The sequence below is a fragment of the Erwinia sp. QL-Z3 genome (assembly GCF_004551645.1).
Classification (GTDB): Bacteria; Pseudomonadota; Gammaproteobacteria; order Enterobacterales; family Enterobacteriaceae; genus Erwinia; species Erwinia billingiae.
This window is the reverse complement of the sequence record NZ_CP037950.1, coordinates 2015429-2071501: the sequence shown is the minus strand read 5'-3', so window position 1 is coordinate 2071501 and position 56073 is coordinate 2015429. Positions and strand designations below refer to the sequence as shown.

The window sequence follows — 56073 nt, the reverse complement described above, 5'->3', positions numbered from 1 at the left end:
CCGGGCCGGATCAAAAAAGGCCGCCGTTCTCGCGGACAAAGCCTGCTGCGAAGCCGCTACTGGCACAGCACGCTGGGCGTGGCGCTGCTGCTGGGATTGATCTTCTTCTCGGCCACCGGCCTGACCTGGTCGCGCTGGGCGGGCGACAATATCTCGTCGATGCGTGCCCACTTTGGCTGGCTGACGCCTGCGGTGAATACCGCGCTGACGCCAAACGCGGAAGCGGCTGATGACAGCATGCCGGGTATGACCATGCCAGCTGATGCACATGCCGATCACGCGATGCCAGGGATGAACATGCCTGCCGATGAGCATGCCGGACACGCTATGCCTGCCGATGAGCATGCCGGACACGCTATGCCTGCCGATGAGCATGCTGAACACATACAGTCAGGCATAAATAAGCCGGACAATCCGGCGGCGTCGATCAGCATCTCACCGGAGCAGTTTGATGCTGTGGTGCATACCGCCCGCGCGGCAGGGATTTCAGCCGGCAAGATTGAAATCCGTCCCACAACCCGCGCCGATAAGGCCTGGACCGTCAGCGAGATCGACCGCCGCTGGCCAACCCAGGTCGACAGCGTGTCGGTTGATCCGCGCAGCTATGCCCTGCTGGATAAGGTGGAGTTTGCGCAATTTGGCCTGCTGGCCAAACTCACGCGCTGGGGCGTCGATGCCCATATGGGGGTGTTGTTTGGCCTGCCGAACCAGCTAATTCTGGCAGCATTTGCGCTGGGATTATGCGTGATGATTGTGATGGGATATCGCTTATGGTGGCTGCGCCGTCCGGCCGCCGGGCAAGGCCCGCATCCGGCAGAAACGCTGATTTATCACTGGCGACAGCTGTCGCTTAGCGGCCGTTTTGCTGTGTCGGTGGTTACCGTGGCGTTGGCGTTGAGCCTGCCGTTGATGGGCATCAGTCTGCTGGTGATGCTGGTGATTGATGCCATTCGCTGGCAGCGTGCGGTGAAGGTCGCCTGAGTCAAATGAACTGGCTCCCCGTCTTCCGCGACGGGGAGCGCAGCCTTAGGCCAGCGCTTTTTCCAGCATCGAGAGCAGCAGGCGGTTATCCACCGTTTGCAGTACGTGAACCAGTCCCGCCGTTGAAGGCTCAATAGCCACGTCGACCCGCAATGGCGGACGGTAGCGCCATGATTTCCCGCGCGTCTGTCCCGGCCGCAACTCCACATTGACGTAGTAATCCGCGGCCTTGGCCACCTGCTGATTCAGCAGCCAGGCCACCACCAGCGCATCGTGGATCCAGCAGCCCGGCAGATTGCGGGTTTGCATCGAGTAATCCATCCACGGCCTGAGCGTTTCGGTGACAAAGCGCGCCAGCGGCGTATTCAGCCGGGCAATCCGGTCCAGATCGCTGTGCGTCATCAGCGTCTGGGTGGTGACGTCCATCGGCACTAAGGTGATGTTCGCGCCGCTGTTCAGCACCTTGTGCGCGGCTTCAGGATCGAGGCCGAAATTGGTGTCCTTGATATAGTCATCCAGCGCAAACACGCCGCCCATAATGGCGATCTCCTGCACCGCTTCCACCATCTCCGGATAGCGTTCCATCGCCAGCGCCACGTTGGTTAACGGCCCAATCGCCACCAGGGTGATCTCGCCGGGGTTGGCACAAATCAGCCGGGCGATAGCATCGGCCGCGTCCTCTTCCGGTGCCACAAAGGCCTCCGGCTGACGAACGCCCTGCCACAGATGCGCCAGTTTGTTGCCGTGCACCCGATTGTCCAGCGCGTCACGCCACGGCTGTGGCGGTTCGGCCAGTGCCTGGGTCGCCCCTTTCAACACCGGAATAGTCAGGCCTAAATTTTCAATCAAATCTTTCGCTACGTTGAATCCCTGCTCGCACGGCGTGTTGCCGGCGACCGTGGTAATCAACTCGAGCGAGATATTGGGTGACCCCAGCGCAAGCGCTATGGCCAGACCATCATCAACGTTGGCACCGACGATGCCGTTTCCTGGGTCACAATCAATAATCAATCTTTTCATTTTTTTATTATCATTTTTGTGCGGCGTTGCGGCTGTCGTTAAAGCAACAGCCACAGGATTCGCCTATTTCCAGCTGGTGCGCAAACTCACTCAGCTGTGCCTCGCCTTCCGGGGCTGTCAGCATTGCGATGGCCCTTTTCGCCATTTCCCCAACCGGCTGTCGCACGGTGGTTAATGAAGGGACATGAAACGCCGATTGATCCGTTCCGTTAAAACAGACCAGAGCAACCTGCTCTGGCACCGTAATGTTGTGTTCCGACAGCGCCCGAATACAGCCAATCGCCTGTGCTTCGTTGCTGGCGAACAGCGCGCGAGGTAACGCGCCGGTTTTCAGCATTTGCTGACCGGCCTCATAGCCGCCTTCGCGGGTATAGCTTGTCGGGAATATCCCCTCTGGCCGCTCGGTCACACCCGCGTCGGCCAGCGCCTGACGCCAGCCTGCAAGACGATCCTGGGTGTTAAAACGCTCCAGCGGACCGCAGATAATGCCAATGTCCTGGTAGCCGTGGCTCAACAGATGCGAGGTCACCTGACGGGCCGCCTCGCGCTCGTCCACGCGCAGAATATTCACTTTCAGACTGGGATCGACCCGGTCCAGCATCACCAGCGGCGTGCCGGTGGCCTGAATCACATCGATATAAGGGTGGCGATCGACGCTGTTATAAAACAGTCCATCGACCTGACGGCTCAGCAGATTGTTGATCAGCTCTAGCTCGCGCTGACGGCTGTCACCTGCATCGCCCAACAGCATCACCATGCCGTTGCTCAACGCTTCCTGCTGCAACGCATGGGCAAATGAGGCGATAAACGCGTTGGAAATATTGGGCACCACCAGTCCGTAGGTTTTCGTGGTACCCGACGCCAGAGCACGGGCCACGCTGTTGGGCCGGTATCCGGTTTTCTTGATGGCCTCAAGCACGCGAAGCCGCGTTGCTTCCGCAACCGGCCTCGGACCATTGTTCATCACATAGCTCACCACGGCGACCGAGGTGCCCGCTTCTTTGGCGACATCGCTGCGGGTGGCACGATTTACGGTGCTTTTTACCAAATTATTGCCTTTTCCAGAGGCAAACCGCCGAGCGATCGACGGTTCGCCTGGTTTCCCGTCAGATCGCGTCTTCCGGGTCATTTAAGTCTCGCCCACGGGTTTCCGGGGCAACAAACGTGGTCAGGAAGCCAATGGCCGCCATCGCCGCAAAGTAAGTGGCGATCGGCCACCAGTGGCCAGTCCATGACAACAGCGCAGCAGCAACCAGAGGTGCTGTTCCACCAGAGAGAATCGATCCCAGCTCTTTCGCCGTCGCCATTTTAGTGTAGCGGTGATGCACGCCGAACATCTCAACGCCCCAGGCTGCCTGCACACCAAAAATACCGAGTGACGCCAGGCCCATACCGACAACGATAGTCGAGATCACAATCACTGGCTCACGAGAATCCAGCAACATAAAGGCCGGGAAGGCATAAAGGATCAGTAAAAGGCAGAACCAACGGTAGGTAATGCGGCGGCCAAAGCGGTCAGAAAGCCAGCCAGCGAAAGGAATAATCAGGAAACCGAGCAGAGAGGCAAGGAACACGGCGGTGGTGGCAACCGACTTATCGACAGCCAGCACTTTCACCACGTAGCCGATGATAAAACCCTGAGCCAGATACGAAGGGCCGTTCTCACCGATACGCAGGCCAACCATCACAAAGAACGAACGGCTGCGTTTCCAGAAGCTGCGGGTATCGACCGGCAACGGCTGAGCAACGCGTGAGCTTTCACGCTGCGCCAGCAGTTCCGCTTTCTTGCGTTCAAATACCGGGGTTTCTTTCAGATGACGGCGGATCCACAGCGCCACCAGCGCAATCAGCGAGCTACAGAGGAACGGGATACGCCATCCCCAATCCTGCAGCTGCTGTTGATCCATCTGCACCACCGCCAGCCAGACCAGCGAGGCCACCAGCGTGCCGCTGTTGGATCCCAGCGCAATGATCGAGGAGACCAGACCGCGTTTTTCTGCCGGGGCATATTCACCCAGCATCACCGTGCCGCCAGACAGCTCGGCGCCAGCACCAAAGCCCTGACTGAAGCGCAACACCACCAGACAGGCCGGTGCCCACAGGCCAATCGAGGCATAGCTCGGGATAACGCCGATCAATGTGGTCGACGCGCCCATCAGAATGATGGTGGACACCATCACCACTTTGCGGCCTTTACGATCGCCAAGCCAGCCGAAGAACAGTGCACCGATCGGTCGGGCAATAAAGCCAACGGACCAGGTGGCAAAGGTCGCCAGCAGCGCCATGGTAGGGGTGGATTCGGGGAAGAAGACGTCGCCAAAGATAATACCGGCGGCCAGACCATAGAGGGCGAAGTCCGCATATTCCATCGCGGTGCCAAGCCAACATGAGAAGGTGGCGCGCCAAAAATCTTTACGGCCTTCTGGAGTAGTCAGGCGTTCATCTGCCGCAGAGGATGCGGAACGTGAAGCCTCGTGCTGAATGCTTTGAGGAGTGGACATGAAAGTTCCCTGAAATACAGAGTGCTAATTTGCCTTCCCTGGCGTGTCCTGAGAGTCAGGAAAAATTCGCCAATTAGGACGCTCTTTTGCTGAGCCATGGTTAAGGTCAGAACAGGTTCCCTGGTGTTGGGAGAGTTATATTCGTTTCCCGGTCGTCGGTTTTAAGTAACCAATCGCATCCATACGGTGAAACAAAGTGACCTTCACTGGGCAGATAAGCATCATGCGTCGCGAATTTTTACTACGAGGGCTATTGTATCTACGCGCGTAGATTTTGCAATAGATCTGCGCAAATAAATTAGTGTCACTTCACATTTGGAAAGCGCGACTCCAGATAAAAGCGATAAAATACATTAACTTGAATTAATAACTTAATTTATCGCTCTGATATTGCACTACAATACACCGAATAAACTGTACTAAAGTTCAGTTTTCACTCACGTCTGACTGGCTCAGTCGTGGGCATTCTAAACGGCAGATTATTGCAGTCAGATGAATCCTCGCCCATTGCCGGGCAAATCTTAAAATCAGCCCGCTTATTTGTCTTAACCTGAACGTCAGCTTACTCTTGAAAAAAACACCTGAGGGAAGGTAATGACCATAATTCTGATGCGTCACGGTAAGCCGGACCATACGGTGGGCGGCCGCTTACCGGCGCTGGCGATGACAGAGTGGTGTGAAGCTTATGATATGTCGAACGTGCAGGATGGTCCGCCGGATAAGAGTATTCGGGTGGCGGCGATGGCCGACTACGTGGTGACCAGTCCCCTTCCCCGCGCGCGCTCGTCACTGCAAAAGCTGGGGCTGGAACCGGCCTGCATCGATGCGGTATTCAGCGAAGTGTCCCTGCCTACCATGCGCCTTGCCTATCCCCACCTTCCTCCATCGCTGTGGCTTTCGTTACTGCGCCTGATGTGGCTGTGCGGCTATGCCGGATCGGTCGAATCCTTCCAGCAGGCGGAACTGCGCGCCAGTCAGGCCGCTAACCGACTGATTTCCCTGTCGGAGCATGGCAACGTGCTGCTGCTGGGCCACGGCATCATGAATAAAATGATCGCCCGCCATCTGCGTAAAGAGGGCTGGCTGGCGGAGAAACATGCCAGCAGCCGGCACTGGAGCGCCGCCATTTATCATCCGCCGGTTATTCCGCCGGGAATGCTGTAACGGGCGACTTCAGCACCTCGATAAAGGCGCTTAACGCCGCAGGCACATGGCGATGGCCAGGATAGTAAAGCGCCAGCCCCGGCGAAGGCGGACTCCACTCTTCCAGCACGATTTGCAGCTTGCCGCTCTGAAGCCACGGCTCCGCCACGCTGCTCGGGACATAGGCGATACCCAACCCCTGCGCCGCTGATTCGACCATCAGTTCCAGATGATCCAGCATCAGCGTGCCTTTCACCTCTATATGCCGCTCCACGCCACGACGCGAGAACTCCCAGCGATAGAGCTTGCCGCTGGGTAAGCGGAAGCGAATACATTGATGGGTTAACAGATCGTCGGGCGTGGCGGGTTCGCCGCTTTTCGCGACATAAGCGGGCGAGGCCACGGCAATAAAGCGCAGATCGCCGCCAAACGGCACCGCCACCATATCTTGCGGCACATCCTCCAATAGCCGCACGCCGGCATCAAACTGCTCGCTGACGATATCGATCAACCGCCCTTCGGTCACCACATCCAGCGAAATGGCCGGATAGCGCTGCAAAAACAGCGGCACAACCCGCTGCAACAGCTGACGCGCGGCGCTCTCGCTGGCATTGATCCGCAAGGTGCCGGTCGGCTGCTGGCGAAATGCTTCCACCGAACTGAGCGCACTCTCCAGCCCCTGCAGCACCGGCTTCAACTGGTTAAGCAACTGCTCGCCGGCTTCGGTGGTCGAGACGCTGCGGGTGGTGCGGTGCAGCAACCGCACCGCCATCTTCTCTTCCAGCGCGCGCAGCATATGGCTGAGGGTGGACGGCGATAATCCCAGCTCGTCAGCCGCCTGACGAAAGCTGCGGCGGGTGGCGACCAGCACAAAGGCCTGCAGCGCAGAGAGATCGGGCTTGCTATTCATGGGTAATTTTCACCAACTCATGCATGATTAGACGGATAGTAGCATCAATTCCAGCGGCGTAAGGTTACCTGACACTCAACAGGAGAAACCCCATGTCTAAAACCTGGTTTATTACCGGCACCTCATCTGGCTTCGGCCTGGAAATGACTGAACGCCTGCTGGAACGCGGCGACCGTGTGGCGGCGACCTTGCGCAAACCCGCCGTGCTACAGGCGGTAAAAGCGCGTTATGGTGAGCAGCTGTGGCTGGCGCAACTGGATGTGACCGACGCCGAAAGCGTGCGCACGGTCGTCGATCGGGCCTTTGCGGAATTAGGCCGCATTGATGTGGTGGTCAGCAACGCGGGCTACGGGCTGGGCGGCGCCGCCGAAGAGCTGGCGGATGCGCAAATTGAACGCCTGCTGGACACCAATGTGCTCGGCTCGATCCAGCTGATCCGCGCGGCCTTACCGCATCTGCGCCAGCAAGGCGGTGGCCGCATCCTGCAGCTCTCTTCGATGGGTGGGCAGATTACCTTCCCGGGACTGAGCCTTTATCACACCAGCAAATTTGCGATGGAAGGCTTTGTCGAAACGGTGGCGCAGGAAGTGGCGGCATTCAATATTGAATTCACGCTGGTTGAGCCAGGCACCGCCCAGACGGGGTTCACCCAGGGAATGGAGATGGCTGAACCGCTGGCGGCTTACGATCGGAGCCCGATGCGGCAGCTGATGGAGAACTGGCCAACCGTCGGCGAGGCGAAGAAGATGGTGCGCGAAATGATTGCCTCCGTCGATCGCTCCCCTGCGCCACGTCGACTGACGCTGGGCAGCGATGCGTACACGCTGGTGCATGCCGCATTGACCGAACGCCTTGCGGCGCTGGAAGCGCAGAAAGAGATCGCCTTTTCGACCGATGTGGGGCGCTGATCGGCATTTCAGAGGAACAGGCAAGTCAAAAAGCGGGTTAAGGAGAATACTTCGTGGGTTCGTCTTTCTGATGTACTACGGCCAGAATCTCAATACCGACTTTGACTACCCGGTAGAAGATTAGGTGGGAGTTGGCAGGGAAACTCAGTACGCCGGGACCGATGTCAGCGCTACGGTCCCGGCCCAATGCAGGGTTAGGGTCAAGAATATCCTGCATCGTTGTCCGCAATGCGTTGGCATACAGATCGGCGGTAGTCGCACCAAAATGACGATGTGAATACGCTCTTATGGCGCGGATCTGCGCCCTTACTTGTGTGGTAAATATGACGGTCATCCTTGAACCTATTCCCCAGCGTGTTTGATTTCTTCTTCAGTAAGGTCGCTGAACACATCGTCAATACTGTGCAACTCGCCACGTTCTGACTGGACGATCGACTCCGCAACCATCGCGCGCAGTTTCATTAGTTTCAACTGCTCATAATCGTGAAAATCTTCAATCGACATCACCACCACTTTAGGTCGGCCATTCTTGGTAATACTGACAGGCTCGCGCTGCGCTTTGCTGATGAGTTCGCCAAACTGGATTTTGGCCTCACTGGCGGTAAAGCTGTGCATACTCACATCCTTCAACAATACAACAGGTACGATTCGTACCGATTCATACCAATTTTAATGCATCGCAGCCACCCGCACCATGCCCACTGTTAAGAAATGCGTACTTCGTCAGTTTGTTTCAGAGGAACAGGCAAGCTTCAGAGAGGCCCGGATATTCGCAGCCAGAGGATAAGGCTTTACCCTGAACTTCGCTGACGGACACGCCGTTCAGCAAGCCCTGGTAAGGAGAGTCCTGTGTCTGAATTGAACAATAAAATCGTGGCGATCACCGGTGCCAGCAGTGGTATTGGTGAAGCCACCGCCCGACTGCTGGCGGCCAAAGGCGCGCGTGTTTTGCTTGGCGCGCGCCGCACCGATCGTCTGGCGACGGTGGTTGCAGAGATCCGTGCCGCTGGCGGCGAAGCGCATTTCACCTCGCTTGACGTCACCAGCCTCAGCGAGATGGAGCGCTTTATCGCCGAAGCACAACAGCATTTTGGCGGACTGGATGTGCTGATTAACAACGCTGGCGTGATGCCGCTATCGCCGCTTTCGGCCCGTAAAGTGGACGAGTGGGATCGCATGATTGACGTCAACATTCGTGGCGTTCTCTACGGCATTGCAGCCGCACAACCGCTGATGGAACAGCAGCAGCACGGCCATATCATCAACATTTCGTCGATTGGTGGACTGAGCGTCTCGCCAACGGCGGCGGTGTATTGTGCCACCAAGTTCGCGGTGCGGGCCTTATCGGATGGGCTGCGTCAGGAGACGGATAAACTGCGGGTGACGGTGATTTCACCGGGCGTGGTGACGTCAGAACTGGCGGACAGCATCAGCGATGATTCAGCGCGCGAAGCGATGAAAGCCTTCCGCCGTGTGGCGCTGGAACCGGATGCCATCGCGCGTGCCGTGGTGTATGCGATTGAGCAACCGGCGGACGTGGATGTCAGCGAGATCGTGGTGCGTCCCACCGCCAGCCCCTACTGACCCTCTTCAAGCTCGCCGTAACGGGCGGGCTTTTTTTAGACTTAGCCCGCCATCTCAATGGCCGGTTCCAGCCGCAGGATTTCTTTCATATACAGCGCTTCCTGCACCGGGCTACGACCAAAGAAGCGCTTAAACTCGCGGCTGAACTGCGAAGGACTTTCGTAACCCACTTCCGCTGAAGCCGTGGCGGCAGACATTCCGCCACGCACCATCAACAGTCGGGCCTGATGCAGCCGGGGGGATTTCAGGTACTGAATGGGTGAGCTTTGGGTCACCGTTTTAAAATGGGCATGGAAAGTAGCCACGCTCATGCCCACTTCGCTTGCCAGATCGGCCACCTCAAAATGCTCGCTATAACGGTTTTGCAGGATGTGTAATGCCCGCGCAATCTGCGCAAAATACCCTTGCTGCGCCAGCGCCGCGCGTAAGGTGCCACCCTGATCGCCGACCAGCACCCGGTAGTAAATCTCCCGCACGATCCCCGCGCCCAGCACCTGGCTTTCCTGCGGCGAACTCAACACCTCCAGCAGACGGATGACGCTGTCACCCAACGCCTCATCCAGCGGCGAAGAGAGCATGCTGACCGCGTCATGACGGCGGGGAACCGGCAATTTTAAGGTCAACAGCAAATCGGCCAGCACCGTAAAATCCAGCCTGAGCGCCACCGCCAGCATCGGCTCATCCGCGCTGGCGTCGGTCTGGCTGATAAAGGGCAGCGGTACCGCGACCACCAGAAAATGCTGAGCATCGTAAACATAGACGTCATCCCCCAAATAACCACGCTTGCAGCCCTGGCAAACGATGACAATTGAGGGTTCATACAGCACCGGCGTATGGTCCAGCGGCCTGTCGGAACGCAGCAGGCGCACATCATCCAGCGCGGACCGGGTATAGCCGTTATTGGGGGCAAGTCGGGTAATCAGCGCCGCCATTTTCTTGCGCCGTTGCTCGGTTTCCAGCGCCTGAGGTTCAGCCATGCGCATCACCGTTCAGGCCCAGCCGACGCTTGAGCTGGCTGCGGGAATCCTCCAGCAACTGCTCAGCCACGACATCATCCTGAATGGCTCGCGCCAGCGCCATCGCGCCAATCAACTCGGCCTGCGCCGAGGAGGCCAGAGACTGCGGCTGTGCATGCCCCATCGCCTGTAGCGAACGGGCAATCAGCGCCTGCATTTCCTGAATGCCCAGCGTAAAGCGTGCCCGCGCCTCGTCCGGCAAACGGCTGGCTTCGCCCGCCAGCGAAGGCATCGGGCAATTGTGCTCCGGTGCGTTGCGGGCTTCAGGGGAAAGGTAGAGATCGATCAGGCGAGTCAGCCGCGCAGCGCCTTCCGGCAGCGGCGACAAGGCATTCAGCCGTTCGCCGGTTTCGTTAAACATCCGGTCGATAACGTTCGCCACCAGATCATCACGCGAGGTGAAGTGCGCATAAAACCCGCCGTGCGTCAGCCCAACGCGCTTCATCAGCGCCGCCACACCGATGCCCTCAGTGCCCACGACGCGCATGATGGCGGCCGCTTCGTCCAGGATTCGCTGACGGGTGCGTTCTTTATGGGTAATGACTTCTGACATGGGGCCTCCGGGACAGGATCGGTAATCGGCTTGCGCGGAATTGTGCAGCTGAACGCGTGAGCCAGATACAGGCAGTTTAGCTCAGCGCTTAACAGGATATGACTATCATAATAATTATTATGACCGTCATATTCAATGTAGCGTTGGGCGGTGCGTGCCTATCTTTATGAAAGCGCTAGATAAAATTTTTTGGATGGATGAAGGACGGGCTAAAACCGCCATTTTGACGCTATTGACAGTAAATATGATGGCCATCATATTAAGCCTCAACACCAAATGATAACCATCATATTCAGGAGAGCATCATGACCCATTCGAACGCATCTAAAGGAACAGCAGCGATTACCGGCGCATCGGCAGGGATTGGGGCTTTTTACGCACAACGCCTTGCACAGCGCGGCTACGACCTGTTGCTGATTGCACGCGACAATACAAAACTTGAGGCGCTGGCCGCAAAACTCTCCTCAGATTACGGCGTGAAAGCCGAGGTGCTGGCCGCCGATCTGATCGATCAACACGATCTGGCGCGCGTCGAACAACGGCTGAGCAGCGATGCCAATATCACACTGCTGGTGAATAACGCAGGCATGACCGTCGCCGGCGACTTCCTGGATAACGACATCGACAGCGTACAGCGGATGATCATCCTTAACGTGCTCGCCCCGACCCGACTGGCACATGCGGCGGCCAACGCCTTTAAGAACCGCAAACAGGGCACGATTATCAACATCGCGTCGGTCCTTTCGCTGGTGCATGAAATGTCTAACGGCGTCTATAACGGCACCAAATCCTTCGTGCTGAACTTCAGCCGTTCGCTGGAAGCATCGCTGCTACCTCACGGCGTACGTGTGCAGGCCGTGCTGCCAGGGTTAACCCGCACCGAAATATTCGAACGTTCTGGCCGTTCCGCCGACGAGCTGCCGGCGCATATGCTGATGGAAGTCGACACTATGGGGGATGCAGCACTGGCCGGGCTGGATTTAGGCGAGAGCGTGACCATCCCATCGCTGGAGAAATATGAAAACTGGGAAGCCTACGATGCCGCCCGCGCCGCGCTGCTGCCGGATTTATCGCTGAGCCAGTCTGCGTCTCGCTATCGCTAAAGGGATGTTGGGTGCGGGGAACGAGTACCTTGAATGGGGATCGCTATGGCTTAGTGACGTAGCGGAAACCGTTGTCGGGACAAGGGTAAGGGGCGAAGAGGTTGTTATTCCACCCGTTTTCCTGGTTGGAAATTAGCCAACCGGATGATAACTGCTGGATTGCACCACCGAGTTACATTATAATCCTGCGCCTCAGGCCCCATAGCTCAGTTGGTTAGAGCACGCGACTCATAATCGCTTGGTCACTGGTTCAAGTCCAGTTGGGGCCACCAAATTTTACCTGTTAAATCAGGACATTAAGCCACCTTGCAGAGGGTGGCTTTTTTGTTTCTGGTTTTGAGTGGCGATGAAATGGCGATGCCTGTCCAAACAGGCGCAATGCCTCTCAATAAAGCCAACGGCCCGCTTTGGCTGATTCAATCAGCATGGCAATAGTCAGTTCCTCTGGCTCTTTTTCCTCTACCCGCATTGAGGGAGGTCGTAGGAAATTAGGGATCAACCCTTTTTCATATGGCCAGTATTTGATGAAATCAAAGTTTGTATCATCAACACCAAAGCGTGAAAAATAATCCTTCATAATGTCATCGCCTGTCTCGCGTGCCCAAGGGTAGCGGCCTGTGCTGAGGCTGGTATCAAGAGTAAGAGGTCGCTTTTTACTAAAGGGCGTGGGCAAGTTCCAATGCTCGTCATACCAGTCGAAGACCTCCTGTGCCTTAGCTTCACTCATCCCCATAATTTGTCCTCTTCCCTCGCAATACGATTAAATGTATTCGTTGCCCTCCAGGCGATGGTCATCACGTGATTCATCATAAACATAATACCGAGGATAGGGATCCAACGCCCTGTAAACGCCCCTAAATTAGTGACATGGCTAAATTTTCTTTTGATCGAACCATTGGTAAGCGTAGGCAATTGCATACCAACTTCAATAGTGATCCAACGCCTTAAATTCTGGCTTAAGAAGCTGGTTCCTTTGGTTGCTCCAGTTGGCTTTCCTCTGGTGGTTTTCGTTTGTTGACCCAGGATAAAAAGGGCAAGTGCTATCACATCATCAACATTTAACTGCCGTTGGGCTTCATCAAGGAACACCCAGAAAACTCCGCTAAGTTACGTCCTCGCACGCCAGGCTAAATCTGCCAACCAGCGCACACTTCACAAAATTCCCGCCTCAAAACCCCTACCCACAAACCCAACGCGGTTATAGGATTGCCACTCCACAAGACAGGAGTCGAGGAGTAGCCATGGACACAATTAACAACACCCCAACCCTGCGCAGTTACCAGGCCAAAAATGAACAGCACTGACGCTCAGGTATTAGCCTGGTATCAGGAAAGATGGAATAAGCCCCTGTTCCTCTCCTTCAAGCGCCCCACTCTTACCCTGGAGACCAGCCTTTCTACGGGTGATTACCCATGGTGCTGGGAGGATGGGGAAGACATCCTTGTTGAATACTTCGACAAATTCCATGTCGATCAGGGCAATTTCTCATTCACCAACTACTGGCCGAATGAAGGGGTGTTTATGCTTCTGAATTTTCTGCGTTCAAAGGACAAAAAGAGGAAGTGGACTGAACCGAAACCACTTACCTTAAAAATGCTGGCTGAATCGGCCAAGGCCGGTCGTTGGCTGTATGACTAAATGGAAAAATGAAGGTTATGGCTAATCACAGCAATCTGCCCCTAACCTTCAGCACTTCAAGGAATAGATTATGTCACCCAGCACGGTTATTAAATGGACCCACCGAATCCTGACGCTTGTCCTGTTGTTATTAGTCCTCGGCTATTTCGCCTATCAGCGCGCAATGGGCCCGCCTTATGACGATGCATTGCTATCAGCGAAACAGATCGGCCCGGACACCTGGCTTTATATTACGGAGTATCAGGGCGGCGCGACGGTATCTGATGTCTACCGTTACTACCTTTCAGCGGAATTAAAAACCGAGCCGCTCAAAGCTCTCGGCCATATTGCCCCCTTCCTGACGGCGGATACCGCGGATGCCAAGGTCAACAAATGGGGAAACCGGGTCAGTATCAACCTCAGCGGCAAGGTCTACCAGTTCACCAGCTCGGTCTTTTACACCTCAGACGGCATTGCGATGACGCCATCAATTGATTTCACCTCCCGCACCCCATAAAAAAAGGCAGCCCCACATGGAGCTGCCAGCATCACTTTAGCCCTAAACCACTATGACTTTTTCTTCGCCTTAGGTTTCGGGGTTGCGCCGGTCGCTTTCACCGTTTTTACTGCTTTTGCGGCAGGCGACGGGACGTCGGCACTGGTCGCTTCGACAAACTTCTCATAATATTCCTGAGACAGCCTGCGGATGGCTTTACCGATGTTGGCGTAGTCATATTCATTCAGGTTAGCCAACGACACGCGCCATGATGGATGCGGAGTGCCGAACCCACGGCCCGGCAGCAGGATAACGCCAGTTTCTTCCGCCAGACGGAACAGCGCCTCATTCGGTTTCAACCTGCTCAGCATCCATTTCACAAACTCGGTACCGTACATCTGCTCGGCCAGCTCTTCCAGATCCAGCAGATGGTAGTAACGTACCGAGTTGGTGTCGTAAGGCATCGGCAGGCCCAGCTCGCGATACAGCGCCTCTTTCCTGCGCAGCACGATGCGTTTCATTTCGGCTTTATAAGCGCCAGGCTCGTCCATCAGGCAGAAAATCGAGAACAGCGTCATCTGCGCCTGCACCGGCGTCGACAGCCCGGCGGTATGGTTCAGCGCCACCGTACGGCTGTCGGCGACCAGGCGATCGATAAACTTCAGGCTACGCGGATCGGTGGTTATCGAGCTGTAGCGCTTGTCGAGCTGCTTACTTTTGGCTTCCGGTAACCTGGCAATCGCCGCGTCGATAATATTGTCTTCGTGGGTCGCCACAACCCCCATGCGCCAGCCGGTGGCACCGAAGTATTTCGAGAAGGAGTACACCAGGATGGTGTTATACGGGCAGATGGCAAACAGCGAGACAAAGTTGTCGGCGAAGGTGGCGTACACGTCATCGGTAAGAATGATCAGGTCAGGCCGCTTCTTCACGATCTCGGCGATGTATTGCAGCGTGTCCTCATCGATTTTCACCGACGGCGGATTGCTTGGGTTCACCAGGAAGAACGCCTTCACTTTCGGGTCCAGCAGCTTATCCAGCTCTTCGTGTGTGTACTGCCATTTATTGGATTGCGGCGCGTCAATATGGATGGTTTTAAGGTTGTAATCGCTAAGCTCGGGGATCTCGATGTACGGGGTGAAGATCGGCATCCCGAGCGCGATGGTGTCGCCCTCATTGATCACATGGTTGGCCTTCAGGCTGGCAAACAGATAGGTCATCGCCGCCGTGCCGCCTTCCAGCGCATACATATCGAACTTACCGACAAACGGATAGGTGCCGATCATCTCGGTGTGGATGTACTTGCCGATAATCTCTTCGCTCATCTTGAGCATGCGATCGGGCACCGGGTAGTTACAGCCCAAAATGGCTTCACACATTTCATAAATGAAATCGCCGGCATTCAGGCCCATCTGGTCGCGAATATACGACACGGCCGATTCGATAAAACGCACGCCTGGGACACTTTCATGCTGCTTGGCAAACAGTTCGAACCGCGCTTCGATGCCTTCACGCTTCGGAAAGCCGCCGACATGATCCATATACATGTAGGAGCGTTCGGCTTCGGTCATTGCAAACAAACCAAACTGGAAAAAACCATGGCGCGGGGTGGTAGCCAGAAAATTGGGGTTCCCACGGCCAGCGTTCAACATCAACTGGTTACTTTGAACCGCCCGCTGCATCAGAGCATCTTTCAGTTCAAAAGGGCTCAACAGCGCGAGCTTTTCCGGGTCGCTAAAATTCATGTCACTACTCCTTGAAGCATCATTGACAAAGCAAATTGCCATTCCGGGATCGCCCGGGCAGGCTACCTGTAAGACGACATCTCGTTAAACCAGTGCAACAACCAGCGGCCCCAGTAGGGTCAGGAACACGTTGGCCAGCGCGTAGGTAATGGCGAACGGCACCGTTGGCACGGTGTTTTCGGCTTTATCCAGCACCTCACCAAAGGCCGGGTTAGCGCTGCGGGTGCCGCTAAGCGCCCCAGCGAAAATGGCGGTGTTGTTGTAGCGCAGCACGTAGCGGCCAAACAGCATGGTCAGCACTAACGGCAGGATGGTCACCACAACACCGATCAACAGCAGCTTCAGCCCCTGGCTTTCGACGGTTTGCACCGCCTGCAGGCCGGAAGAGATCCCGACCACCACCACAAACGCCGCCAGACCCAGATCTTTCAGGATCTGCACCGCGCCGGACGGCATATAGCCGAAGGACTGCCGACGGGAGCGGAACCAGCCGAACAGCAAGCCGGAGAGCAACGCCCCGCCACCACTGCCCAACGTCAGCGGAATCGAGCCGATTCTGGCGGTCAGTAATCCCACCAGCAGGCCAACCACCAGGCCTGCGCCCATATAAACGAAGTCAGTTTTGGCGCTGGGCACAATCGCATGACCAATCAGGTCCACCACGCGTTTGACGTCCTGTTCCGCGCCAAATACGGTGACCACATCGCCCAGCATCAGCACCGTTTCCGGCTCCAGCGGCAGCGCTTTGCCCTGGCGGGTAATCTGCGAGACATATATCCCATGACGCACGTCCTGCGCGGCGGCAGCACGAATATCGCCAAAGGTGCGGTTTTCAAGTTTCTTGCTGGTGATCACCACTTCACGCCGCTGCATGGTCAGTTCCATGCCTTCCTCGGCGTGCAGCTCTTTGCCGAGGCTGGGGGCGATGGTGACCACGGCGGTACGTTTGCCGACCACCAGCACAATATCCCCGCCCAGCAACTGCAGGTCCGGCGTCGGCTCCATCACCTGTTTTTCCCGCTTCACCCGTTCGATGGTGATCGGGAGATCTGACGCATTCTCCAGGGCGGAAATCGTGGTGGCGGTATTGGGTGGCAACTGGAAAATCCTGCCGACCAGATCGGGCGCGGCGGCTTCCTGCCCCGGTCCGTACACCTGCACGCCGGACTGGATGGCGCTTTCGGCCTTTAACGCATCCTCTTTGATGCTGCGGCCCATAAACTTCGGCAGCAAATTCACACAGACCAGAATGGCGCCGAAGGATCCGAAGACGTAGGTCACCGCATAGCCAATCGCCACGTTGCCCTGTAAGCGCTGAACCTCATCGGCCCCCAGCCCCAGCTTGGTGATGGCGTCACCGGCGGTCCCGATAATCGCAGACTGGGTTAATGCCCCCGCCGCGACGCCAGCCGCCAGCCCCTTATCAAGATCGAAGCCTTTGGCTAACACCACCACCGTCAGCAGCCCGGTGATCGCCAGCACCGCCGCCAGAATGATCTCCTTGATCGACTGCTTGCCTAAGGATCGGAAGAAATCGGGCCCGCTCTCGTACCCCACCGCATAAATAAACAGGGCAAACATTACCGATTTCACCCCCGCATCGATCTCCACGCCCACCTGGCTGACCAGCACGGCAACCAGCAGCGAACCCGCCACCCCGCCCAGCTGGAACTTGCCAAATTTGATCTTGCCGAGGTAATACCCCGCCGCAATCGACAGAAACAGCGCGATTTCGGGAGACTTTTGGAACAACTCATGCAACCAGTTCATATGCCTACCTCAGTTACCAAAATGAAGAGTTCTGACAGCTAAACAGGCTGGAGAGAACTGGCCAGCCCGACAATTAACGGCCCCATCAGGGGCAGCACGACATTCGAAATTGCGTAGGTGATGGTGTAACCCAGCAGCGGCGTGGAATTTCCACAGGCACTCTGGATGGCACTCAGTGCAGGCGTGCTGCACTGTTGCCCGGCAATGGCCCCGAGTAACACCGGGGCGCTGAGTTTGAGCCAAAAGTGCCCAACCAACAGGGAGAGAGACGCCGGGATCACCGCAATGGCAATGCCCAGCAGCGGCAAGCTAAAGCCGTACTGCATAATCAGCGCCATTGCCTGCGGGCCGGATGACAGGCCAACCCCGGCAATAAAGCCCGCCAGGCCCAAATCCTTCATCAGCGCCAGCGCATCGGCATTCACCGTATGCAGATCGGCACGACGGGCGTGATACCAGCCCAGCACCAGTCCGACCACCAGCACGCCGCCGCCGGTCCCGGCAGAGAACGGAATACCGCCGACGTTGAGGCTAAAGCTGCCCAGCAATGTGCCGAGGGCAATCGCCAGCCCGGCAATGCCGAGGTTGCTGGCGAGCTTGTCGGGCATCCTTTTGCCGATATGGCTGAGCTGGGCGCCGGAGCTGCGGCCGCCGCCTGGCGTGGTGTCGTAAATCTGCAGGATGTCATGAAGCTGTAAGCGGGTTGCGGGTAAGGCCGGCATAATCGCATCGCCGCGCTGAATGGCGGCCACATGCAGGCCAGCGGGCAAGGTCACCTCCTGCAAAGGCCGGTTGGCCATCGCCGGTGCCAGCAGCACCACATGGTAGGTTTCCAGCGCAGCGGCCATCGAAGTGGTATCCGGCATCTCCTGGCCCAGCATCGCGGCGGTCTCAATCAGCGATCCGCGATAGCCCACCAGCAGCACGCGATCGTCCCGGCGCAGCTTCAGCTCAGGGGTCAGCCCGAGCAGTCGGCCATGACGCTGCACCCGTACGATGCTGCTTTGCTGGCCCAGCCGTTGCTGGATCGCCGCCACGGTATAACCGGCGCCGGCATCCACCCGATAACCGCGTCCGACGATGGTTGGTGCCGCAGACTGTCCGTCGGTTTCGACCCGCCCGCCCATTTCCAGCCACAGTTTGTCCGCCTCCTCACGCAGGTTGACGCGCAGGAACAGCGGAAAGAGCTGGCTGGTGACGATGACAATGGTGATCAGCCCGCAGATATAGGTGATGGAGTAGGCGGTCACGACGTTGCCCTGCAGGCGGAGTATGTCGCTGGCAGGTAAATCCAGGCGGGAAATGGCGTCGGTGGCGGTGCCCACTACGGCAGATTCAGTCGCGGCACCGGCCATCATGCCCGCCGCAGTGCCCGGATCCAGATGCATCACCGCCGTGGCGGTCAGCACCAGCGCCAGCACCGCCACTACCTCAATCAGGCAGAACAGACCCAGGCGGATGCCTTTGGCATTCAGATTGGCGAAGAATTGCGGGCCACCGCTGTAACCCAGCGCAAAAATGAACATCATAAAGAAGATGTTTTTGATGCCGGTATCGACGGGAATATTCAGCTGACCAATCAGCAGCGCGGCAATCAGCGTGCCGCAGACGCCACCCAGCTGGATCGGCCCAAGGCGGATCTGCCCGATGGCATAGCCAAATGTCAGGGCCAGAAAGATAGCCAGTCCAGGAACAGACTGTAACGCCTGAGTGATAAAGGGAAATAAAGTACCAGACATGCAACATCCCTGGTCATTTAGTGGATAGTACCGGAGAGAGAAGAACGTCACCCTCTGAGATGCCCGTAAGCCAAATTCGCCGTCGAGTCCGTTGAAAATATAGCAGGCGTTTGAGCTTTAAACAGAAAGCGGCGGACAGGTGACGGCGACAGAAAAACAGGGAGAAAATCCCGACTGGCCAGGTCGATGGCAAAGACTCATTTATAATGCATGTTTTACAAGGATTTACATAAGCCGATCGCGGGTTCCCTTACTTCAGACCTGCCTTCCTGGATGATCAAAATTTAAGCGCCATGCATTCATTTCAAAAAAAAGTGATCGTTATCGGGTTGAATTGATTAGAAAAAATTATCACTCTGCGCTTTTTCCTCAGGTTTTTTATCATTTCGTTATTTTTAACGCTGAAAATGACCGTGCGATCACAAATAAGCCGCCTGCGGACGATCACATCTGCCCAGCTATGTTCCTTAAGCCCACAATAAAGTTGAGCACAATGAAAGGGATGCCGTCCGGCAGGCATGACTGGCCCTAAAAACCCCGGTCTGAAAACGCCCCTTTACCGCCCGTGTTTCAGGCAGCCACGCTAACGAAAACAAACGCACTGCTAGCAATCAAGGGGCATTTTCTCCAGATTGGTGCACCGTGCGCACCACCAACAACGAACCTTACGCCATAATCCCCGTTCAGGGCCTACCCTGCCTGCCTTTGCCGTTCTGGCATAACTCCTGCATTGCTTGATCACTAACTTGTATACAAGCCCGCATACCGGGCCACATTGGGAGTCATCAGCCATGAGCAGCAAAGACAAACAGACTATCGATGCGATGCGTCGCCAGATCATGAAGTATTCGGCACTGACTTTAGGCGGCGTTGCACTCAGTGGCATGTTGGGGAGCCTGCCTGCGATGGCGGCAGACGAAGAGATCCTGATTGGCTACTGGCCGATTGTCGGCGGTCTGCCTTTATATGTCGGTATTGAGAAAGGCTTCTTTAAAAAGGCGGGCCTGAATGTGCGCGCGGTGAAATTTGCCAGTACGCAACAGGTGGTCGAAGGGATGATCACCGGGCGCATTCATGGCTGTGCCAACGGCACGGCAACCGGCGCACTGGGACTGGGCGCGCTGACCAGCCCGGACCTGTTCAAAATAATCTGCTCCAACCCGTCTAACGAAAAAATGGTGCTGGATGAATTCCTGGTGCCGATGAACAGCACCGCCAAATCCATTGGCGATCTGAAAGGCAAACGCATCGCCTGCGGACCCGGCATTCAGAACGTCACCATGGCGAAAATCATTCTGGAAAAGAATGGCTTCACGGAAACCAACGTGATCGAACTGCCGATTGGCCAGCATGTGCCTTCACTGGCGGCGGGCCAGATCGACGGCGTTTATACCCTTGAGCCCACCGGCACGGTCGCGCGGATGAAAGGCTTGGGCAAAGTGCTGGAAACCGGCGTGATTGCGAAATACGTGCTGGGCGATGCCAACGCACCGTGGTTTGGTGGCGCGGCGGCGCTGACCAGCAGCTTTATTAATGCCGATAAGGCCCGCTCGACGCAGTTTGTCGAAGCCTATGCCGAAGCGGTGAAATACATTCAGCAAAACCCGGACGACGCGCGTCAGTATGTCGCCGGCTACACCGGTATCGAAGCCGCGCTGGTGAAGGAAGTGCCGCTGCCGGGCTTTGTGATGTATGACCAGCTCACCGGCGAAAATCAGCAATGGTTCCAGAAATTCTATGACGTCTTTACCGAACGGAAAATTTTCAGCAAGCCGCTTCAGGTTGCCCCGCTGATCTACAAAGCATAAGGAGCCGCAAGATGAAGCCATCATGGCGTTACAAGCTTCTGCCGCTGGTTGGGCCGCTGCTGCTGTTTTTGCTGTGGCAGACGGCGGTCAGCGCCAAATGGCTGAACCCGGTGTTACTGCCCTCACCGGGTGAAACCGTCAGCTACCTGTTCAGCAAGCTGGCCGACGGCAGCATGAATCAGGATATCGGTGCCACCCTGTATCGCACGCTAATGGCCTTTTTCGTCTCGGCGGTGATTGGTGTGCCGCTGGGCGTGATGCTCGGCAGTAGCGAACGTCTGTACCGCAGCGTGGAGTTCCTGGTGGATTTCTTCCGCTCCACGCCCTCTTCGGCGCTGATCCCGCTGTTTATGCTGATTTTCGGCATCACCGACACCAATAAAATCGCCATTGCGGCCTTTGCGGCGGTGCTGGTGATCCTGTTTAACAGCGCGTACGGCGTAATGAATGCCAAAAAGACCCGCATCATGGCGGCGCAGGTGATGGGCGTTTCGCGCTGGCATGTGTTTAAAGACATCATGCTGATGGAAAGCCTGCCGCAAACCTTTGTCGGCCTGCGCACCGGCGTGTCGATGGCGCTGGTGATCGTGATCGTTGCCGAGATGTTTATCGGCTCGGAAACCGGCCTGGGCCATCGCATTATCGACGCGCAGCAGCTGTTCAATATTAAGGACATGTACGCGTCGATCCTGATTACCGGCGCCTTTGGTTATCTGCTGAATCTGGCCTTTTTGCTGATTGAAAAGCGCTGCGTACACTGGAGTGGCAAAGCATGAACCATCCTCCCTACCCTAAACCCAATACCCACGTCACGATCCGCGGGCTTGATAAAACCTTCGCCGGGCAACCGCTTTATCAGGATCTGAATCTCGACTTCCCGCGCGGCAAGATTGTGTCGATATTCGGCCCCAACGGCTGCGGCAAATCGACGCTGATGAATATGATTGCCGGCCTGATCCCGGTCGATCGCGGGCAAATTCTGTTTGATGGCAAAACGCTGGCGGAAACCACCATCGGCTATGTGTTCCAGAACTACCGCGATGCATTGTTTCCGTGGCTGACCGCCTGGAACAATATTGCCTATCCGCTAAAGCGCCGGGGAATGAAGGCCGGTGCGGTGAAAAAGCGCGTGGCCGAGCTGTCGGAAATGTTTGATATCCGCTTCGATCTGCAGCGCTATCCCTACGAGCTGTCGGGCGGCCAGCAGCAGACGGTGTGCATTATGCGCGCGCTGGCGACCGAGCCGGAAGTGATGTTTCTCGACGAGCCGTTCTCGGCCCTCGATTTTGAAATGACGCTGTTTATCCGCGATAAGCTGCAGCAGGTGCAGCAAGCCACCGGCGTGACGATGCTGATTGTCTCGCACGATCTGGAAGATGCGGTGTTCCTGGCGGATGAGATCTTACTGCTGACGCGGCGTCCGACGCGGGTGGCGGAAATCGTGCCGTTTGAATTACCGCGTCCGCGCACCGCCGAAATCATGAGTCATCCGGAATTTATTCGCGTCAAAGCGCATACGCTGGAGGTGTTTAAGCGGGAAATGGCGGGGTAATCCCATAAAGCAAAAAGCAGCGCCGGAGCGCTGCTTTTTTATTTCACCCAGCCGGCCGATCAGGCTTCCGGCGGGGCTTTCCCTTCTTCAATGAACTCTTCATCGATCTCATCGCTGTTTTCGCGGTTATCGCGACCGGAAAGCAGATTCCAGCAGGCAATAAACATCGCGGCAATCAGCGGACCGATCACAAAGCCGTTAATACCGTAGATTTCCATGCCGCCGAGGGTGGCGATCAGGATCAGGTAATCCGGCATCTTGGTATCTTTGCCGACCAGCAGCGGGCGAAGAATGTTGTCCACCAGGCCAATGACCACCACAAAGAAGCCGACGATAAACAGCCCTTTCCACAACACGCCCGAGGCGAAGAAGAAGATCGCCGCAGGCACCCAGACAATCGCCGACCCCACCGCCGGGATCAGGGACAGGAAGGCAATCAGTGCACCCCACAGCAGGATGCCATCAATGCCGGTGATCCAGAATGCCAGCGCACCCAGCGCGCCCTGCACCACTGCCACCACCACCGTGCCTTTGACCGTCGCACGGGAAACCGCTGCGAACTTCATAAACAGGTGATGCTTCACGTAGCTGGACAGCGGCAAGGCTTCGAGGATCAGATTGACCAGGTAAGCACCGTCTTTCAGCAGGAAGAACAGCAGATACAGCATGATGCCGAACCCAACGGTGAAACCGAAGGTGCTTTTACCGATCAGGAATACGCTGCCCGCCAGATACTGTCCGCCCTGCATCGCCACCTGTGAAAGCTTTTGCTGGATTTGCGCGGCGGTATCCAACTGGTGTTCGGTCAGGAAGCTTCTGGCCCAGCCCGGCAAATGCTGCATCACGTCAGCCATGATGGTCGGCAGCTGCATATTGTTGCTCTGCAGCTTGGTGTAAACCACATTGAACTCAATCGCCATCGACGAAACGAGAATGGCCAACGGGGTGAAGACGATTAAGCAGATCACCACCAGCGTGGCAAAGGTGGCTAATCCATTACGGTCACCCATCATCTGGCGGAGTTTTGTTTTCATTGGGTGGAAAATCACTGCGAGGATCGCAGCCCACAATACCGAAGAGTAGTACGGCCCCAGTACATCAAGAAAAGCCACTGTTACGATAAAAAGGATCAGGATGAAAAATCCTTTTGCCAGGCCGTTAAATCTCATGTCAGTCCCTCTAATGCGCAATTTTGCTCCCGAAGCATAGAACGCAATTTCGCATTTGCAACAAAAGACTGACGCTCATTTAACGGCCTGTCACATCAGGCGAGTTTCACCGGCCACTGATTCAGCACGATGCCACGTTTCTGCGCCCCTTCACCGAAGTCTTTCAGCACCGCTTTGACATCCGGATCGATGTACTCCGCGTTGTCGTGATCGACAATCACTACGCTGTTTTCCGGGATTTCCGCCAGCAGGCCTTTCAACCGGGGGTTATGCATAAAGGTCAGATTCTGCTGGAAGCGCAACACAAAGTGATCGTCGTAGCGCGTCAGCAACATCGCCCCGCGATGGCTCTTATAGATGCTGAACAGGATCTGCGTGGCCAGGCCAATACCAATCCCCGCCAGCATGCCAAACACCAGAATCCCGCCGATGGTAGCCAGGAACGGCACCGCCTGCTGCGCGCCCTGACGGAATTGCTCAACAAACAGCCGCGGCGTGGCCAGCTTATACCCGGTATACAGCAGCACCGCCGCCAGGCTGGCCAGCGGAATGGCGTTCAGCAGGTTGCTGAAGTAGAGGCCACACACCAGCAGCAACACGCCGTGGATCAGGATTGAAATCTTGCTCTGCGCACCGGCGCTGACGTTGACCGAGCTGCGGACAATCACTGCGGTAATCGGCAAGCCGCCAAGGAAGCCGCTGATCAGGTTACCAATACCCTGCGCGCGCATCTCTTTATCCGGCGAGGGTGCGGGATTTTGTGGACGCAGCTTTTTCAGCGCTTCCTGGCTAAGCAAGGTTTCCAGGCTGGCAACGATGGCGAGGGTCGCGGCGATCATATACACCGCCGGATTCTGCCAGACGCTCCAGTCCGGGCGTTCCAGTTCACCGGTCAACGCCGCCAGGCTGTCGAAGGAAGGCAGAGAAATGCGCGGCAGGTTGCTGACGATGTCCGGGAACATTCTGCCGCCGACCACCGTCGCCATACAGCCAAACAGCACCGCGACCAACGGGCCGGGCGCCCAGCTCAGCACCTTGATGTTTTTGACGGTGTTGGTCGACCAGAACCACAGAATAAACAGGCCGATGCCGGAGACCACAATCGCCGGGATCGACACGCTGAACGCGCCGCCGGTGGCCAGCGAGCTGAGTTCACTCTCTTCTGCCGCACCCAGCGCAACCGGGATCTGCTGCATAATCAGCAAAATACCGATCGCCGCCAGCATACCTTTGATCACCGTGCCAGGCACCAGGGTGATAAAGCGTCCGGCGCGCATCACGCCGAGCATAAACTGCAGCACGCCGGCGATGATTAACGCGAACAGCAGGGCGGAAAACGATCCAAGGGTTTCAATTGCGCCGGTGACAATGGTCACCAGACCGGCGGCCGGGCCGCTGACGGCGAATTTAGACGGGCTGAAGGTGGTGACCACCAGCCCGCCAATCACCCCGGTAAGCAGGCCAACAAAGGGCGGAAGGCCGCTGGCCTGCGCAATGCCCAGACAGAGCGGCAGAGCCACCAGAAACACAACCAGGCCAGCCGGGATATCCCGACGTAAATGACTTAAGTTCATGGCGATTTACCCTCTGCACTTTGCTGGATTAACTCTTTCAGATGCCCGGACTGCAGGTCATACACGCAGCCAAACACATCCAGTTCCACGCCGGATCGCCAGATATTCAGCACCGGCTCAGCGGCGATCAGGTGAGAAAATTGGGCGAGGACGTTGGCCTCCACCAGCTTATTCAGCTTTTCGCTTTCATCCTCAATACCGTCGGCGTCCGCCAGTCCCGGTGCCAGCGCGTTACGCAGCTGCGTGATGCGTCGGGCGAGCGGCGAGTTTTCGTCAGACAACGGAATATTCGGTAAGGCTATCGCCGCCTGCACACCACCGCAGCCGTAATGGCCGCAGAGCACAATGCGCGACACCTTCAGGTACTCCAGCGCGTATTGCAGCACGCTCATAAAATTATCGTCACCGGCCACCACCATATTGGCGATATTACGGTGCACAAAGAGTTCACCGGGATGCGCGCCGGTCAGGACTTCGGCGGGGACGCGGCTGTCGGAGCAACCAATCCACAGCGAATGCGGCTGCTGGGAATCGACGTTTTGGCGAAAGTATTGAGGATTGCGTTGGCGGCGCTGTAAGGCCCAACTGCGGTTTTTCGCTAACAGGGGTTTTAGTGTCGTCAAAATACATTCTCTCTTTTAAGTACGACAGGAATAAACCTGAGCGCCAAATAAATGGAAATAAGTGTTAACAGAGGAACTGCCTCCGTTTAAGTATGTACACATCTGCTGTAATAAGTTCTGATATTTTAGACTGGTATTAATTATTAAGATTATTCTTAAGTCAGATGAAATAAGCGAATGTAATTTTTATTAAATTAACCTGTTTACCGTTGATTTCTCAGCACACGCGTTTCCAGCCAATTAAATAAACTAAAGTAATCAACTAAAACCCCTAATAATCAATAATATGATTATTAATGCATTCCTGATGCATTAATTAAACATAAGCTTTTCCTATGACCTCAATTAGCCATAAAAGGGATGGTCGTCTCTTTAATATACCGCTTTATCATTATTTTTTGTGGGGTGAATAAATAGATCCACTGGCTAAATCACTGAAAGGTTTTATTTCTCTAAGAATAAATACGCTGGCGAGTAATAACGCGATTTATCAATAAACGTCAGAAACACACTGAAATATTTGAACATCTTTACATTGTCGATCTGCCGCCCTTCCCCGGTTTCATCTTACGGCACACCTCACAGAATAAATAAAACTCATGCCTCTATAACGATTTTATGGCAGACAAAGCCGCTGGCCCTGCTTAAGTTGGTATTGGCACAACAAAACAACAACAATATAACTGGCTGTTTTATAATAAAAAAACAGAACAGACTTACCTCAAAAACAGATAAAAACACCACCCGTCAATCCCAGGTGAGTGGATTTTTTTTTAACCCGGTCACGGATTAATAAAAAAAACAGAGAGCGTACCCTATGAGCAACCACGACATTGTCGACGTAAAGGGATGGATTGATTCCCGCGCCATCTCGGGGAAGCAATGGCTGATCCTGGCCCTGTGCTTCTTAATTATCCTGTTCGACGGTTATGACGCCGCCGTAATGGGCTTTATTGCCCCTGCCCTGATTGAAGACTGGGGCATTTCCCACGCTGAGATGGGCCCGATCCTCGGTGCCGCAATGTTCGGCGTGGCGATTGGCGCGCTGGTCGCCGGGCCGTGGTCGGATAAATTTGGCCGCAAGAAGATCCTGCTGATTTCGATTGCCTGCTTTGCCTGCTTCAGTCTGGGCAGCGCCTTTGCCCGTTCGCCGATGGAGATGGCGCTGCTGCGCTTTCTGACCGGGCTGGGCCTTGGCGCGGTGATGCCCAACTGCGTGACGCTGGTGTCGGAATATATGCCGGAACGTCGCCGCAGCCTGATGATCACCCTGATGTACAGCGGCTTTAATATCGGTTCCGGGATGGGCGGCTTTATCGCCGCCGGCATGTTGCCGCACTTTGGCTGGAAATCGGTGCTGCTGTTCGGTGGCGCGATGCCGTTGCTGATGCTGCCGGTGCTGATCTGGGTATTACCGGAATCGGCAATGTTTATGGTGGTGCGCAACGTCAGCCGCGAAAAAATTGCCGCGGTGCTGAACCGCATGGGCGGCACCTTTACTGCCACCACCGCCTTTGTGCTGTCGACGCCGATTGTGCCGAAAAAAGCGCAGGTGCTGCAGCTGTTCAGCAAGGGCTATGCCGGCGGCACCATCGTGCTGTGGCTGACCTACTTTATGGGCCTGTTTGTCATCTACCTGCTTAACGGCTGGCTGCCGACCATTATGCGGTCGGGCGGCGTCACGCTGGAGCGCGCGGCAATTGTCGCCGGGCTGTTCCAGCTGGGTGGCACCGTCGGCGGCCTGCTGGTCGGAAGTCTGATGGATCGCCTGAAGGCGAAATATGTTATCGCGACCTTTTATCTGCTGGGCTGCTTCTGCCTGGTCTCCCAGGGCGTCTGGGGCTTTGGCCCGGACATGCTGGCACTGCTGGTGTTTGTCAGCGGGCTCTGTATTAACGGCGCGCAGACCGGCCTGCAGGCCTTCTCACCGGCCTTTTATCCCACCGAAATGCGCGCCACCGGCGTGTGCTGGATGCACGGCATTGGCCGCAGCGGCGCGATTATCAGCTCCTCGCTGGGCGGCGTGCTGCTCGGCGTGTTCCCAGGGCAAACCAGCATCTTTATTGTGTTAGCGATCCCGGCTCTGCTGGCGGCGCTCTCGATTACGCAACATAAGCCTGCGCAGGTGGCAAGACAGCTGAAAGGGGTTGATCTCAACGACCTGCCGTCCCTCTCGCGCAGTATGAATAACCGATAAGTGAAGGAAGAGAACTATGGCTACTATCATCGGCGGTCTGGCCGTCTCACACACGCCAACCATTGGCTTTGCAGTCGACCATAACAAGCAACAGGAAGGGGCCTGGGCGCCTATTTTTGACGGCTTTGCGCCTATGCAACGCTGGCTGGAAGAGAAGAAACCGGACGTGCTGCTGTACGTGTTTAACGATCACGTCACCTCCTTCTTCTTCGATCACTATTCGGCCTTTACGCTGGGCATTGATGAGCAGTATGCGGTGGCGGATGAAGGCGGCGGCCCGCGCGATTTGCCGCCGGTTCAGGGCCATGCGGCCCTGTCGCAACACATTGGTGCCAGCCTGATGGCCGATGAATTCGATATGTCGTTCTTCCAGGACAAGCCGCTGGATCATGGCATGTTCTCACCGCTGTCCGCGCTGGCACCCTGCGATAACGGCTGGCCGATGCAGGTGGTTCCGCTGGCGATTGGCGTGCTGCAATTCCCGATCCCGTCTGCCCGCCGCTGCTTCAAACTCGGCCAGGCGCTGCGCCGCGCGGTGGAAAGCTTCCCGGAAGATCTGAAGGTGGCGGTCGTCGCCACCGGCGGCGTTTCTCATCAGGTGCACGGTGAACGCTGCGGCTTTAACAACCCGGAGTGGGATGCGCAGTTTGTCGATATGATCGTCAACGATCCTCAGCGTCTGACCGAAATCACCCTCGCCGAATACGCCACGCTGGGCGGGCTGGAAGGGTCGGAAGTGATTATGTGGCTGGTGATGCGCGGCGCGCTGTCTGCCAACGTGGAAAAGCTGCATCAGGCCTATTATCTGCCATCGATGACCGGCATCGCCACGCTGATCCTCGAAAACCAGGCGAGAGAAGCGCCGGTGGATGTACATCAGCGCCAGCGCGATAAGATCAACCTGCAGCTCAGCGGCGTGGAGAAGTTGCCCGGCACCTATCCGTTCACTCAGGCGCGTAGCCTGAAGGCATTACGCATCAACAAATTCCTGCACAAGATGATCCAGCCCGCGTGGCGTGAGCGCTTCCGCAACGAACCAGAGGCGCTGTATGACGAATCAAAACTGACCGAAGAAGAGCGCACGCTGATTAGCTCGCTGGACTGGCGCGGGATGATCCATTACGGCGTCAGCTTCTTCCTGCTGGAGAAACTGGGTGCGGTGGTCGGCGTCTCCAACCTGCATATCTACTCCGCGATGCGCGGCTTGTCGCTGGAAGAGTTCCAGCAAACCCGCAATCAGCAGGTGCTCTACTCTGTTGCGGGGAAAGCGTCCTGATGACCTCGTTGCCCATTATTGACTGCCACCATCACGTATTCGATCCGGCGCAGTTTCCCTATGATGCCAACAGCGGCTACCACCCGGACGGTCACGAGCTGGCCACGCCGGCCTACTATCAGGCGGTGATGGAAGCCTACAACATCCGCCATTCGCTGATGGTCGGCCCGACGTCGGCCTATAACCTCGATAACCGCTGCATGCTGGAGGCGATCCGCCAGTCCGGTGGCCGGGCGAAAGGCATTGCGGTGACGCCGCGTGACGTGGACAGCAACACGCTGGCGGCCCTGAAGGATCGCGGCGTGGTCGGTATTGCCTTTAATGTCGCGATGCTCGGCACCGGCCCTTTTTTACAGCTCGACGATCTGATGGCCAGGCTGGCGGAGCTGGAGATGTTTGCGCAGATCCAGGTGCAGGATGAGCAGCTGCTGGCGCTGATGCCGCTGCTGAACCGCACCCGCACCAAACTGATCTTCGACCATTCCGGGCGACCGGACGTTAACGCCGGGCTGTCGCAGCCGGCGTTCCAGGCGCTGCTGTCGCTGGCGGGTCAGGATCGGACGTCGGTCAAACTGTCGGGCATGGCCAAGTTCTCGCAGCAGCGCTACCCGTGGCACGATGCGCAGCCGTATGTGCTGGCGCTGCTCGACGCCTTTGGCGCAGATGCCTGCCTGTGGGGTTCTGACTGGCCGTTCCTGCGCGCCACCGAACGGATGGACATGGGCACTCAGCTACTGCTGCTGGAGAAAATGATCCCCGACGAAAACACCCGCCGCAAAATCCTGTGGGACACCCCAAAGCGCCTGTTTGGCTTCCACGACTGAGGAAAACGCATGAAAACCATTTATGTACTGAATGGCCCGAACCTGAATTTACTGGGCACCCGCGAGCCGGAAACCTATGGCTCCGACACGCTGGAAACGGTGGAAAAGCTCTGCCGCGATACCGCTGCCGAACTGGATATCGCCATCGAGTTTCGCCAGACCAACCATGAAGGGGAAATGATCGACTGGATCCAACAGGCGCGTTTGCAGGCCGATGCGCTGGTGATTAACCCGGCCGCCTGGACGCACACCTCGGTGGCGATCCGCGATGCGGTGACCGGCGTGGCTCTGCCGCTGTGGGAAGTGCATATCACCAACGTGCACAAGCGCGAAGCCTTCCGCCATCACTCGTTCCTGTCGGATGTCGCGCAGGGCGTGATTTGTGGTTACGGCATTCGGGGCTACCGCTATGCGTTGATCGAAGCGGCGCGTTCTTTATAAGCGCGGCGCGCTGCCGTGGCACACCTCGCGCAGAAAGCCGATCAGCGCGTCGGCCGCCGGTGACGGCAGGCTGCCGGTGCGGTAGCTCAGCCCAATCGCCCGTCGGGTATCCGGCAGGGCGATCGGCAGCACCACCAGCTCTTCGGACGCCAGCTCAAACTCCAGCTGGTGCGCTGAGACGGCGGCCAGCATATCGGAATCGCGCAGCAGGCCACGCACCAGCGCCAGATCGCCGCTCTCGACCACCGGATCCGGCGTCGGAATGCCCATCGCCAGGAAGCAGTTATCCAGCAGATTGCGGGCGGGCGTATGGGAACGCGGCAGCACCCAACGCGCCTCGCGCAGCGCCTGGGTGCTGACCGGTGCCTGCGCCAGCGGGTGATCGCGTCGGGCCACCAGCACCATCTCTTCCGCAAACAGCGGTTCGTTGCTGATATCGTTGATCTCTTCGGTGTTACGCAGCGCGCCAAAGATAAAGTCGATCTCGCCGGATCGCATTTCAGACGTCAGCATGCCCCAGGCACTTTCACTGGTGACCACCTTGATGCCCGGATACCGCGCGGTCAGCCGCACGATCGCCTGCGGCAGTAATCGCGTGCGGCCAAGCGGCAAGGCCCCCACGCGCACCGTCCCTTCCAGCACCCCTTTGCGGGCAGCAATATCCGCCGGAATATGCCGCAGCTCGTTGAGGGCACGGCGAATATTCGGCTCGATTTCCCGTCCCGCCAGCGACGGGATCATCCCGTGCGGCGTGCGTTCCAGCAGCGCGATGCCCGCGCCGTTTTCCAGCACCTTGAGCGCGGCGCTGACCGCTGGCTGGCTGAGCCCCAGTTGCTGAGCAACCGACTGCATATGCCGGGTCTGGCACAGCCTGACGAAGATTTGCAGGCGACGGACGTTGAACAGCCACAGCGGTTCTGACTCCGCCCTGCCGCCTTTGCCCTGCAGTTTGCTCAGCAATAACGGGATGGCGTGCAGCTCATCTATCGCCCGTTCGGCGCGCGGCAGAATGCATTTTCCCAGGTCGGTGAGACGCATACCGCCCGCGTGACGTTCAAATAACGGCACGCCTAAAGTGAGTTCCAGATCGCGAATGGCGCGGGTGATCGCCGACTGGGTACGAAATAATTCATCGGCTGCCTTTGAGACACTTCCCTGAACCACAACCTGACTAAATGCCCTGATTTGCATCAGGTTTGTCAGTTCCTGCCGGGTGATTCCCTGGGCCATTTCCGCTCCTTCTCAACCTGTGATCTGAGCCAAACTATAAATAAAACGCATACCCACTGCAATCAAATGAATTATCCGGGGATACGCCTGCGTGACAGCATGAAAAAAAACGTAAAGGAACCCGAATATGACTGAGTTAACTTCCCCGAAAACCGCTCTGGTGGTCAGCGCTCACTCTGCCGATTTCGTCTGGCGTGCCGGCGGCGCCATCGCGCTGCATCAGCAACAGGGCTATCAGGTGCATATCGTCTGCCTGTCGTTTGGCGAGCGCGGCGAATCGGCCAAGCTGTGGCGTAAAGGGCCGTCGATGACCGAAGCGCAGGTCAAAGCATCCCGCCGCACGGAAGCGCAGGCCGCCGCCGAGATCCTCGGTGCCAGCATCGAATTTTTCGATCTCGGTGACTACCCGCTGCGTGCGGACAAAGAGACGCTGTTCCGCCTGGCGGACGTCTATCGCCGCGTGCAGCCTCACTTTGTACTGACCCATTCCCTGCAGGATCCCTACAACTACGACCATCCGATGGCGACTAATCTGGCGCAGGAAGCGCGAATTATCGCTCAGGCCGAAGGCTACCGTCCGGGCGAGAAGATCGTTGCCGCGCCGCCGGTGTACTGCTTTGAGCCGCACCAGCCCGAGCAGTGCAACTGGAAGCCGGACGTGCTGCTGGATATCACCCGCGTCTGGGACAAAAAGTACGCGGCGATCCAGTGTATGGCCGGGCAGGAACACCTGTGGGAGTACTACACCCGCGTGGCCCAGCAGCGTGGCGTGCAGGCGAAACGCAATGTCGGTATCACCGCCGCCCGCGACATCATTTACGGCGAGGGCTATCAGAGCATCTTCCCCCGCGTGACGGAGGATCTGGCATGAGTGCGATCGGTCAAAAAGGCGTTGTCGTGCGTAATATCCCGCGCGCGGATAACAAGGATATCGCTTCGCTGGCGACATCCGGCGTGGCAACGGTGCATGAAGCGCAGGGCCGCAAAGGGCTGCTGGATCACACCATCCGTCCCCTTCAGCAGAACAAATCGGTGGCGGGCAGCGCCGTCACCGTGCTGCTGGCACCGGGCGATAACTGGATGTTTCACGTCGCGGTTGAGCAGTGTAAGCCCGGCGACATTCTGGTGGCGGTGCCGACTTCCCCGTGCGTGGCTGGCTTCTTCGGCGACCTGCTTGCCACCTCGCTGAAGGCGCGCGGCGTGATTGGCCTGATTGCCGATCACGGCGTTCGCGACTCGCGCACGCTGCGTGAGATGGGCTTTGCGGTCTGGTCCCGCGCGGTGTTTGCGCAAGGCACGGTGAAAGAAACGCTCGGCTCGGTCAACGTGCCGGTGATCTGCGCCGGGCAGCTGGTCAATCCTGGCGATGTGATTGTCGCCGATGACGATGGCGTGGTGGTAGTGGCGCGCGGCGAAGCGGCGCAGGTGGCGGAAAGCGCCCGCAAGCGCGAAGCGCTGGAAGAGAGCAAACGCGTGCGCATGGCGGCGGGCGAACTGGGTCTGGACATCTACCAGATGCGCCCACGGCTGGCCGAGAAAGGCCTGCGTTACCTGGACACCCTTGACGATCTGGAGACCTAATATGCGCCAGCGCCGCCTGCCCTGCCTGCTGATGCGCGGGGGAACCTCAAAAGCCGCCTGCCTGCTGGCCAGCGATCTGCCTTCAGACGCGGATCGTCGCGATCGCGTGCTGCTGGCGCTGATGGGATCGCCGGACAGCCGTCAGATCGACGGGCTGGGCGGTGCCGATCCGCTGACCAGCAAAGTGGCGATCGTCCGGCGATCCGAACGCGCCGATGCCGATGTCGATTACCTGTTTGCCCAGGTCAACGTCGACAAGGCCATCGTCGATTACGGCCAGAACTGCGGCAACGTGCTGGCGGCGGTCGGTCCGTTTGCCATTGAGCGCGGGCTGGTTAAGGCCGGCGATCCGCTCACCGAAGTGCGGATCTTTATGCAGAACACCGGGCAGATTGCGGTCGCGCAGATCGCCACGCCAGACGGCGAAGTCTGCTACGACGGCGATCTGAAGATCGACGGCGTGCCGGGCACGGCGGCGGAGGTACTGCTGAATTTCAGCGATATCGCCGGATCCAGCTGTGGCTCGCTGCTGCCAACCGGCCAGCCGCGCAATGTCTTCGACGGCATCGAAGTGACCTGCATCGATAACGGCATGCCGGTGGTGCTGTTGCGGGCCGCCGATCTGGGCCGTACCGGCTACGAGAGCCGCGAGCAGCTGGACAACGATCCTGAACTGAAGCAGCGGCTGGAATCCATCCGTTTACAGGCCGGTCCATTAATGAATCTGGGTGACGTCAGCCAGCGCACCGTGCCGAAGATGACGCTGCTGTCGGCACCACGCCAGGGCGGCACCATCAACAGCCGCACCTTTATTCCGCACCGCTGCCATGCCTCGATTGGCGTGCTGGGCGCGGTGAGCGTTGCCAGCGCCTGCCTGGTGGCGGGCAGCGTCGCCAACGGCCTCGCCCGGGTCGGCACCGCACGCGATCAGCGGCTGAGCGTCGAGCATCCCGGCGGCGAATTCAGCGTGCTGTTGCAGCGCGATGATCGCCTTCAGCTGACCGGCGCCGGACTACTGCGCACCGCCAGACTGATTTTTGCCGGTGAGGTGATGATCCCGGCGTCCGTCTGGCCGCTTTCCTCATCACAGGAGACGCTGTAATGACAAAAATGACCTTTATTGGCTTTGGTGAAGCGGGCGGCATTCTCGCCGCGGCGCTGGCGAAACAGGCTGAGATCACGGTGTGGGACCGCAAGTTCGATCGCGTCGAATACCGCGCGGCGATGATGGAGAAAGCCGATGGCGCGGGTGTGCGCGTGGCCCGCTCGCTGGGCGATGCGCTGGACGGGGCCGAACTGATCTTCTCCGCCGTCACCGCTTCTGAAGCGCTGAACGTGGCGATGGCCGCCGCCGCCGATCTGCACCCCGGCCAGACCTTCCTCGACCTGAACTCGGTGGCACCGGCCACCAAACTGGCGGCCGCCGAACTGATTGAGGCCCGTGGCGCGAACTATATCGATGTGGCGGTGATGGCCCCGGTGCCGCCGGCCGGGCTGAAAACGCCGCTGCTGATTGGCGGTAAAACGGCGGAAGCCCTGAACGTCACGCTGCGCTCGCTGGGGATGAACAGCCAGTACCGCAGTCGCGACGTGGGCGAAGCCTCCGCGATCAAAATGTGCCGCAGCGTGATGATCAAAGGGTTGGAAGCGCTGACCACCGAATGCCTGAGCGCCGCCCGTCAGTACGGTGTGGAACAGGCGGTGCTGGACTCGCTGCATGCCAGCTTCCCGTCGCTGGGCTGGAATGCCGCTCTGCCGGATTACCTGATTAGCCGGGTGGCGGAGCACGGCCAGCGCCGCGCAGAAGAGATGCGCGAAGTGGTACAAACCCTGCAGGACGTCAACGTGGTCCCGGCGATGAGCCAGGGCATCGTCACCACACAGCAAGGGCTGGTCGATGCGCTGGCGCAACGTGACCTCAACTATCAACAGCTTACCCCCTTTGTCTGGCAGCATACGCTGGACCGGATTTACGTTAAGGACTGATATGAAACCGTTATTTTTCGCCGCCAGCCTGCTGCTGGCCTCGGCAGGATCCTGCGCCGCCGCAGGCCTGAATGCCGCCCAGGCTGACCAGGTGCTCAACCACGTCAAAGGCAGTCTTGCTACCGCCAAAAGCACCGGCTGTGTGGCGGTGGTCGATGCCAGTGGCTTGCTGGTCGCCTTCCAGCGTTTTGATAATGCGCCGCCGGGCTGCGTGAACGCCTCAATCGGCAAGGCCCGCACCTCCGCCCTGTATCACGCGCCGTCGCTGAAGTTTATGCAGCGCCTGCAACAGGGCGAAACCACCGTGCTGGCAATCCCGCAGGCGGTCGCCCTTGGCGGGGGTTTCCCGCTGACCCTGCACGGTGAGATTGTCGGTGCGGTTGGCGTCAGCACCCCCAAACAGGAACTGGATAATCAGGCCTCAGAGTCGGCCGCTACCGCGCTCAATTAGGCGCAACCCGTAAAGGATTTCACCTTATGTCGCTTACACGTCGCCGACTGTTAGTCGGCTCGACGGGCCTGTTGGTTGCTGGCGCGTTGAGCCAGTGGCTGCCCGCATTTGCCCGTGCGCCGCTGGCGTCGGCCATTACGGTGCCCGCAAATTTCGTCTCGCTGTCGCAAACGCTGACCGGCATGGATCGCCCTGATGCACTGCTGGCGCAGCGCCTGTACAGCTGGCTGCATCAGCGGATCGACGGATTGGACAACCAGCTGATCGGCCTGAGCGACCTGCTTCATCGCCAGCCTGCGCTGCAGGGCGATGCGCTGCTGGCGGCGATGGCTGACCAGCCGGCGGCGGTGCAGGAACTCTATCAGACGCTGGTTTCCGGCTGGTATCTCGGCGTGGTGAACCGCCAGAAGCCGGAATGCGTAGCGTTTGAGAATATCGTCAGTTATCGCGTGGTTCAGACCTCGTTGCTTCCGCCGAGCTATGCGCCGGGTGAAGCCAACTTCTGGACGCAACCGCCAGGCAAGGAGAGCATTGCACATGGTTGAGAATGTAAGCGCAGATGTGGTGGTGATTGGCGCCGGGATTGCCGGTTCGCTGGCCGCCCTGAAAATGGTCAAGGCCGGGGTTTCGGTGCTGATGCTGGAATCCGGCCCGGAAATCAAACGGGACCAGGCCGTGGAGTATTTCCGTCACTCGCCGTTTAAGGGCGATTTCACCGAACCCTATCCGCCAGAGCCCTGGGCACCGCAGCCCAAATTTATCCCGGTGGATAATCACTATCTGATCCAGAAAGGGCCGGATCCTTATCGCGCACAATACCTGCGCGGCACCGGCGGCACCACCTGGCACTGGGCGGGTCAGGCATTTCGCCTGCTGCCCAACGATTTCCGCATCAACACGCTGTACGGCGTCGGCCGCGACTGGCCGCTGAGCTATGCCGATCTGGAACCTTATTACTGCGATGCGGAAGCCCAGATGGGCGTATCGGGCGATGACGATCTCAACTCGCCGCGTTCGCGTCCCTATCCGCTGCCCGGCATTCCGCTGCCTTACGGCTTTGAGCGGCTGAAAGCCCGTCTGGCGCCGCTGGGCTACGACGTGGGGATTGGCCCGCAGGCGCGCAACAGCATTCCTTACGATGGCCGCCCGGCCTGCTGCGGCAACAACAACTGTATGCCGGTCTGCCCGATTGACGCGCAGTATCACGGCGGCATTTCGGCCCGTAAGGCGCTGGATGCCGGGGTGAAAATCATCGCCAACGCGGTGGTCTACAAGATTGAGGCCGACGACCAAGGCGTGATCCAGGCGGTGCATTACCTTGACCGCAATAAAGCCAGCCATCGGGTCACCGGCAAGCAGTTCGTACTGACCGCCAACGGCATTGAAAGTCCGAAACTGCTGCTGCTCTCCACCAGCGATCGCTATCCCAACGGCATCGCCAACAGCTCCGGCATGGTCGGCCGCAACCTGATGGATCATCCGGGTTCGTCCGTTGAATTTTATGCCGACGAGCCGGTGTGGTTTGGCCGTGGGCCGATGCGGCCTGGCAGCATCAACAACCTGCGTGATGGTGACTTCCGCAAGGAGCGTTCGGCGTTGCGTGTCGATCTGGCGAACACCTCGCCGGTGCGCTATCTCACCGAACGGCTGGTGAAACAGGGCTTCTATGGCCGGGCACTGAACGACAAGCTGCGCTGGCAGGCCGAACGTTTTGTGCAGCTGAAATGCCTGCTGGAGATGCTGCCGGAACCGGAAAACCGCGTGGTGCTGAGCAAAACCGAAAAGGATGCCTGGGGCATTCCCCGGCTGGAAGTGTATTACCGCTTCCCGGACTACGTTCACCGTGGCTATGACCAGTCGATGCAGGATTTTAAAAAGATGGTGGCAGAGATGGGTGGCACCGAGGCGGTGTACAGCAAGCGCGGCGTTTACGATAACAATCAGCATATTACCGGCACGATGATCATGGGCAGCGATCCGAAAGACTCGGTGGTGGATGCGGACTGTCGCACTCACGATCACCCGAATCTGTATATCGCCGGCACCGGCATTATGCCGTCAGCCTCGACGGTGAACTCCACGCTGACCGGCACCGCGCTGGCACTGCGGATGGCCGATACGGTGCTGAAAAGCCTGGGAGCAACCGCATGAAGCGCACCCTGCTGGCACTCTCCCTGACTGCGGTGATGTGTACTGCCGCCCATGCCGATCCGGCCCAGATCGCGCGCGGCAAATACCTGGCAACGGCGGCTGACTGCTCGGCCTGCCACACCGCGACCAACGGCAAACCCTTTGGCGGCGGCTTTGCGGTCAGCACGCCGTTCGGGCAGATTTACGGCACCAATATTTCCTCCGATCCCGAGTACGGCATCGGTAGCTGGAGCGAGGACGAGTTTGTCGCGGCGGTGCGCGATGGCGTTGGCAAAGGCGGCAAGCAGCTTTATCCGGCGATGCCGTACGACGCCTTCAGCAAAATGCGCCGCGAAGATGTGCTGGCGATCCGCGCGTACCTGCTGGCTTTGCCCGCCGTACATGTTGCCTCGCCGGAAACGCAGCTCGGCTTCCCGTACAACCAGCGTTGGGGACTGCGCTTCTGGAAATGGCTGAACCTGGATAAAGGCGCGCTTAAGCCCGATCCGGCGCAAAGCCCGCAGTGGAACAACGGCCGCTATCTGGTGGAAGCGCTGGCGCACTGCGGCACCTGCCACACGCCGCGTAATATCACCAAGGGCATGGATAATGGCAGCCCGCTGTCCGGCGGCGATTTGGGCGGCTGGATGGCGTGGAACATCACGCCGGATAAAAACGCCGGTATCGGCGACTGGAGCGAAAAGCAGCTGGTCACCTACCTGAAAACCGGCTTTGTCGCCGGACGCGCCAGCGCCTCCGGGCCGATGGCGGAAGCCGTTGAGCACAGCCTGCAATATCTGCCGGACAGCGATCTGCAGGATATCGCGCTGTACCTGCGCAGCGTGAAGCCGGTTGGCGATGATAAGCAGACCAAACCACGCGATGACTGGGGGCAGCCTACCGCCACCGTCAGCCAGCTGCGGGGAAGCTCAGACGCCTGGCGCCGTGAGAACGCCGGCGCGGTGGTGTTTGCCGGCAACTGTGCCAGCTGCCACGGTGCGTCGGGCGGCGGATCAGGTACAGGCTTTGGCGCCTATCCTTCGCTCAGCCACCACACCACCACCGGCGCGTGGGACAGCCGCAATCTGATTTCGGTGGTGCTGAACGGCGTCCACCGCAAGATGAGCCAGGGCGAAGTGTTTATGCCGCCGTTTGCGCCGGAGCTGAGCGATGAACAGGTGGCCGACGTCGCCAACTTTGTCAGCCGCGAGTTCGGCAATCCGGCGGCTGCGTCGGTAACGGCAAAGCAGGTGGCTGAACGTCGGCAGGAAGCGAAACTCGCCTCGCCGCCGGTGTATGGCCAGGGGGATAAGCCTTAGGGGTTACTGCCCGATCGTCCCACCGAGGGGAGATCGGGCGGGAATCATCAGTGAATAATGGCGTTGAGGATCAATACTCCGCCGAGGCCGAGGAACGAGATCAGCGTTTCCATCACCGTCCAGGTTTTCAGCGTTTCCACCACGGTCAAATTGAAGTAGCCCTTAAACAGCCAGAAGCCCGGATCGTTGACGTGTGAGGCGATCACGCTGCCGGATCCCACCGCCAGCACCATCAGCGCAGGATCGGTGTGGGTGATGGCGATAATCGGCGTAACGATCCCGGCGGTGGTGATCGCCGCCACGGTGGCCGATCCCAGCGCCACGCGCAGCATTGCCGCCACGGTCCAGCACATCAGCAGCGGCGACAGCGACGAGCCTTTCATCAGGTCAGCGATATAGTTGCCAACGCCGCTGTCGACCAGCACCTGCTTGAACGCCCCGCCGCCGGCGATGATAAAGACAATCATGGCGATGGCGGCAATCGAGCTGCCGCACATCTCCATCACCTCTTCCATCTTACGGCCGTTGCGCAGGCCCAGCGTCAGCACCGCCACCACGACCGAGATAAACAGCGCCACGGCCGGATTACCGATAAATTCAAAGAACTGACGCAGCGCATTCTCTTTCGGCATGGTCAGCTCGCAGATCGCGGCGATGGCCATCAGGATCACCGGGATCACTGCCGCAAAGATGCTGATCCAGAAGCCCGGCATTTCGTGTTCTTCAAAGATCTTCGGATTGAACAGGCCTTCCGGCGGTTCGCGCTCGAAGCTTTTCAGGAAGCGCGAGAAAATCGGCCCGGCGACGATCACCGTCGGAATGGTGATGATCAGTCCGTACAGCAGCGTGGTGCCGATATTGGCGCCAAAGATGGTGGCGATCGCCGTCGGGCCCGGGTGCGGCGGCAGGAAGCAGTGGGTCACCGACAGGGCGGCGACCATCGGCACGCCGACGTACAGCAGCGGCATCTGCGCCGCCGCCACGATGGTAAACACCAGCGGCAGTAACAGCACGAAGCCCACTTCATAGAACATCGCCAGACCGACAATCAGCCCGGTGACCACCAGCGCCCATTGCAGATGCTTTTTACCGAAGGCGGCTATCAGCGTGGTGGCCACCCGCTGCGCCGCACCGGTATCGGACACCAGCCTGCCGAGCATGGCACCAAACCCGAGGATCATCGCCAGGCTGCCCAGCGTGCCGCCGATGCCTTTTTGGCTCGAGGCCACCACCGCCAGCGGCGTCATGCCTTCCGCCACGCCGACCACCGCCGAGACAAACACCAACGCAATAAAGCCATTCACTTTGAAGACGATCATCAGCACCAGAAGCAGGATCACGCCAACCGCTATGATGGTTACAGGCATGCTAATTCCTTGAAGAAAAGAGTCAGAGGATGCATTAGGTGTAGTTGCTTCTTTCGCGCTACGCCGCTGAAAAAGCGCAATACCTGGCGGCACATCACACTCCGGTTAACAACACTTTAACAATGGGCTTTTCATCGCTACAGTAGCACTCATCCGACCACTCACTTTCAGGGTCCTATGAACACTTCCTTGTTCTCTCCGCTTGATTTGGGTTTTACCCAGTTGAAGAACCGCGTGCTGATGGGCTCCATGCATACCGGGCTGGAAGAGCACCCGGACGGGCCGCGCCGTCTGGCCGCGTTCTATGCCGAGCGCGCGGCGGCGGGCGTGGCGCTGATTGTTACCGGTGGCATTGCGCCGTCGGCGGAAGGCGTGGTGATGGCCGGCGCGTCGGTGCTTAATCATGCGGACCAGCTGGCGCATCATCGCACGGTCACCGAGGCGGTGCATCAGGCCGGCGGCAAAATCGCGCTGCAAATCCTGCATGCCGGACGCTACAGCTATCAGCCTTCGCTGGTTGCCCCTTCGCCGCTGCAGGCCCCAATTAACCCGTTTAAGCCGCATGAGCTTAATGGCGACGATATTCTGGCGCTGATCGGCGACTTTGCGCACTGCGCCGCGCTGGCGAAAGAGGCCGGGTATGACGGCGTGGAGATCATGGGATCGGAAGGCTATCTGATTAACCAGTTTCTGGCGGCACGCACCAACCAGCGCCAGGACGACTGGGGCGGTGATGACAGCCGCCGTATGCGCTTTGCGGTGGAGATTGTTAAGGCGGTGCGGGAAGCGGTCGGCCGGGAATTTATCATTATCTTCCGCCTGTCGATGCTGGATTTGGTCGAACAGGGCAACACCCTGCCGCAGAGCATCCGGCTGGCGAAAGCCATTGAGCGCGCGGGTGCCAGCCTGATCAACACCGGCATCGGCTGGCACGAAGCGCGGATCCCTACCATCGCCACTTCAGTGCCGCGCGGCGCGTTTGGCTGGGTCACCCGGGAACTTCGCCAGCACCTGAGCATTCCGCTGATCGCCACTAACCGCATTAATCATCCTGACGTGGCGCAAGCCCTGCTGGATGAGGGCTGTGCGGATATGATTTCGATGGCGCGGCCGTTCCTCGCCGATGCAGAGTGGGTCAGCAAGGCCCGCGCCGGGCACAGCGACCGGATCAATACCTGTATCGGCTGTAATCAGGCCTGTCTGGATCAGATTTTCGCCGGCCGGATCACCTCCTGCCTGGTGAATCCGCGCGCCTGCCATGAAACCGAGATGCCGGTTACGCCGACGCAGAGCGTAAAACGGCTGGCGGTGATTGGCGCAGGTCCGGCGGGGCTGGCGTTTGCGGTCAATGCCGCCGCGCGTGGCCATCAGGTGACACTGTTTGACCGCGCGGCTGAGGTTGGCGGCCAGTTTAATATTGCCCGGCAGATCCCTGGCAAAGAGGAGTTCAGCGAAACCCTGCGTTATTACCGCCGCCAGCTGGCGCTGACCGGCGTCACTCTGAGGCTGAATGAAGCAGCCAGCGCTGAGCAACTGACCGAATTTGATGAGATCGTGCTGGCGACCGGCGTCACCCCGCGCCTGCCGGACATCCCCGGCCTGGCTCACCCTTCCGTGCTCAGCTATCTGGACGTATTGCGCGATAAGAAGCCGGTCGGCCCGCGCGTGGCGCTGATAGGCGCAGGCGGAATTGGTTTCGATACCGCCGAATACCTCAGCCAACACGGGCCGTCCACCAGCCTGGATATTGCCGCCTTTTGCCAGGAATGGGGCATCGACCAGACTCTGCAACAGCCCGGCGGACTGGTGCCGCCAGTGCTGCCGACGCCGGAACGGCAGATCTGGTTATTGCAGCGCAAGCCCGGCAAACCGGGCGCCGGACTGGGTAAAACCACCGGCTGGATCCATCGCGCCAGCCTGCAAATGCGGGCGGTGAACATGTGGGGCGGCGTGCAGTATCTGAAGATTGATGACCACGGCCTGCATATTCTGCGCGAGGGCGAGCCGTTGCTGCTGGCAGTCGATAACGTGGTGATTTGCGCCGGTCAGGAGCCTAACCGTCAGCTGGAAGCCTCGCTCACCCGCCTGGGTAAGCCGCTGCATATTATTGGCGGTGCGGATGTGGCGATGGAGCTGGATGCCCGCCGCGCGATTGCGCAGGGCACCCAGCTGGCGCTGTCGATCTAAACGACGGCGTTTTAAGGCCTGGCAGAGGCGATCCTGCCAGGCGGTTCAGCGGCTTATTTGCCGCTCCACGCCTTCAGGTTGGCGTCACGGGTTTGCAGCTTCTGCTCTGGCGTCAGCTTGTTATAGCCTTCGCCCAATCCGCTTTCCCAGTCGCCGTACAGCGGGTTAGGCAGAATAATGAACTGCGTGCCGAACAGGCGGTTATTCTGGTTCACAAAAGCACGACGCTGGGCGTTGCCCTGATGCCAGGTCGCGGCACCGTAGTCGTTAAGGTTGTCGCCGATATACAGCACCACGTCGTAGCCTTCCGCCTTGATCGCATCAAATCGCGCCTGCTTGTTTGAGCTGTCGCTCTTCAGGCGCAGGGTTTTATCGTTCACCCCGGTGAAGCCCAGCTGGGTAAGGTTTGCCGCCGTAGCCGCCGCATCTTTACTGTCGCGGTTGGAGACATAGAACATGGTGCCGCCGTGGCTGTTAACGTAGTTGGCAAAGTTGACCGCGCCCGGTACGGCGGTGGCCTGTTTTGCCTGGGTCCACTGTGACCAGCTCTTATCGGCAAACGGCTGGTTCGCCTTCACCTGCCAGGCGCTGTAGGCGCTGTTATCGATCATCGTTTCATCCAGATCGACGATCACCGCCTTCGGCTTGCCGGTCAGCGACGGGGCTTTATCAAACGCCAGCGTGGCAAAATTAAACGCCTGGTACGCCAGCGCCTGATACTCACCCGACTGCTGGAACCAGTTAAGCGCCATCACCGACTGCTGATTCAGCTGGTTGGCAGCATCCTGTTTGTGAGGGGCACAGCCAGACAGCGCCAGCGCCATCAGCACGGCGGCACTTAAGGTGGTGGTGGTTTTCATTTTCAAGGGTGGTGATCTCCTGCCAGAATAAAGGGATAGAAAGGCTTTCGAATTAACGCCTTAAAAATGTAGCATCTCCCCCGTAATGTGAAGAGATTGTTCGCCTGCTGATGACGTAAAGGACTGGAACATGCCGCAACCCTATCGCTCGCCCCTGCTCTCTTCGCTGAGCTGGCTCGATCACGCTTTTCTGCCCGCCGGTGAGCGTCCGCCGGAAGAGAGCATCTATAACCATCAGCGTCACAGCCCCAACGTGGTGCTGGACACCGAAGCGCTGCCGGTCAAAAGCCAGCAGGCGGACGGATTGATTGGCACCGGCACGCGGCCGGTCGCGGTGTATACCGCCGACTGCCTGCCGATCCTGATTGCCGATACCCGACACAAGCAGGTTGCCGCCGTCCATGCCGGACTGAACGGCGCGCTGGGCGGCGTGTTGATCAATACCCTGCGACGGCTGTGCGAACGCGGCGCCACGCCGGACAGCCTGATGGTGGCCATTGGCCCGGCCATCGGTCCCTGCTGCTATGAGCTGGGTGACGAGCGCATTGCGGGCATCCAACAGGAGAACCCTCATGATCTCGCCGGGCTGATCGCCTTCTCAGCCGTGCAGCCGGTTAACCGCGATGCGGTCCGCGCGCAGGCGAAAGGCACCACCGCTGGAGTGTGGTTTGATCTGCCGCTGCTGGCTAAGAGGATGGCGATGCGTGAAGGGGTGCCGGAAGCACAGATTGAACTGAGCGCGATATGCACTTACTGCATGGCGGAAGCGCAGGCCAGCTACCGCCGCAACAGCCACTTCGATCACGGCTATCAGCAGCGTTTTTCGTTGATCCGCAGGCAGGATTAAGCGCATAAAAAAAGGCGGCCCGTTGCAGGTGCCGCCTTTTTTGTCTGTCGCAACAGCGCTAGCGCATCTTCACCGAACGCAGGATCACGAACTTCTGGTTAGAGGCCACGGTGGTGCAGTTGCCAAACAGCTTCTTCATTTTGCGGTAGTAGTCCAGATGGCGGTTACCCACCACGCGCAGCTCGCCGCCTTCCTGCAGACAGCGATAGGAATCGCGCATCATCTGCCAGGCAATATAGTCGGTCAGCGTGTTCTGCTGATGGAACGGCGGGTTGCACAGCACCGCATGGAAGGTATTCGACGGGAAGCCCGCCAGTGAATGGTTCACCGAGAAGTGGCAGCGATCCAGATCATCCGGGCGGTTCACTTCCACGTTCATCTCGCTGGAGGCGACCGCCATCCAGGATTCATCGATAAAGTGCACTTCAGCCGCCGGGTTCTGATCCAGCGCGGTCAGGCCAATGACGCCGTTACCGCAGCCCAAATCGGCAATCTCGCCTTCAATGCCTTCTGGCAGATTCGCCATAAAGAAGCGCGCGCCCACATCCAGACCGCTGCGGGAAAATACGTTGGCATGGTTGTGGATTTCGTACTGCGTGTCGTCCAGCGGCCAGATCGAAGTCATTGGCGCATCGGCCAGCGCCGGCAGCGTCGGTTCACAGAAGATCAGACGCGCTTTTTTCACCGCCAGCGAGGTTTTGGTGACGCCCAGCACGCGCTCAAACAGATTCAGCGTCGAGGTGTGAATGTCTTTCGCTTTGCCTGCGGCAATAATTTTCGTTTCCGGCGTGACCACGCTGCGCAGTGAGCGTAACTGATGCTCTAATAGCGCCAGCGTTTTAGGGATCTTGATCAACACCACGGCAGGGGTGATGGTCAGCGGCGCGAGGCTGTTGATAAACTTCACGTCCCCTTCGTCCATCGCGTTTTCATTCAGGTTCTGACGCGTGGCCAGCTCGCACATCACCGAGTCGCTGATGCTGTAAAGCTCTTCACCGTACAGTCCGCATGCCAGCGTGCCAAAGGTGTCGTTGAACAGGAAAACGGGGCCATTGGTCTGAATATCGGCCATATGTTGCAGCAAATATTCATCGGCAGCATCCCAGGCCTGTAACGGGCTCTCTTCGCGCGTCTGGGGGAAACGGTGCAGCGTCAGCGTGCGGTGGCTCAGTTCGAGTTGGCTCATGGGATCTCCGGCGTGGTAAAATTCCCGCGATTTATCCCCTAAAACGGGCTAACAGTAAACTTTTTTCTTTCCTGGAGTCAGCATGTCGTCGCTTATTTACCTGCAAGGTTACCCCGAATCCCTGCTTTCTCAGGTCAGAACGCTGATCGATCAGCAGCGTCTGGGGGAAGTGCTGCAGAAGCGCTATCCCACCAGCCACAGCATCACCAGCGATAAAGCGCTGTACGATTACGCGCTGGATTTAAAGAACCAGACCTTACGCAAATCGCCGCCGCTGAACAAAGTGATCTACGACAGCAAAATAAAAGTGATGAAGCACGCGCTCGGTCTGCATACCGCCATTTCGCGCGTGCAGGGCGGCAAGCTGAAAGCCAAGGCGGAGATCCGCGTCGCCACCATTTTTAAGCAGGCACCGGAAGCGTTTCTGCGGATGATCGTGGTGCACGAGCTGGCGCACATTAAAGAGAAGGATCACAACAAGGCGTTCTATCAGCTTTGCTGCCATATGGAGCCGGAATACCACCAGCTGGAGTTTGATACCCGCCTGTGGCTGACCGAGCAGTCCCTGCGCGGACGGGAGAGCGAATAGCGCCCGGCCGTCACACCGCGAATCGCTTCGCGCCCGCCACGCAGACAATGGCGGCCAGGGTCACCAGCAGCATCGACCAGCTGACGGTTTCGTGCAGCAGCAGCGCGGCCAGGCCCAGCGCGATAAAGGGCTGAAACAGTTGCAGCTGGCTGACCGCCGCAATGCCACCCTGCGACAGGCCGCGATACCAGAAGATAAAGCCAATCAGCATGCTGAACACCGAGACGTAACCAAATCCGAGCCACGCAGGCAGGCCAACGTTGGCAAAGGAATCGGGACGCGTCAGGTATGTCGCCGGCAGCATCAGCGGCAGCGACAGCACCAGCGCCCAGCAAATCACCTGCCAGCCGCCGAGCCGGCGTGATAAGCGCGCTCCTTCGGCATAGCCCAGACCACAGACGATCACCGCCGCCAGCATGCAGATATCGCCACGCAACGATCCCTGCGCGCTGCCGATCAGCGCATATCCCGCCACGGCGGCGCTGCCCAGCAATGAGAACAGCCAGAACGCCGGACGGGGACGCTCGCCGCCGCGCAGCACCGCAAAGGTGGCGGTACAGAGCGGAAGCAGCCCGAGAAACACAATCGAATGGGCGGAAGAGACATGCTGCACCGCCAGCGCGGTCAGCAGCGGGAACCCCACCACAACGCCTGCCGCAGCGATCGCCAGCGAGGCGATATCCTGACCTGCAGGCCGCCGCTGGCGGAAAGCCATCAGCAGCGCCAGCCCCAGTAATCCGGCAATGGTGGCGCGGGCACAGGTGAGGAAAACCGGGTCGAGATCGGCCACCGCCGCGCGAGTTGCCGGTAGCGATCCGGCGAAAATCACCATGCCGATAAAACCGTTGATCCAGCCATTTGATTTCAGATTCATGTCACGCGTTCTCCCTGTTGCAGATAGCCGCATTGAAGCATTGAAATGATCCGCCGGGCCAGAGACAATCAAGTACAATTCAAACGAACTGTACTGGTTCACTTTCCCCTACAGTCTGGAGTGCCCGATGTCGGAAAACCTCACGCGTATCGCGATGGTGATGCAGGACGTGCGCAGCAAAATTGCCGCCCGAAATTATCTGCCCGGCTCGCGGCTGCCGTCGGTTCGCGCCCAGGCGAAGACGCTGGGCGTGTCGGTATCGACCGTGGTGGAGGGCTATGAACGGCTGGCGGCGGAGAATGTGATTCTGGCAAGGCCCGGTGCCGGGTTTTTCGTCAGTGGCCCGGTGGCCCCGCTGGATCTGGCGCAAATCAGCCCGCGACTCGACAGGAATATCGATCCGCTGTGGATGTCCCGCCAGTCGCTGGAAGCCGATGACAGTATGCTGAAGCCCGGCTGCGGCTGGCTTCCGCCCTCGGGGATGTTTGAAGAAGGCATTCGTCGGGCGATGCGCACGCTGGCGAGATCGGACGCCTCGCTGCTGACCGATTACGCCACGCCGCTGGGCCATGCGGGGATGCGCCAGTTTCTGGCGCGCAAGCTGGCGCTGGAAGGCGTTGAGACCGAAGCCAGCCGCATCCTGCTGACCGAATCCGGCACCCAGGCGGTCGATCTGATTTGCCGCTTCCTGTTGGAGCCGGGCGATACCGTGCTGGTGGATGATCCCTGCTACTTCAATTTCCATGCGCTGCTGAAGGCGCATCGGGTCAACGTCGTCGGCATTCCTTATACCGCCACCGGCCCGGATCTCACCGCCTTCAGTCAGGCGTTGCAGCAGCATGCGCCCAGGCTGTATCTGACCAACTCCGGTATCCAGAACCCCACCGGCGCCACGCTTTCTCCGGTCACGGCGCACCGGCTGCTGAAGCTGGCCGATGCGGCAAATCTGGTGATTATCGAGGATGATATTTTTGCCGATCTCGAGGTGTCTGCCGCGCCACGACTGGCCGCGTTTGACGGACTGTCGCGGGTGATTTTTATCGGCAGCTTTTCAAAAACGGTTACCGCATCGGTGCGCTGTGGGTTTATCACCGGCCGCGCCGACTGGATTGAGAGCCTGACCGATTTCAAAATCGCCACCAGCTTTAGCGGCGGTCGCATGGCGGCCGAACTGTTGCTGACCGCGATGACCGACGGCGGCTACCGGCGGCATATGGAAACCGTGCGGCTGCGGCTGGCGCAGGCGATGATCGACACCGTGGCGCAGCTCAAACCCCTTGGGATCATCCCCTGGCTGGTGCCGCAGGCCGGGATGTTTTTATGGTGCCAGCTGCCCACCGGCACCGATGCCGCCGCCGTCTCGCGCCGTTGCCTGCAGGAAGGGGTGGTGCTGGCGCCGGGCAATACCTTTAGCCAGCTGCAAAACGCGGGCGATTTTATGCGCTTTAACGTCTCCCAGTGCGCGGATAAGCGGATTTTTGACCTCCTTGGACGCGTGCTGGCGGACTCCAGACCGGCTTAACAGACGCCAAAAAATGGCCGCGCGAGGGTCGATCGCGCGCGCCGTCATACAAATTCCGTATGGCTGTTTTTTGCCCGATATTAGCCAAATTCAGCGCCGCTGAATGTCTGCTGCTAATTGCTTGTTAACTGGTGACAAAGCGCCAAATGTCATACCAACCAGTTCGACAAAAGTGCCTGATTCTTCTCGTTTTTACCCGTTCCCCCGCGTATTGACACGGTTGTCATGTCATTTGATTATCGAGCCAACTTCACTCGGACAGGATCGGGTTTATGCAATGGGATCAACAGGCGCTTGTTGCCGGTACTCAACCTCTCTGGTGGCAAATCGCCGAGCGGCTGCGCCGTGAAATCGAATTTGGCGGCTTTAAGCAGGGCGACGTGTTGCCGTCCGAAGCGGCCCTCAATCAGGTGTTTGGCGTCAGCCGCACCACCGCCAGAGCGGCGCTGGATAAGCTTGAGCAGGAAGGGCTGATCAGCCGCCGGGCGGGAAAAGGCTCGATCGTTTTGCCGCCGCAGGTTATCCAGCCGCTGAGCCAGATGTCGAGCTTTGCCGAAGATATGCGCCGTCGCGGCTTTATCGCCAGCTATAAAACCCTCAGCGCCCGCATGGTGACGCCGCCCGCAGAAGCCGCCGCCGCGCTGGGGCTGGGCGAACATGAGAAGGCCTATGCCATCTCGCGCCTACTCAATGCCGATAACCAGCCGATGGCGCTCTCCTACAGCTGGCTGAAACCCGGCCTGTTCGACCTGCATGCGCCGCCGGGCAGCGACAAGCTGGACCGCCAGTCGCTGTATGACTGGCTGGAACAGCATTGCGACTGCCGGATTACCGGCGCGCAGGAAACCATCGGTGCCGCGCTGGTCAGCTCGGAACTGGCCCGACGCCTGAAGGTGGCGAAAGGCTCCGCCAGCCTGGTCGCCCGCCGCCTCAGTCACGATGCAGAACAGCAGCCGGTGGAGTATGCAGTGGTGCATTACCGCGCCGACCGCTATGCCTTCGCCATCGATCTGGTGCGCACCTGATGGCGACGGGAAAGGCCTTATTTGTTGGCGATATCAGCCTCGACACCACCCTGCAGCTGGGCCACATCCCGCAGCCCGATGAAAAGCTGCACGTGCGTATTGATAACGAATCTGCCGGTGGGGTGATCAGCAACGCCGCCCTCGCCTGCCGTCTGGCCGGCGGCAACCCGGTGCTGGCGGTGGAAACCGGCGATGACCTGTTTGCCGACTCCCTGCTGATCAGCCTGCAGCAGGCAGGCATTGAGATCGTCAGCCGCAAGATGCCTGGCCGCACCTGCCGCGCCATCGTGCTGATTGAACCGCACGGCGAGAAGCGACTGCTGCTGGAGCCCGGCGTGTCGCTCTATCCCTCCCTTGAATGGGTGCAATCCCTCTCCTTAGACGGCATCGACTGGGTGCATACCGCGGTGTATGGCGAAGGCGCGTGGCCGCTGATTGAGCAGGCGCGTCAGCGCGGCTGCAAATGGTCGCTGGATCTGGAACCCGCCACCTTCAGCAACGGCATTGCCTCGATCGAATCGCTGCTGGCGGGTGCGGAAGTGGTGTTCTGCAATCAGCGCGCGCTGGCGCAACTGGGCGACAACCCGGTGCAACAGCTGCTGGCGGCTGGGGTAAACGCGGTGGTTTCCACGCTGGGTGCCAGAGGCGCCAGCTACACCACCGACACGGATCACCTCGAAGTACGCTACCCGCTGACGCCAACGCTGGTGGACACCACCGGCGCAGGCGACTGCCTGGCCGGCTGGTTTATCGCCTGCCTGCTGGCGGGCAAATCGCCCGACGCGGCGCTGACCGAAGCGGTGTTTGCCGCCACCTACAGCTGCGAACGGGCTGGCGCTCAGTCCTCTTATCCTGACCGGCAGCAGCTCGCTGCCTTTCAACAGGCCAGCCTGCGCTGACCTTCTGACCCCATCAAGCACGTTTACAGAGAGAGTGATATGGCCGCACCCCAAGTTCTGCCGCAGAAGAGTAATGCCCTGGAGACGCTGTTTCAGGTGAAGAAACCGGTGATTGGCGTGATCCACCTGAAGCCGCTGCCCGGCGCGCCACGTTATAACGGCCAGGCGATGAAAGAGGTGTATGACGCCGCCGTGGCCGATGCGCTGACGCTGTCACGCGGCGGCGTGGACGGCATTATTGTCGAAAACGCCAGCGACCTGCCCTTCGCGCGCCCGGAAAATATCGGTCCGGAGACGGTGGCCGCGTTAACCGCCGCCTGCCTCGCGGTACGCAATGCCGTTGATACGCCCATCGGCATTACCTGTGTCGCCAACGGTGCCATTCCGGCGCTGGCGATTGCCAAAGCGGTCGGTGCCCGTTGGGTGCGCGTCAATCAGTGGGCCAATGCCTATATCGCTAACGAAGGCTTTATCAACGGCCCGGCCCCGGAAGCGATGCGCTATCGCGCGATGATCGACGCCCGCGATGTCGCCATTTTCGCCGATGTTCACGTTAAGTTTGGCGCACATGCCATTACCGCCGACCGCAGCATTCCCGAGCAGGCCACCGACGCCGAATGGTTTGATGCCGACGTGCTGATCGCCACCGGCACCCGCACCGGCAACCCCACCAGCGACACCGAGGTCAACGAGGTGCGAAGCGGCACCAATCTGCCGGTGATTGTCGGCTCCGGCCTGTCACCGTCTCAGGTGCCGGCGCTGTTTGCCTCCGCCGATGGCGCGATTATCGGCCAGTGGCTGAAGGAAGACGGACAGTGGTGGAAGCCGGTCGATCCGCGCCGCGTGGCGGAGCTGATGGCGGCGGTGATGAAAGTGCGGGAAGGACTGTGAGCGAAAAAATCGAATACCCGGCCGACGGCCTGTAATCCGCAAGGGGTTCCCGCGACGGGCCCCCCTGCTTACAGGAAGTCTTTGGCTTTCTGGATCAGGCTGGTTTTGGTCAGCGCGCCGAGGTATTTCCTTTCCACCGGATTATTCAGCACCGGCAGGCGCTCCAGCGTGATGCGGGCAAAGGCTTCCCAGCCTTCGGTAATGGTCTGATTTTCGTAGATAAACGGGAAGGTGTCATCCACCACGCAGCTGACCGGGGAGTCCAGCGTGATCTCTTTATCCAGCACCTTTCTGGAAATATCATGGATCGACACCGCGCCCAGAAACTGCCCAACATCACCGATCACATAGACAAAACGCTCGCGTTTTAACGTGCTGACCGCCAGCGCCTTGCCGACGGTATCTTCCGGCTTCAGCGCCGCGCCAGAAACGATAAATTGCGAGATGATGCCGTTATCAAAATCGAACTTGGCATCGGAGCGGCTGAAGTGGTATTTGATCACCGGATAGGTGCTGCTGGACTGCAAACGGTAGACGGTCATTGACGCCAGCACGCAGGCAATCATGGTGGGGAACAACAGGCTGCTGTTGAGGGTCATTTCCAGCACCATCAGCATCGCCATCAAGGGTGCCTGACTGACCGACGCCAGCACCGCGCCCATCCCCACCGCCGCGAATACCACGGTGTTGCTGACCGGCCAGCCGGCCAGGCTCGCCAGCGTGGCGATCACCACGCCCAGCACCGCGCCAATCAGCAACGAGGGCGTGAACAGGCCGCCCACCGCATTCGAGCCGACCGACACCGCCGTGGCGATCATCTTCAGCGCCAGCAGGATAATCAGCCCTTTCAGCACAAAGCTGCCGGCCATGATTTCGACAATCACTTCGTAGCCGTTGCCGAGAATATTGGTGCTGGCAATCGCCATCACGCCCACCAGCACGCCGCCTAATCCCAGCCGGAACGGCAGGTTTTTGATGCGGCCGAAGCGCTGCTTGCTCTGATTGATCAGCCAGATCATCGCCCAGCCCACCAGACCGGCCGCCAGGCCGACGATCACCGTCAGCAGCATGTTGCCGACCGTCAAATCAAACTGCGCATGGGAGAAGGGATAAATCGCCGAACGGTAGCCCAGCGTCCACATGGTCAGCACCGCCACGCCTGAGGAGATGATCAGCGGGATCAGGCGCTGCAGCGCCGAGATGCCAAAAGCAATCTCCGCCACGAAAATCGCCGAGGCCAGCGGGGCATGGTAAACCGACGACAGCCCGGCGGCGGCGGCCATCGCCACAATGTCACTGTTGCGCAGCGCGAGCTTAGCGAAACACAGCCGGCCCATCAGGCTGCCGCTCAGTGCGGAAAGCTGCACCATCGGCCCCTCTTTACCAATCGAGGCGCCGCTGCTGATACTGGCAATCGAGGAGAGCGCGCGGAACAGCGAGGTTTTGGTCGGCACGGCATCCAGTCGGGCGTTGATCACTTCCAGATAATCGGTGCGAACCGTCTCTTTCTGTTCAATCGCCGTGGCATAACGCAGGAAAAAACCGGCAATCACCCCGCCGACACCCACCACCAGCGGCCAGAGATACCACGGATAGACGCCGATGGCCTGGGTCACATCCTGCCGGGTGCCAAACACCACCGAGTTAATCAGCTCAATCGCCTGACGAAAGCCCAGCGTCACCAGCGTCGCCACCAGGCCAACCGGGATCGCGACCAGAATGCTGGTCCAGTTCAGTGCGTGTTTACTGCCCGTCGTCATGTTTTCAGTGTGCCCCGGTGGAGAATCTTTCCTCTTAGGGTGAAAGAGGATACAGGAAAAATCAAACGGCATGCGGGAACTCACATGCTACTCTGAAGGTTATCGCCGTGGGCAGGGCAAACGCGCTGCGCCACTCCCGCCATAAACGTGTGGAGACCAAAACACGCCATGATCCGCTTCGCTGTTGTAGGGACTAACTGGATCACCCGCCAGTTTGTCGATGCCGCGCATGAAACCGGCAAAATGAAGCTCACCGCCGTTTACTCCCGTTCGCTGGACCAGGCTCAGGCCTTCAGCACCGATTACCCCGTGCAGCATCTGTTTACCTCGCTGGCGCAAATGGCCGAGTCGGACGACATTGATGCGGTGTATATCGCCAGCCCGAACGCCCTGCACTGCCAGCAATCGCTGCTTTTCCTGCAGCATAAAAAGCATGTGATTTGTGAGAAGCCGCTGGCGTCTAACCTGCGTGAAGTCGAGACGATGATCGCCTGCGCGCGAGAAAATCAGGTAGTGCTGTTTGAAGCCTTTAAAACCGCCAGCCTGCCCAATTTCCTGATCCTGCAAGCGTCCCTGCCGAAAGTGGGCAAGCTGCGTAAAGCGGTGATCAACTACTGCCAGTACTCCTCGCGCTATCAGCGCTATCTGGACGGCGAGAATCCCAATACCTTTAATCCGGCCTGGTCGAACGGCTCGATTATGGACATCGGTTATTACTGCCTGGCGACCGCGGTCAGCCTGTGGGGTGAACCGCATAAGGTGTCGGCGAATGCGTCGCTGCTGGCCAGCGGCGGGGATGCCCACGGCACGGTGGTGATGGATTACGGCGATTTTGACGTTACCCTTCTGCACTCGAAAGTCAGCCAGTCTGGCCTGCCAAGTGAGATCCAGGGCGAAGAGGGATCGCTGGTTATTGAGCACGTTTCGGAATGCCAGCGCGTCAGCTTTGTGCCGCGCGGCGCCCGCTCGCAGGACCTCAGCCATCCTCAGCATATCAATACCATGCTGTATGAAGCCGAGACCTTCGCCCGGCTGGTAGAGAGCAACGAAGTGAATCATCCGGGCCTGCAAACCTCCCGTACCACGGCGAAACTGCTGACCGACATTCGTCGCCAGACCGGCGTGGTCTTCCCGGCGGATGAGTTGCCCGATGACGTGGTTGTGTAAATATTTCTAAATATGTCCAGTTATGATTGACCTGTGCCGCGGCGGACCGTATCTTCTGCCGCAGCATAGGGGAGTAACTTTTACGCCAACCGATCGTCAGCACGGTATCGAAGATACCCGGTCGTTGGGCAACAGAACCACGGGTTCTGCTGTGAGTGAGACCTGGCGTTAAAGGAATCGGTCTGTTTGTCATCTATGATGAAATCAACAGCCCTGTTTCTGTCGGCCATTTTTCATTTTACAGGATACGTCTATGCACTCTGTTGGCACGCCTCTGCTGTGGGGCAGCTTCGCGGTAATCGTGGTTATTATGCTGGCTATCGACCTGTTTTTGCAGGGTCGTCGCGGCTCCCAAACCATGTCAATGAAACAGGCGGCACTCTGGTCGCTGCTGTGGCTCTCCCTCTCTCTGCTGTTCGCTGCCGGTTTCTGGTGGTACCTCGACGGTAATGTCGGCCGTGAGATCGCGAATACGCAAACCCTGGCTTTCCTGACGGGCTACGTGCTGGAAAAAGCGCTGGCGGTGGATAACGTCTTCGTCTGGCTGATGCTGTTCAGCTACTTTGCGGTGCCGGCCGCCATTCAACGTCGGGTACTCATCTACGGCATCCTCGGCGCTATCGTGCTGCGTACCGGGATGATCTTTGCCGGCAGCTGGCTGGTCTCTGAATTCAGCTGGATCCTGTATCTCTTCGGCGCGTTCCTGATCTTTACCGGTATCAAAATGGCGATGGAAGGCGGTGACGATGAAGGCAACGTCGGCGACAAGCCGGTCGTCCGCTGGCTGCGCAGCAAAATGCGCATGACCGAAACCATGGAAGGCGAGAAGTTCTTCGTGCGTCGTAACGGCGTGCTGTTCGCTACGCCGCTGCTGCTGGTGCTGATTATGGTCGAGCTGAGCGACGTGATTTTTGCCGTCGACAGCATTCCTGCTATTTTCGCGGTCACCACCGACCCGTTTATCGTCCTGACCTCTAACCTGTTCGCGATCCTCGGCCTGCGTGCGATGTACTTCCTGCTGGCGAACGTCGCGGAACGCTTCCATATGCTGAAATATGGTCTGGCGGTGGTGCTGGTGTTTATCGGTGTGAAGATGCTGATCGTCGATTTCTACCACATTCCGGTGTCGATCTCGCTGGGTACCGTCGGCGGCATTCTGGCCATCACCCTGCTGGTTAATGCCTGGGTTAATTACCGTAACGACCAGAAGAAGCTGAGTCAGTAACGCGCTGCCTGACACCGTGCTGCTTCACCGCGGCCCGGTGTCAATTTCCCGCTGGAGATTCTGTTTAGCCGCACGCTTCTTTTCGTCAGCCGAACTTTTCACGACTTTTCCCTTCCCCTGCCATCACATTTCCTTATACTCACCCGCGCAAACACACCAATGCCGTCCCATTCAGCACACACGATGCTGAAGCGCCGCATTGTTATTTATCGAAAACAACACTGGTTTTTTACTATGCGTATGGAAAAAAGTCCTGGGCTGATGCAGCGTCTGATGCAGGGCAGCCTGGTCACTCAAATTATGATCGGTCTGATCGCCGGCATTGCCCTGGCGTGGTTCTCAAAAGAAGGCGCCCATTCTGTCAGCCTGCTGGGTACGCTGTTTGTCAGCGCGCTAAAAGCGGTTGCTCCCCTGCTGGTGATGGTGC

At 58.5% G+C, this 56073-nt stretch carries 53 protein-coding genes, 1 tRNA gene and 1 pseudogene (2 of these 55 only partly in view); 33 read left to right on the top strand and 22 right to left on the bottom strand.

Going from position 1 to position 56073, the window contains the following annotated elements:
• Positions 1-981, top strand: the 3' portion of a protein-coding gene (locus E2F51_RS10140; protein WP_134823381.1) for a PepSY domain-containing protein. The gene continues 564 nt to the left of window position 1, outside the view; only the last 981 of its 1545 coding nucleotides appear in the window; the start codon falls outside the window, past its left edge; it ends in the stop codon at positions 979-981.
• 45 nt (positions 982-1026) lie between these two features.
• Here E2F51_RS10140 and E2F51_RS10135 read toward each other — a convergent pair whose 3' ends face one another.
• The 3 genes from E2F51_RS10135 to E2F51_RS10125 are packed head-to-tail and all read right to left on the bottom strand — an operon-like array spanning position 1027 to position 4502.
• Positions 1027-2001 (bottom strand): nucleoside hydrolase, encoded by a 975-nt coding sequence (locus E2F51_RS10135; RefSeq protein ID WP_134823380.1) that lies wholly within the window; start codon positions 1999-2001, stop codon positions 1027-1029.
• 10 nt (positions 2002-2011) lie between these two features.
• Positions 2012-3049, bottom strand: coding sequence for a LacI family DNA-binding transcriptional regulator (locus tag E2F51_RS10130; protein ID WP_134823379.1), 1038 nt, complete (start codon positions 3047-3049; stop codon positions 2012-2014).
• A 58-nt stretch (positions 3050-3107) separates the two neighbouring features.
• Complete coding sequence (locus E2F51_RS10125; RefSeq protein WP_053140572.1) at positions 3108-4502, bottom strand: MFS transporter; 1395 nt, start codon at positions 4500-4502, stop codon at positions 3108-3110.
• 594 nt (positions 4503-5096) lie between these two features.
• Between E2F51_RS10125 and E2F51_RS10120 the strand changes: the two genes are divergently transcribed.
• Positions 5097-5666, top strand: coding sequence for a histidine phosphatase family protein (locus E2F51_RS10120; RefSeq protein WP_053140575.1), 570 nt, complete (start codon positions 5097-5099; stop codon positions 5664-5666).
• Here the strand turns inward: E2F51_RS10120 and E2F51_RS10115 are convergent.
• Positions 5644-6555, bottom strand: coding sequence for a LysR family transcriptional regulator (locus tag E2F51_RS10115; RefSeq protein WP_134823378.1), 912 nt, complete (start codon positions 6553-6555; stop codon positions 5644-5646). The genes E2F51_RS10120 and E2F51_RS10115 overlap by 23 nt on opposite strands.
• A 92-nt stretch (positions 6556-6647) precedes the next feature.
• On the opposite strand from E2F51_RS10115, the gene E2F51_RS10110 reads away from it, so the two are divergent.
• Complete coding sequence (locus E2F51_RS10110) at positions 6648-7463, top strand: SDR family oxidoreductase (RefSeq protein ID WP_134823377.1); 816 nt, start codon at positions 6648-6650, stop codon at positions 7461-7463.
• A 37-nt stretch (positions 7464-7500) separates the two neighbouring features.
• Here the strand turns inward: E2F51_RS10110 and E2F51_RS10105 are convergent, their stop codons facing one another.
• Positions 7501-7797 carry a type II toxin-antitoxin system RelE/ParE family toxin gene (locus E2F51_RS10105; protein ID WP_134823376.1) on the bottom strand — a complete coding sequence of 99 codons (297 nt, stop codon included), beginning with the start codon at positions 7795-7797 and terminating at the stop codon, positions 7501-7503.
• Positions 7798-7805: 8 nt separating this feature from the next.
• Complete coding sequence (locus E2F51_RS10100; RefSeq protein WP_053140587.1) at positions 7806-8078, bottom strand: type II toxin-antitoxin system Phd/YefM family antitoxin; 273 nt, start codon at positions 8076-8078, stop codon at positions 7806-7808.
• A gap of 234 nt (positions 8079-8312) precedes the next feature.
• On the opposite strand from E2F51_RS10100, the gene E2F51_RS10095 reads away from it, so the two are divergent.
• On the top strand, positions 8313-9047 hold the full coding sequence (locus E2F51_RS10095; protein WP_134823375.1) for an SDR family oxidoreductase: 735 nt from the start codon (positions 8313-8315) through the stop codon (positions 9045-9047).
• 41 nt (positions 9048-9088) lie between these two features.
• Here E2F51_RS10095 and E2F51_RS10090 read toward each other — a convergent pair whose 3' ends face one another.
• Together E2F51_RS10090 and E2F51_RS10085 are read right to left on the bottom strand one after the other, a co-directional pair.
• Complete coding sequence (locus tag E2F51_RS10090; RefSeq protein WP_134823374.1) at positions 9089-10024, bottom strand: AraC family transcriptional regulator; 936 nt, start codon at positions 10022-10024, stop codon at positions 9089-9091.
• A complete protein-coding gene (locus E2F51_RS10085) occupies positions 10017-10616 on the bottom strand; it encodes a TetR/AcrR family transcriptional regulator (RefSeq protein WP_134823373.1) in 600 nt (199 codons plus the stop codon). Before E2F51_RS10085 ends, E2F51_RS10090 begins: the two co-directional genes overlap by 8 nt.
• 305 nt (positions 10617-10921) lie before the next feature.
• On the opposite strand from E2F51_RS10085, the gene E2F51_RS10080 reads away from it, so the two are divergent.
• Positions 10922-11719: an SDR family oxidoreductase gene (locus E2F51_RS10080; protein WP_134823372.1), complete on the top strand. Its 798-nt coding sequence runs from the start codon at positions 10922-10924 to the stop codon at positions 11717-11719.
• A 195-nt stretch (positions 11720-11914) separates the two neighbouring features.
• Positions 11915-11991, top strand: a tRNA-Ile gene (locus tag E2F51_RS10075).
• A gap of 113 nt (positions 11992-12104) precedes the next feature.
• On the opposite strand, the gene E2F51_RS10070 is transcribed toward E2F51_RS10075, so the two are convergent.
• Positions 12105-12446: a DUF1493 family protein gene (locus E2F51_RS10070; protein WP_371732173.1), complete on the bottom strand. Its 342-nt coding sequence runs from the start codon at positions 12444-12446 to the stop codon at positions 12105-12107.
• Positions 12443-12814, bottom strand: a pseudogene (locus tag E2F51_RS10065) (STM2901 family protein); the annotation flags it as partial. The pseudogene E2F51_RS10065 and the gene E2F51_RS10070, both read right to left, overlap by 4 nt.
• Positions 12815-13009: 195 nt before the next feature.
• Between E2F51_RS10065 and E2F51_RS10060 the strand changes: the two are divergent.
• Positions 13010-13357: a DUF1493 family protein gene (locus E2F51_RS10060; protein WP_134823370.1), complete on the top strand. Its 348-nt coding sequence runs from the start codon at positions 13010-13012 to the stop codon at positions 13355-13357.
• A 70-nt stretch (positions 13358-13427) separates the two neighbouring features.
• Entirely contained in the window at positions 13428-13853 is a 426-nt protein-coding gene (locus tag E2F51_RS10055; RefSeq protein WP_134823369.1) for a hypothetical protein, read from the top strand.
• Positions 13854-13903: 50 nt separating this feature from the next.
• Here E2F51_RS10055 and E2F51_RS10050 read toward each other — a convergent pair whose 3' ends face one another.
• The 3 genes from E2F51_RS10050 to aspT (E2F51_RS10040) all read right to left on the bottom strand — a co-directional run bounded on the left by E2F51_RS10050 (position 13904) and on the right by aspT (E2F51_RS10040) (position 19086).
• The gene (locus tag E2F51_RS10050) at positions 13904-15577 is read right to left on the bottom strand and encodes a bifunctional aspartate transaminase/aspartate 4-decarboxylase (RefSeq protein ID WP_134823368.1); all 1674 of its coding nucleotides are present in this window, start codon (positions 15575-15577) and stop codon (positions 13904-13906) included.
• An 84-nt stretch (positions 15578-15661) separates the two neighbouring features.
• Entirely contained in the window at positions 15662-17347 is a 1686-nt protein-coding gene (gene aspT, locus E2F51_RS10045; protein ID WP_134823367.1) for an aspartate-alanine antiporter, read from the bottom strand.
• Between the two features lie 38 nt (positions 17348-17385).
• The gene (aspT, locus tag E2F51_RS10040; RefSeq protein ID WP_134823366.1) at positions 17386-19086 is read right to left on the bottom strand and encodes an aspartate-alanine antiporter; all 1701 of its coding nucleotides are present in this window, start codon (positions 19084-19086) and stop codon (positions 17386-17388) included.
• A gap of 791 nt (positions 19087-19877) precedes the next feature.
• On the opposite strand from aspT (E2F51_RS10040), the gene E2F51_RS10035 reads away from it, so the two are divergent.
• Genes E2F51_RS10035 through E2F51_RS10025 form a run of 3 tightly spaced genes read left to right on the top strand, consistent with a single transcriptional unit; the run spans position 19878 to position 22446 of the window.
• Complete coding sequence (locus E2F51_RS10035; protein ID WP_013200583.1) at positions 19878-20894, top strand: ABC transporter substrate-binding protein; 1017 nt, start codon at positions 19878-19880, stop codon at positions 20892-20894.
• Positions 20895-20905: 11 nt separating this feature from the next.
• The gene (locus tag E2F51_RS10030; protein ID WP_134823365.1) at positions 20906-21670 is read left to right on the top strand and encodes an ABC transporter permease; all 765 of its coding nucleotides are present in this window, start codon (positions 20906-20908) and stop codon (positions 21668-21670) included.
• Positions 21667-22446 (top strand): ABC transporter ATP-binding protein, encoded by a 780-nt coding sequence (locus tag E2F51_RS10025; RefSeq protein ID WP_106381790.1) that lies wholly within the window; start codon positions 21667-21669, stop codon positions 22444-22446. Before E2F51_RS10030 ends, E2F51_RS10025 begins: the two co-directional genes overlap by 4 nt.
• 59 nt (positions 22447-22505) lie before the next feature.
• On the opposite strand, the gene E2F51_RS10020 is transcribed toward E2F51_RS10025, so the two are convergent.
• From E2F51_RS10020 to E2F51_RS10010, 3 genes are all read right to left on the bottom strand, one after another.
• Entirely contained in the window at positions 22506-23615 is a 1110-nt protein-coding gene (locus E2F51_RS10020; RefSeq protein WP_013200580.1) for an AI-2E family transporter, read from the bottom strand.
• Positions 23616-23710: 95 nt separating this feature from the next.
• Positions 23711-25189: a SulP family inorganic anion transporter gene (locus tag E2F51_RS10015; RefSeq protein ID WP_134823364.1), complete on the bottom strand. Its 1479-nt coding sequence runs from the start codon at positions 25187-25189 to the stop codon at positions 23711-23713.
• A complete protein-coding gene (locus tag E2F51_RS10010) occupies positions 25186-25812 on the bottom strand; it encodes a carbonic anhydrase (protein ID WP_013200578.1) in 627 nt (208 codons plus the stop codon). Before E2F51_RS10010 ends, E2F51_RS10015 begins: the two co-directional genes overlap by 4 nt.
• Before the next feature lie 817 nt (positions 25813-26629).
• Here E2F51_RS10010 and E2F51_RS10005 point away from each other — a divergent pair.
• From E2F51_RS10005 to aroQ, 4 genes are read left to right on the top strand one after another with little or no spacing between them, the layout of a single operon-like run.
• Positions 26630-28009 (top strand): aromatic acid/H+ symport family MFS transporter, encoded by a 1380-nt coding sequence (locus E2F51_RS10005; RefSeq protein ID WP_013200577.1) that lies wholly within the window; start codon positions 26630-26632, stop codon positions 28007-28009.
• Between the two features lie 16 nt (positions 28010-28025).
• Positions 28026-29285: a gallate dioxygenase gene (locus tag E2F51_RS10000; protein ID WP_134823363.1), complete on the top strand. Its 1260-nt coding sequence runs from the start codon at positions 28026-28028 to the stop codon at positions 29283-29285.
• A complete protein-coding gene (locus E2F51_RS09995) occupies positions 29285-30109 on the top strand; it encodes an amidohydrolase (RefSeq protein ID WP_013200575.1) in 825 nt (274 codons plus the stop codon). Before E2F51_RS10000 ends, E2F51_RS09995 begins: the two co-directional genes overlap by 1 nt.
• Positions 30110-30118: 9 nt before the next feature.
• A complete protein-coding gene (gene aroQ, locus E2F51_RS09990) occupies positions 30119-30550 on the top strand; it encodes a type II 3-dehydroquinate dehydratase (protein WP_134823362.1) in 432 nt (143 codons plus the stop codon).
• Here the strand turns inward: aroQ and E2F51_RS09985 are convergent.
• A complete protein-coding gene (locus E2F51_RS09985; protein ID WP_134823361.1) occupies positions 30545-31780 on the bottom strand; it encodes a LysR family transcriptional regulator in 1236 nt (411 codons plus the stop codon). The two genes, aroQ and E2F51_RS09985, sit on opposite strands and share 6 nt — an antisense overlap.
• Before the next feature lie 127 nt (positions 31781-31907).
• Here E2F51_RS09985 and galB point away from each other — a divergent pair, with 127 nt between their 5' ends.
• From galB to E2F51_RS09945, 8 genes are read left to right on the top strand one after another with little or no spacing between them, the layout of a single operon-like run.
• Positions 31908-32651 carry a 4-oxalmesaconate hydratase gene (gene galB / locus E2F51_RS09980; RefSeq protein ID WP_013200572.1) on the top strand — a complete coding sequence of 248 codons (744 nt, stop codon included), beginning with the start codon at positions 31908-31910 and terminating at the stop codon, positions 32649-32651.
• Entirely contained in the window at positions 32648-33361 is a 714-nt protein-coding gene (locus E2F51_RS09975) for a 4-carboxy-4-hydroxy-2-oxoadipate aldolase/oxaloacetate decarboxylase (protein ID WP_134823360.1), read from the top strand. Before galB ends, E2F51_RS09975 begins: the two co-directional genes overlap by 4 nt.
• Before the next feature lies 1 nt (position 33362).
• On the top strand, positions 33363-34463 hold the full coding sequence (locus E2F51_RS09970; RefSeq protein WP_134823359.1) for a 4-oxalomesaconate tautomerase: 1101 nt from the start codon (positions 33363-33365) through the stop codon (positions 34461-34463).
• Positions 34463-35347, top strand: coding sequence for an NAD(P)-dependent oxidoreductase (locus E2F51_RS09965; protein WP_134823358.1), 885 nt, complete (start codon positions 34463-34465; stop codon positions 35345-35347). The genes E2F51_RS09970 and E2F51_RS09965 overlap by 1 nt, the downstream gene beginning before the upstream one ends.
• Before the next feature lies 1 nt (position 35348).
• Positions 35349-35798: a heme-binding protein gene (locus E2F51_RS09960; RefSeq protein ID WP_134823357.1), complete on the top strand. Its 450-nt coding sequence runs from the start codon at positions 35349-35351 to the stop codon at positions 35796-35798.
• A 26-nt stretch (positions 35799-35824) separates the two neighbouring features.
• Entirely contained in the window at positions 35825-36343 is a 519-nt protein-coding gene (locus E2F51_RS09955) for a sugar dehydrogenase complex small subunit (RefSeq protein WP_134823356.1), read from the top strand.
• Positions 36336-37949: a GMC family oxidoreductase gene (locus E2F51_RS09950; protein ID WP_134823355.1), complete on the top strand. Its 1614-nt coding sequence runs from the start codon at positions 36336-36338 to the stop codon at positions 37947-37949. Before E2F51_RS09955 ends, E2F51_RS09950 begins: the two co-directional genes overlap by 8 nt.
• The gene (locus tag E2F51_RS09945) at positions 37946-39247 is read left to right on the top strand and encodes a cytochrome c (RefSeq protein ID WP_134823354.1); all 1302 of its coding nucleotides are present in this window, start codon (positions 37946-37948) and stop codon (positions 39245-39247) included. Before E2F51_RS09950 ends, E2F51_RS09945 begins: the two co-directional genes overlap by 4 nt.
• A gap of 47 nt (positions 39248-39294) precedes the next feature.
• Here the strand turns inward: E2F51_RS09945 and E2F51_RS09940 are convergent, their stop codons facing one another.
• Entirely contained in the window at positions 39295-40614 is a 1320-nt protein-coding gene (locus E2F51_RS09940) for a gluconate:H+ symporter (RefSeq protein ID WP_134823353.1), read from the bottom strand.
• Between the two features lie 177 nt (positions 40615-40791).
• Here E2F51_RS09940 and E2F51_RS09935 point away from each other — a divergent pair, with 177 nt between their 5' ends.
• Entirely contained in the window at positions 40792-42801 is a 2010-nt protein-coding gene (locus tag E2F51_RS09935; RefSeq protein ID WP_134823352.1) for an NADPH-dependent 2,4-dienoyl-CoA reductase, read from the top strand.
• Positions 42802-42854: 53 nt separating this feature from the next.
• On the opposite strand, the gene E2F51_RS09930 is transcribed toward E2F51_RS09935, so the two are convergent.
• Complete coding sequence (locus E2F51_RS09930; RefSeq protein ID WP_106381808.1) at positions 42855-43661, bottom strand: 5'-nucleotidase, lipoprotein e(P4) family; 807 nt, start codon at positions 43659-43661, stop codon at positions 42855-42857.
• Between the two features lie 130 nt (positions 43662-43791).
• On the opposite strand from E2F51_RS09930, the gene E2F51_RS09925 reads away from it, so the two are divergent.
• Positions 43792-44508 carry a polyphenol oxidase family protein gene (locus E2F51_RS09925; protein ID WP_134823351.1) on the top strand — a complete coding sequence of 239 codons (717 nt, stop codon included), beginning with the start codon at positions 43792-43794 and terminating at the stop codon, positions 44506-44508.
• 58 nt (positions 44509-44566) lie between these two features.
• Here E2F51_RS09925 and rlmG read toward each other — a convergent pair whose 3' ends face one another.
• Positions 44567-45694 carry a 23S rRNA (guanine(1835)-N(2))-methyltransferase RlmG gene (gene rlmG / locus E2F51_RS09920; protein WP_013200560.1) on the bottom strand — a complete coding sequence of 376 codons (1128 nt, stop codon included), beginning with the start codon at positions 45692-45694 and terminating at the stop codon, positions 44567-44569.
• Positions 45695-45776: 82 nt separating this feature from the next.
• Here rlmG and E2F51_RS09915 point away from each other — a divergent pair, with 82 nt between their 5' ends.
• On the top strand, positions 45777-46283 hold the full coding sequence (locus E2F51_RS09915) for a M48 family metallopeptidase (protein ID WP_134823350.1): 507 nt from the start codon (positions 45777-45779) through the stop codon (positions 46281-46283).
• A 10-nt stretch (positions 46284-46293) separates the two neighbouring features.
• Here E2F51_RS09915 and E2F51_RS09910 read toward each other — a convergent pair whose 3' ends face one another.
• Complete coding sequence (locus tag E2F51_RS09910) at positions 46294-47157, bottom strand: DMT family transporter (protein ID WP_134823349.1); 864 nt, start codon at positions 47155-47157, stop codon at positions 46294-46296.
• Between the two features lie 127 nt (positions 47158-47284).
• On the opposite strand from E2F51_RS09910, the gene E2F51_RS09905 reads away from it, so the two are divergent.
• The 4 genes from E2F51_RS09905 (at position 47285) to E2F51_RS09890 (ending at position 51494) form a co-directional block, all read left to right on the top strand.
• On the top strand, positions 47285-48679 hold the full coding sequence (locus E2F51_RS09905; RefSeq protein WP_134823348.1) for a PLP-dependent aminotransferase family protein: 1395 nt from the start codon (positions 47285-47287) through the stop codon (positions 48677-48679).
• A gap of 272 nt (positions 48680-48951) precedes the next feature.
• The gene (locus tag E2F51_RS09900) at positions 48952-49704 is read left to right on the top strand and encodes a GntR family transcriptional regulator (protein WP_134823347.1); all 753 of its coding nucleotides are present in this window, start codon (positions 48952-48954) and stop codon (positions 49702-49704) included.
• Positions 49704-50603, top strand: a complete 900-nt coding sequence (locus E2F51_RS09895) for a carbohydrate kinase family protein (protein WP_134823346.1) — start codon at positions 49704-49706, stop codon at positions 50601-50603. Before E2F51_RS09900 ends, E2F51_RS09895 begins: the two co-directional genes overlap by 1 nt.
• A gap of 39 nt (positions 50604-50642) precedes the next feature.
• Complete coding sequence (locus E2F51_RS09890) at positions 50643-51494, top strand: BtpA/SgcQ family protein (protein ID WP_134823345.1); 852 nt, start codon at positions 50643-50645, stop codon at positions 51492-51494.
• Between the two features lie 68 nt (positions 51495-51562).
• Here the strand turns inward: E2F51_RS09890 and E2F51_RS09885 are convergent, their stop codons facing one another.
• Complete coding sequence (locus tag E2F51_RS09885; protein WP_134823344.1) at positions 51563-53254, bottom strand: chloride channel protein; 1692 nt, start codon at positions 53252-53254, stop codon at positions 51563-51565.
• A gap of 168 nt (positions 53255-53422) precedes the next feature.
• Here E2F51_RS09885 and E2F51_RS09880 point away from each other — a divergent pair, with 168 nt between their 5' ends.
• From E2F51_RS09880 to sstT, 3 genes are all read left to right on the top strand, one after another.
• On the top strand, positions 53423-54421 hold the full coding sequence (locus E2F51_RS09880; RefSeq protein ID WP_134823343.1) for a Gfo/Idh/MocA family protein: 999 nt from the start codon (positions 53423-53425) through the stop codon (positions 54419-54421).
• A 253-nt stretch (positions 54422-54674) separates the two neighbouring features.
• Positions 54675-55646, top strand: coding sequence for a TerC family protein (locus tag E2F51_RS09875; RefSeq protein ID WP_134823342.1), 972 nt, complete (start codon positions 54675-54677; stop codon positions 55644-55646).
• A gap of 240 nt (positions 55647-55886) precedes the next feature.
• A protein-coding gene (gene sstT / locus E2F51_RS09870) for a serine/threonine transporter SstT (protein ID WP_041692199.1) crosses the window boundary here: on the top strand, positions 55887-56073 show its beginning. It continues 1046 nt past the right edge of the window; 187 of the gene's 1233 nt are visible here — the first part of the coding sequence; its start codon is at positions 55887-55889; the stop codon falls past the right edge of the window.

Excerpts from the sequence above, each read along its gene's own strand:
- E2F51_RS09880 (WP_134823343.1), top strand. The coding sequence starts at position 53,423 with ATGATCCGCTTCGCTGTTGTAGGGACTAACTGGATCACCCGCCAGTTT.
- E2F51_RS09945 (WP_134823354.1), top strand. The coding sequence starts at position 37,946 with ATGAAGCGCACCCTGCTGGCACTCTCCCTGACTGCGGTGATGTGTACT.
- E2F51_RS09985 (WP_134823361.1), bottom strand. The coding sequence starts at position 31,780 with ATGGCCCAGGGAATCACCCGGCAGGAACTGACAAACCTGATGCAAATC.
- E2F51_RS09995 (WP_013200575.1), top strand. The coding sequence starts at position 29,285 with ATGACCTCGTTGCCCATTATTGACTGCCACCATCACGTATTCGATCCG.
- aspT (WP_134823367.1), bottom strand. The coding sequence starts at position 17,347 with ATGAACTGGTTGCATGAGTTGTTCCAAAAGTCTCCCGAAATCGCGCTG.
- E2F51_RS10100 (WP_053140587.1), bottom strand. The coding sequence starts at position 8,078 with ATGCACAGCTTTACCGCCAGTGAGGCCAAAATCCAGTTTGGCGAACTC.
- E2F51_RS09960 (WP_134823357.1), top strand. The coding sequence starts at position 35,349 with ATGAAACCGTTATTTTTCGCCGCCAGCCTGCTGCTGGCCTCGGCAGGA.
- E2F51_RS10025 (WP_106381790.1), top strand. The coding sequence starts at position 21,667 with ATGAACCATCCTCCCTACCCTAAACCCAATACCCACGTCACGATCCGC.
- E2F51_RS10080 (WP_134823372.1), top strand. The coding sequence starts at position 10,922 with ATGACCCATTCGAACGCATCTAAAGGAACAGCAGCGATTACCGGCGCA.
- E2F51_RS09890 (WP_134823345.1), top strand. The coding sequence starts at position 50,643 with ATGGCCGCACCCCAAGTTCTGCCGCAGAAGAGTAATGCCCTGGAGACG.
- E2F51_RS09940 (WP_134823353.1), bottom strand. The coding sequence starts at position 40,614 with ATGCCTGTAACCATCATAGCGGTTGGCGTGATCCTGCTTCTGGTGCTG.
- E2F51_RS09895 (WP_134823346.1), top strand. The coding sequence starts at position 49,704 with ATGGCGACGGGAAAGGCCTTATTTGTTGGCGATATCAGCCTCGACACC.
- E2F51_RS10125 (WP_053140572.1), bottom strand. The coding sequence starts at position 4,502 with ATGTCCACTCCTCAAAGCATTCAGCACGAGGCTTCACGTTCCGCATCC.
- E2F51_RS10015 (WP_134823364.1), bottom strand. The coding sequence starts at position 25,189 with ATGAACTTAAGTCATTTACGTCGGGATATCCCGGCTGGCCTGGTTGTG.
- E2F51_RS10115 (WP_134823378.1), bottom strand. The coding sequence starts at position 6,555 with ATGAATAGCAAGCCCGATCTCTCTGCGCTGCAGGCCTTTGTGCTGGTC.
- E2F51_RS09955 (WP_134823356.1), top strand. The coding sequence starts at position 35,825 with ATGTCGCTTACACGTCGCCGACTGTTAGTCGGCTCGACGGGCCTGTTG.
- E2F51_RS10120 (WP_053140575.1), top strand. The coding sequence starts at position 5,097 with ATGACCATAATTCTGATGCGTCACGGTAAGCCGGACCATACGGTGGGC.
- E2F51_RS10050 (WP_134823368.1), bottom strand. The coding sequence starts at position 15,577 with ATGAATTTTAGCGACCCGGAAAAGCTCGCGCTGTTGAGCCCTTTTGAA.
- E2F51_RS10105 (WP_134823376.1), bottom strand. The coding sequence starts at position 7,797 with ATGACCGTCATATTTACCACACAAGTAAGGGCGCAGATCCGCGCCATA.
- E2F51_RS10005 (WP_013200577.1), top strand. The coding sequence starts at position 26,630 with ATGAGCAACCACGACATTGTCGACGTAAAGGGATGGATTGATTCCCGC.
- E2F51_RS09915 (WP_134823350.1), top strand. The coding sequence starts at position 45,777 with ATGTCGTCGCTTATTTACCTGCAAGGTTACCCCGAATCCCTGCTTTCT.
- E2F51_RS10110 (WP_134823377.1), top strand. The coding sequence starts at position 6,648 with ATGTCTAAAACCTGGTTTATTACCGGCACCTCATCTGGCTTCGGCCTG.
- E2F51_RS09935 (WP_134823352.1), top strand. The coding sequence starts at position 40,792 with ATGAACACTTCCTTGTTCTCTCCGCTTGATTTGGGTTTTACCCAGTTG.
- E2F51_RS09875 (WP_134823342.1), top strand. The coding sequence starts at position 54,675 with ATGCACTCTGTTGGCACGCCTCTGCTGTGGGGCAGCTTCGCGGTAATC.
- rlmG (WP_013200560.1), bottom strand. The coding sequence starts at position 45,694 with ATGAGCCAACTCGAACTGAGCCACCGCACGCTGACGCTGCACCGTTTC.
- E2F51_RS09905 (WP_134823348.1), top strand. The coding sequence starts at position 47,285 with ATGTCGGAAAACCTCACGCGTATCGCGATGGTGATGCAGGACGTGCGC.
- E2F51_RS09950 (WP_134823355.1), top strand. The coding sequence starts at position 36,336 with ATGGTTGAGAATGTAAGCGCAGATGTGGTGGTGATTGGCGCCGGGATT.
- E2F51_RS09900 (WP_134823347.1), top strand. The coding sequence starts at position 48,952 with ATGCAATGGGATCAACAGGCGCTTGTTGCCGGTACTCAACCTCTCTGG.
- E2F51_RS09975 (WP_134823360.1), top strand. The coding sequence starts at position 32,648 with ATGAGTGCGATCGGTCAAAAAGGCGTTGTCGTGCGTAATATCCCGCGC.
- E2F51_RS09885 (WP_134823344.1), bottom strand. The coding sequence starts at position 53,254 with ATGACGACGGGCAGTAAACACGCACTGAACTGGACCAGCATTCTGGTC.
- E2F51_RS09925 (WP_134823351.1), top strand. The coding sequence starts at position 43,792 with ATGCCGCAACCCTATCGCTCGCCCCTGCTCTCTTCGCTGAGCTGGCTC.
- E2F51_RS09970 (WP_134823359.1), top strand. The coding sequence starts at position 33,363 with ATGCGCCAGCGCCGCCTGCCCTGCCTGCTGATGCGCGGGGGAACCTCA.
- E2F51_RS10035 (WP_013200583.1), top strand. The coding sequence starts at position 19,878 with ATGAGCAGCAAAGACAAACAGACTATCGATGCGATGCGTCGCCAGATC.
- E2F51_RS09910 (WP_134823349.1), bottom strand. The coding sequence starts at position 47,157 with ATGAATCTGAAATCAAATGGCTGGATCAACGGTTTTATCGGCATGGTG.
- E2F51_RS10085 (WP_134823373.1), bottom strand. The coding sequence starts at position 10,616 with ATGTCAGAAGTCATTACCCATAAAGAACGCACCCGTCAGCGAATCCTG.
- E2F51_RS09965 (WP_134823358.1), top strand. The coding sequence starts at position 34,463 with ATGACAAAAATGACCTTTATTGGCTTTGGTGAAGCGGGCGGCATTCTC.
- E2F51_RS10135 (WP_134823380.1), bottom strand. The coding sequence starts at position 2,001 with ATGAAAAGATTGATTATTGATTGTGACCCAGGAAACGGCATCGTCGGT.
- aroQ (WP_134823362.1), top strand. The coding sequence starts at position 30,119 with ATGAAAACCATTTATGTACTGAATGGCCCGAACCTGAATTTACTGGGC.
- E2F51_RS10090 (WP_134823374.1), bottom strand. The coding sequence starts at position 10,024 with ATGGCTGAACCTCAGGCGCTGGAAACCGAGCAACGGCGCAAGAAAATG.
- E2F51_RS10020 (WP_013200580.1), bottom strand. The coding sequence starts at position 23,615 with ATGAGATTTAACGGCCTGGCAAAAGGATTTTTCATCCTGATCCTTTTT.
- E2F51_RS10060 (WP_134823370.1), top strand. The coding sequence starts at position 13,010 with ATGAACAGCACTGACGCTCAGGTATTAGCCTGGTATCAGGAAAGATGG.
- E2F51_RS10000 (WP_134823363.1), top strand. The coding sequence starts at position 28,026 with ATGGCTACTATCATCGGCGGTCTGGCCGTCTCACACACGCCAACCATT.
- E2F51_RS09930 (WP_106381808.1), bottom strand. The coding sequence starts at position 43,661 with ATGAAAACCACCACCACCTTAAGTGCCGCCGTGCTGATGGCGCTGGCG.
- aspT (WP_134823366.1), bottom strand. The coding sequence starts at position 19,086 with ATGTCTGGTACTTTATTTCCCTTTATCACTCAGGCGTTACAGTCTGTT.
- E2F51_RS10070 (WP_371732173.1), bottom strand. The coding sequence starts at position 12,446 with ATGAGTGAAGCTAAGGCACAGGAGGTCTTCGACTGGTATGACGAGCAT.
- E2F51_RS10055 (WP_134823369.1), top strand. The coding sequence starts at position 13,428 with ATGTCACCCAGCACGGTTATTAAATGGACCCACCGAATCCTGACGCTT.
- E2F51_RS10030 (WP_134823365.1), top strand. The coding sequence starts at position 20,906 with ATGAAGCCATCATGGCGTTACAAGCTTCTGCCGCTGGTTGGGCCGCTG.
- galB (WP_013200572.1), top strand. The coding sequence starts at position 31,908 with ATGACTGAGTTAACTTCCCCGAAAACCGCTCTGGTGGTCAGCGCTCAC.